The organism is Aeromonas sp. 130281, assembly GCF_056642115.1.
Window position 1 is genome coordinate 1 of sequence record NZ_JBWVQS010000007.1, and the last position, 56,555, is coordinate 56,555.

Below are 56,555 nucleotides of genomic sequence, written 5' to 3' on the forward strand. Positions count from 1 at the left end.
ATTCAAATTGTTAAAGAGCGACGCAACAGTGTGTTGCTGCGGGAGTGGAATTCTACTCAACCGCCTTCTCGAGTCAAGCCTTATTTTCAAAGGCTTTTCGAGGTTATCGACTCAGGCTTTCTGCGTTGCCGCTTGCCCTGTCGATGGAGGCGCATTATAGGGAGCTGAAACTTTCTGGCAAGCAGATAATTGCAAAAAGATGGCTTTCATCAACCGTTCGCTCACAAAGCCACCAATGCGCATATTAAGCGAACAAAATCAGCCCGCAACGGGCACTGAAACGGCAAAATCGTGCAGATTGTCATAGACGACATCAGCCAGCGCAGTGCCCTCGTCGGTCACAGCCTTGCCGGTGCGCACCATCACCTTGTGTCCGACTCCGGCATTGATGGCCGCTTTCAGGTCGGAAGGCTTGTCACCCACCATATAAGAGCGCGCCATGTCGATGCCCAGCTCCTGCTGCGCCAACAGCAGCATGCCGGGTGCAGGTTTGCGGCAATCACAGGGAGCGCCGTGATCCGGATGATGAGGACAGAAATAGATACCATCGAGGTCAACGTCCCGGTCGGCCAGTGACCAGTCCATCCACTCGGTCAGGTTCATGAAGTCGTCTTCACTGAAGTAGCCGCGGGCGATGCCGGACTGATTGGTGACGACAATCAGCAGATAGCCCTTCTTCTTCAGCAGCTGCAGGGCTTCGATCACCCCGGGCAGGAAATGGAAGTCATCGACCTGGCTGACATAACCTGTGTCTTCGTTGATGACACCATCACGATCCAGAAAAATGGCGGGTTTACTCACGGGCACTACCTCGGTAATAGATGTTTGAAATGTGTCTCACGGGACAATAACGCCCCAAAAAATAAAAGGGGCAGCCGAAGCCACCCCTTTCATGTGTGCATTTAAAGTATCGATTAAGCGATAACTTTAGCTACAACACCAGCACCTACGGTACGGCCACCTTCACGGATAGCGAAACGCAGGCCGTCATCCATCGCGATCGGGGCGATCAGGGTAACAACCATTTTGATGTTGTCGCCTGGCATTACCATTTCTACGCCTTCCGGCAGTTCGATGGTACCGGTCACGTCGGTAGTACGGAAGTAGAACTGCGGACGGTAGCCCTTGAAGAACGGGGTATGACGACCACCTTCTTCCTTGGACAGCACGTACACTTCAGATTCGAACTTGGTGTGCGGCTTGATGGAACCCGGCTTGGCCAGTACCTGACCACGCTCAACTTCTTCACGCTTCACGCCACGCAGCAGGGCGCCAACGTTCTCACCGGCACGGCCTTCGTCCAGCAGTTTGCGGAACATTTCAACACCGGTACAGGTGGTAGAAACGGTGTCTTTGATACCGACGATTTCTACAGTCTCACCTACCTTGACGATACCGCGCTCTACACGACCGGTAACTACGGTACCACGGCCAGCGATGGAGAAGACGTCTTCGATAGGCATCAGGAACGGCTGGTCAATGGCGCGCTCCGGCTCCGGGATGTAGGTATCCAGGTGGTGAGCCAGCTCGATGATCTTCTCTTCCCATGCAGCGTCGCCTTCCAGCGCTTTCAGCGCGGAACCACGTACTACCGGCAGGTCATCACCCGGGAAGTCGTACTCGGTCAGCAGTTCACGAACTTCCATCTCGACCAGTTCGAGCAGCTCTTCGTCGTCTACCATGTCGCACTTGTTCATGAACACGATCATGTACGGGATACCAACCTGGCGACCCAGCAGGATGTGCTCACGAGTTTGCGGCATCGGGCCGTCAGTCGCGGCTACTACCAGGATCGCGCCGTCCATCTGGGCAGCACCGGTGATCATGTTCTTAACGTAGTCGGCGTGACCCGGGCAATCTACGTGGGCGTAGTGACGGATCGCGGTGTCGTATTCTACGTGGGAGGTGTTGATGGTGATACCACGCTCACGCTCTTCCGGTGCCTTGTCGATTTGATCGAAGGCGAAAGCTTTACCACCGAAGTGCTTGGCCAGCACGTTGGTGATGGCGGCGGTCAGGGTGGTTTTACCGTGGTCAACGTGGCCGATGGTGCCGACGTTTACGTGCGGTTTATTACGCTCAAATTTTTCTTTAGACACGACGTAGTCCTTCTAGGTTAAACCCGCCTACCGTCGTAGGCGGGGAATCATAAATTACTTGGATTTGCGCTCTTCGATCACGGCCTGGGCGACGTTAGTCGGGGCATCGTGATACTTGGCGAATTCCATGGCGTAGGAAGCGCGACCCTGGGTAGCGGAACGCAGGGCAGTCGCATAACCGAACATCTCGGCCAGCGGCACGAGAGCACGAACGATCTTGCCGGACGGGCCGTCTTCCATACCTTCGATCAGGCCACGACGACGGTTCAGGTCACCGATCACGTCGCCCATGTAGTCTTCCGGAGTCTCAACTTCTACTTTCATGATCGGTTCGAGCAGAACCGGGTTGGCCTTCATGAAGCCAGCCTTAAAGGCCATGGAAGCAGCGATTTTGAACGCCAGTTCGGAGGAGTCGACATCGTGGTAGGAACCGAAGTGCAGACGCACGCCCAGATCCATAACCGGATAGCCTGCCAGCGGGCCGGACTTCAGCTGCTCACGGATACCCTTGTCAACACCCGGGATGAACTCACCAGGAATGACGCCGCCCTTGATGTCGTTAACGAACTCGTAGGCTTTGCCTTCTTCCAGCGGGTACATGTCGATCACAACGTGACCGTACTGACCACGACCACCGGACTGCTTGGCATGCTTGCCTTCGATGTCCTTGACGGTAGTGCGGATGGTTTCACGGTAGGCAACCTGCGGCTTACCTACGTTCGCTTCTACCTTGAACTCGCGACGCATACGGTCAACGATGATGTCCAGGTGCAGCTCACCCATACCGGCGATGATGGTTTGGCCAGATTCTTCGTCAGTCCATACGCGGAAAGAGGGATCTTCCTGCGCCAGACGGCCGAGTGCCAGACCCATCTTCTCTTGGTCAGCCTTGGTTTTCGGCTCAACCGCGATGGAGATTACCGGCTCCGGGAATTCCATACGCTCGAGGATGATCGGCGCTTTTTCGTCACACAGGGTGTCACCAGTGGTCACGTCTTTCAGACCGATGGCAGCGGCGATGTCGCCTGCGCGAACTTCTTTGATCTCTTCACGCTTGTTGGCATGCATCTGAACGATACGGCCAAAACGCTCGCGCTTCTCTTTGACGGAGTTCAGCACGGAGTCACCGGAGTTAACCACACCGGAGTAAACGCGGAAGAAGGTCAGGTTGCCTACGAACGGGTCGGTAGCAATCTTGAATGCCAGAGCAGAGAACGGCTCGTCATCGGAAGCGTGACGCTCGTCTTTGGTCTCGCCATCCAGCTTCAGACCGTCGATGGCTGCTACGTCGGTCGGAGCCGGCAGATAGTCAACCACGGCATCCAGCATGGCCTGTACGCCCTTGTTCTTGAACGCGGAGCCACAGGTAACCAGGATAATTTCGTTGTTCAGAACACGCTGACGAAGAGCTTTCTTGATCTCTTCCTCGGTCAGTTCTTCACCACCCAGGTATTTTTCCATCAGGTCTTCAGACGCTTCAGCAGCGGCTTCAACCAGGTTCATGCGCATTTCTTGCGCTTGTTCCAGCAGCTCGGCCGGGACGTCTTCGTAATCGAAAGACACGCCCTGGTCAGCTTCGCTCCAGTTGATGGCTTTCATCTTGACCAGGTCGATAACGCCCTTGAAGTTCTCTTCTGCACCGATGTTCAGTTGCAGGGGAACTGGCACGCCTTTCAGACGGGTCTTGATGTGCTCAACGCAGCGCAGATAGTTGGCGCCGGTACGGTCCATCTTATTGACGAACGCGATACGGGGAACCTTGTACTTGTTAGCCTGACGCCATACGGTCTCAGACTGTGGCTGTACGCCACCTACGGCACAGTACACCATCACGGCGCCGTCCAGAACACGCATTGAACGCTCTACTTCGATAGTAAAGTCAACGTGGCCCGGGGTATCGATGATGTTGATACGGTGCGGTTGGAACTGTTTGCCCATACCGGACCAGAAAGCGGTGGTCGCGGCGGAGGTGATGGTGATACCACGCTCTTGTTCCTGTTCCATCCAGTCCATGGTGGCGGCGCCATCGTGAACTTCACCGATCTTGTGACTTACACCGGTGTAAAACAGAACGCGCTCGGTAGTAGTAGTCTTACCGGCGTCGATGTGAGCAGAGATACCGATGTTACGATAACGCTCAATGGGGGTTGTACGAGCCATTGTCATCCTCTTACTAGGGCACTTGTCCCCAGATAATTAAAGGTGCGCAGAGCCAGAAGACCCTGCGCAAGCGGATTACCAGCGGAAGTGAGCGAAGGCCTTGTTCGCTTCAGCCATACGGTGAACGTCTTCACGTTTCTTGACAGACGAACCCTTATTGTCAGCGGCATCCAGCAGCTCGCCAGCCAAACGCTGAGCCATTGATTTTTCACCACGTTTACGAGCGGCATCAACCAACCAGCGCATTGCCAGGGCATTGCGACGAACCGGACGAACTTCTACCGGTACCTGATAGGTTGCACCACCGACGCGACGAGATTTAACCTCGACCGCCGGACGAATGTTGTCCAGAGCGACTTCGAACAGGGCCAGGTGCTCTTTGCCAGATTTGGTGGCAATGATGTCCAGGGCGCCATAAACGATGGCTTCTGCAACAGATTTCTTACCGTCAACCATTACTACGTTGACAAATTTAGCCAGCAGCTCTGATCCGAACTTGGGATCCGGCAGGATTTTACGCTGACCAACAACACGACGTCTTGGCATTTCAAATTCTCCGTAACTTCAGGGGTTACCCAAAACTAGAAAGTTATCTAACTAGAAACGAATTAACGTTTGGCCTTACTTAACGGAGAACCATTAAGCTTTCGGACGCTTCACGCCATACTTGGAGCGAGCCTGCTTACGGTCTTTAACACCGGCACAGTCCAACGCACCACGAACGGTGTGATAACGAACACCTGGCAAATCCTTGACACGACCGCCACGGATCAGAACAACGGAGTGCTCCTGCAGGTTGTGACCTTCACCGCCGATGTAGGAGGTGACTTCGAAGCCGTTGGTCAGACGTACACGGCACACTTTACGCAGTGCAGAGTTAGGCTTCTTCGGGGTGGTGGTGTATACACGGGTGCATACGCCACGCTTCTGAGGGCACGCTTCCAGCGCCGGCACGTTGCTTTTCACAACGAGCTTGATGCGTGGCTTGCGAACCAACTGGTTAATAGTTGCCATCAAAAGGCTCCTGATAATGACTTCATAAACGTGTGAAAAATCCTCCCCGCAGATACGGGGACGCGAAATTTTATGCCCTGTTGTCTGGGGAGTCAAGATTTATACAATTCGTGCGCCAAAAGGGCAAATGACATCCCGCCATTATTGTGATAACCACCTGAGCTGACAGGCAAAAATGAAAACTAGCCGGCCCAGGTCTGCGGTGATCCCTGTTCGGCGATCAGCTTGATCAGGCCGGCCATGTCGAGTTCCATCCCGATCCTGGGGGACAGACCCCTCGCCTTCAGGTCTTCCCCCATCACATAAAGCGGGATCCCGCTCAATCGTTCGCACCACTGCGGAGCCGTCGTCGCCACCACGGCGTCCTGCATCAGCACCAGCAGATCCGCTTCCTGACGATAACGCAGCACCTGCTCGAGGTCCTGGCTGAGGAAGGGCGAGCTCAATACCAGTTGTATCATGGGCACCTCAAAAGCTGATGTGGGTGGTGAAGTTGTCCCACTGGTGGCGGATCTCGGCCGGGCTCAGCACCGTCACGGGGATCAGCAGATCCGCGGCGGTCAGACCACGCTCGGCCAGCGATGCCGCACAGACATAGACCTCCTCGACATCGTACAGTTCCAGCATCTTGAAGGTCGGGGCATAGTGACGCTGCAATATCCCCTGTGGCGACTGCTCCCTGACCAGTTGCAGCACGCCATCGCCGATGAGGAACAGCGCCAGGGATTCCGTCAACGCAGAGGTGGCCAGCAAGGCATCCAGGCCCTCTCGTCCACTCGCCGTACCGTGGGGACCACGCCGGCAGATAAAGGCTATCTTGGTCATTCCATCCCCCTAGAACTGGACGAAGCGGTCGGCGGTCAGACTGGCCTCCGCCAGCTGACCCAGCCCGCTTAAACGAAACGGGGCCTGCAGATTGAACTGGGTCTTGCCGACCCCCTTGGCCTCGGCCTCGTCGAGCACCCCGCGGCGCATGGCGGCGGCGACACACACATCGATGGCAATGCCCTGCGCCAGGGCCAGCTCGCGCCACAGCGCCACCAGGTCGGTCTCATCGCTGGCCGGTGCATGCAGGCCATTACCGTTATGGACTCCATCCTGATAGAAGAACAGGTGGGACAGCTGATGCCCCTGCTCGATGAGGCTCAGGGCGAAGCGATAGGCGGTGCTGGCCGTCTGGGTGCCATAGGCGGGCCCGGTGACCAGCAGGGCAAAATTCAGACTCATGTCCGGACTCCTGCACAGATGTGCATCCATTCTACCTCAAAGACGAAAAAGCCCCTCCTGGGAGGGGCTCTTCCGATGACTCAGACTCAGACGTAAGCAATGGCTTCGACTTCGACCAGTACATCCTTCGGCAGGCGAGCCACTTCCACGCAGGAGCGCGCCGGCGCAGCGTCACCGAAGTAGCGGGCATAGACCTGGTTGAAGGCCACGAAGTTGTTCATGTCGCTCAGGAAGCAGGTGGTCTTCAGCACCTTGCTGGTATCGGCACCCGCCGCCTTCAATACTGCAACCAGGTTCTTCATCACCTGCTCGGCCTGCGCCTCGATGCCACCGGCAACTATGTCCATGGTGGCCGGATCGAGCGGGATCTGCCCGGAGGTGAACACCAGGTCGCCCAGCTTGGTAGCCTGAACATAAGGACCAATTGCGGCAGGCGCCTTGTCGGTTGCAATCACTTCTTTAGCCATTGTTATCTATCCCCTATCTATGGCGCTTACTCGCTCTCTTCTTCACCCTGCTTGCGCTGTCGGATGTAGAGATACACGGTATGTTTGGAAATATTCAGCTTGTCGGCGACCAGGTTGATCGAGTCCTTGATATCAAATATGCCCTTCTCGAACAACTGGGTCACGATAAAACGATTCTTGGCGTTGTTGGCCACGGAGGGATCGCGGTTGATCTCGTCGATGGTGTTGTCCACCGTCTGGGCAACCAGCTCCTCCACGCTGTTGGCGAAGGTCTCCGGCGATTGACGCTCCACTTGCTGGGGCGTCGGGAAGAATTCGGCCACGAACTCGTGGAAAGGCGCATTGATGTGCAGGTTGATGCAGATAAGCCCTATCACCTGCTTGTCGCGGTTGCGGATGGCGATGGTGCTCGACTTCATCAGCGCACCGGTCCGGCTGCGGGCAAAGTAGCTCTGGGTGTGATCCTGACCCGTGCTCTCGATGTCCTTGAGCATGCGCAGGGCCAGATCGGTGATCGGTGCCCCCAGGGTTCGCCCCGTGTTGAATCCGTTCGCTATCTTGATCACTGACTCATGCAGATTTTCCAGGGAATGCAGCACCACTTCGCAGTGCTTGCCGAACAGATCGGCCAGGCCCTCGATGAGGCCCTCATATGAACGCAACAATTCCCTGTCTTCGTCTGTAAAAGCGCGACCGCTCAGTTGCTCTTCGGGAAGCAGTACTTCCTCGATACCGACAGCCATGTTCTACCCCTGTAATAACCATTCAACTTTCCCGAGTTTTCAATTGCGGGGGATCAATGTCAACTTTTTTTGATTTTTTGCTCTATAACCTTGCACTGGATCATCCCCTGCCCCAGCCCGGTGCAAGGTTCTGCTGGCGGGCAGGCAACAAAAAGGGCCCCTTGAAGGAGCCCTTTTTAATCACTGCAGCTGAAGATTACTCTTCGTCAAAACTGCCGGCTGCGTTGAGCAGATCCGCCAGATTTTGCTGAGCCTCATCGGCGGTCACCTGCGGTACACCGACAGCACGGGCTGCGGCGGCACGCTGGTTGATCCGGCTATGGTGGTAGGCAAAGCCGGTACCAGCCGGGATCAGACGACCCACGATCACGTTCTCTTTCAGGCCACGCAGTTCATCACGCTTGCCGCCAACGGCCGCTTCGGTCAGAACACGAGTGGTTTCCTGGAAGGAAGCCGCGGAGATGAAGGACTCGGTGCTCAGGGATGCCTTGGTAATACCCATCAGGATATGACGGTAGGTGGCCGGGGTCTTGCCTTCGGCAACCAGTTTACGGTTGGCAATCTTCACACGAGCCACTTCAACCTGCTCGCCTTCGATCAGGTCAGTGTCACCAGCGCTCAGGATCTCGCACTTGCGCAGCATCTGACGAACGATGACTTCGATGTGCTTGTCGTTGATCTTAACGCCTTGCAGACGGTAAACGTCCTGCACTTCGTTGGCGATGTAGTTGGCGACCGGGCTGATACCGCGCAGACGCAGGATGTCGTGAGCAGACTCAGGACCGTCCGCCAGCACTTCACCCTTCTCAACTTTTTCACCTTCGAACACGTTGAGGTGACGCCACTTCGGAATCATCTCTTCGTAGATGTCGCCACCGTCGGTCGGGGTGATGACCAGACGGCGTTTGCCCTTGGTCTCTTTCCCGAAGGAGATGGTACCGGAGATCTCGGCCAGGATAGCCGGTTCCTTCGGTTGACGTGCTTCGAACAGATCCGCAACGCGCGGCAGACCACCGGTGATGTCCTTGGTACCACTGGACTCTTGCGGGATACGCGCTACCGCGTCACCCACGCCCACGTTGGCACCATCCTCCAGGTTCACGATCGCCTTGCCCGGCAGGAAGTACTGGGCTGCAACGTCGGTACCCGGGATCATCACGTCTTTGCCGTTCAGGTCGACCAGTTTCACGGTCGGACGCATCTCTTTACCGGCGCTCGGACGTTCGTTGACATCCAGCACGACGATGGAGGAGAGACCAGTCAGCTCGTCGGTCTGACGAGTGATGGTCACACCGTCGATCATGTGTTCGAAGTCCAGGCGACCTGCCACTTCGGTGATGATCGGGTGGGTGTGCGGATCCCAGTTGGCGACGGTATCACCGGCACTCACGGCCTGGCCATCTTTCACTTCCAGCACGGAACCGTAAGGCAGCTTGTGGCTTTCCTTGGTACGGCCCATCTCGTCCATGATGGTCAGTTCGGTAGAACGGGAGGTGATAACCAGCTTGTCGGCGCTGTTGGTAACGAACTTGGCGTTCTGCAGCTTGATGCTACCGGTGTTCTTGACCTGGATGCTGCTCTCGGCAGCAGCTCGGGATGCGGCACCACCGATGTGGAAGGTACGCATCGTCAGCTGGGTACCCGGCTCACCGATGGACTGGGCGGCGATAACACCGACAGCCTCACCCTTGTTCACCAGGTGACCACGGGCCAGATCACGGCCGTAGCAGTGAGCACAGTTACCGAAGTCGGTCTCACAGGTGATGGCAGAACGTACCTTCACGCGGTCGACGGAGTTACGCTCCAGCAGGTCACACAGATACTCGTCGAGCAGAGTATTGCGCGCGACCAGGATCTCGCTTTCAGTACCCGGCTTGATCACGTCTTCGGCGACCACACGACCCAGCACGCGCTCACGCAGCGGCTCGACCACGTCACCACCCTCGATCAGCGGAGTCATCCACAGACCTTCGGTCGTACCGCAATCATCCTCGGTGATCACCATGTCCTGAGCCACGTCAACCAGACGACGAGTCAGGTAACCGGAGTTCGCCGTCTTCAGTGCGGTATCCGCCAGACCCTTACGAGCACCGTGAGTGGAGATGAAGTACTGCAGTACGTTCAGACCTTCACGGAAGTTCGCCACGATCGGCGTTTCGATGATGGAACCATCCGGCTTCGCCATCAGGCCACGCATACCGGCCAGCTGACGGATCTGGGCGGCGGAGCCCCGCGCACCAGAGTCGGCCATCATGAAGATGCTGTTGAAGGAGGCCTGCTCTTCTTCTTCACCCAGGGAGTTGACGTTCCGCTCCTTGGAGAGGTTATCCATCATGGCCTTGGAGACGCGATCGTTCGCGCTGGCCCAGATATCGATAACCTTGTTGTAGCGTTCGCCCGCGGTCACCAGACCGGACAGGAACTGGTCCTGGATCTCGGCGACTTCGGCTTCGGCTGCCGCAATGATGTCTTTCTTGGCATCCGGGATGACCATGTCATCGATACCAACGGAAGCACCGGACAGGGCCGCATAATGGAAACCGGTATACATCAGCTGGTCAGCGAAGATGACGGTGTCCTTCAGGCCCTGCTTGCGATAGCAGGTGTTCAGCAGACGGGAGATGAGCTTTTTGCCCAGCGCCTTGTTGGATACGGATTTGATCCAGTTCTGCGGATTGGCATCCAGATCGGCCTGCTCGGCGGCAGTCAGCACCTTCGGCTCGTCGATCAGCGCGTATTCCATGCCTTTCGGCAGGATCAGGCTCAGGATCGCACGACCAACGGTGGTGTTCTTCATCTCGGTGTGTTCACGCAGGGAACCGTCTTCCTGACGCAGGTATTCGGTAATGCGCACTTTCACACGAGCATGGAGATCGGCCAGACCGGCACGATAGACCTTCTCGGCTTCTTTCGGGCCGGCCAGCACCATACCTTCGCCCTTGGCGTTGATACGGGCACGGGTCATGTAGTACAGACCCAAGACCACGTCCTGGGAAGGAACGATGATCGGCTCACCGGAGGCAGGCGACAGGATGTTGTTGGTGGACATCATCAGGGCGCGCGCTTCCAGCTGGGCTTCCAGGGTCAGCGGTACGTGGACCGCCATCTGGTCACCATCGAAGTCCGCGTTATAGGCGGCACAGACGAGCGGGTGCAGCTGGATGGCCTTGCCTTCGATCAGGGTCGGTTCAAACGCCTGGATACCCAGACGGTGCAGGGTCGGTGCACGGTTCAGCAGGACCGGGTGTTCGCGGATCACTTCGTCCAGGATGTCCCAGACGACGGCTTCTTCGCGCTCCACCATCTTCTTGGCGGCCTTGATGGTGGTCGCCAGACCACGGGATTCCAGCTTGCCATAGATGAAGGGCTTGAACAGCTCGAGCGCCATCTTCTTCGGCAGACCGCACTGATGCAGACGCAGCGTCGGACCTACGGTGATAACGGAACGACCGGAGTAGTCGACACGTTTACCCAGCAAGTTCTGACGGAAACGACCTTGCTTACCCTTGATCATGTCGGCCAGGGATTTCAGCGGGCGCTTGTTGGAACCAGTGATGGCACGACCACGACGGCCGTTGTCCAGCAGGGCATCCACGGACTCTTGCAGCATGCGCTTTTCGTTGCGCACTATGATGTCCGGAGCTGCCAGATCCAGCAGACGCTTCAGGCGGTTGTTACGGTTGATCACGCGACGGTACAGATCGTTCAGATCGGAAGTCGCGAAACGGCCGCCGTCCAGCGGTACCAGCGGACGCAGGTCCGGCGGCAGCACAGGCAGCACTGTCATGATCATCCACTCCGGCTTGTTGCCGGACTGCAGGAAGGCTTCCATCAGCTTCAGACGCTTGGTGGTCTTCTTGCGCTTGGTCTCGGAGTTGGTCTGATCCAGCTCCTCGCGCATGGTCTTGACTTCACCTTCCAGATCGATGGCACGCAGCAATGCAAGGATTGCTTCGGCACCCATCTTGGCGTCGAATTCGTCGCCCCACTCTTCCAGTGCGTCCAGATAGTTCTCTTCGGACAGCATCTGGCTGCGCTCGAGGTTGGTCATGCCGGGTTCGATAACCACATAGGATTCGAAATACAGCACGCGCTCGATGTCACGCAGGGTCATGTCCAGCAGCAGACCGATACGGGACGGCAGGGACTTCAGGAACCAGATGTGGGCAGTCGGGCTGGCCAGCTCGATGTGGCCCATGCGCTCGCGACGGACCTTGGTCTGGGTCACTTCTACGCCGCACTTCTCGCAGATCACACCACGGTGTTTCAGGCGCTTGTACTTGCCGCACAGACACTCGTAGTCCTTCACCGGTCCGAAGATACGGGCGCAGAACAGACCATCACGTTCCGGCTTGAAAGTCCGGTAGTTGATGGTCTCAGGCTTTTTGACCTCACCGAATGACCAGGAGCGGATCATGTCAGGAGAGGCCAGACCGATCTTGATACTGTCAAACTCTTCGGTCTTGGTCTGAGCCTTCAAAAACTTGAGTAAGTCTTTCACGTGTTTCCCCTGTCAGGAGTCTAACCTCGGCGCCCTGCTGCCAAAGCAGCAGGGCGCCCACGTCAATTCTCGAACAATAAGAGCGAGCTCTTACTCTTCGTCCAGCTCGATGTTGATACCCAGAGAGCGGATTTCCTTCAACAGTACGTTGAAGGATTCGGGCATGCCCGGCTCCATACGGTGGTCGCCATCCACGATGTTCTTGTACATCTTGGTACGGCCATTCACATCGTCAGACTTGACGGTCAGCATTTCCTGCAGGGTATATGCCGCACCGTAAGCCTCCAGGGCCCACACTTCCATCTCACCGAACCGCTGACCACCGAACTGTGCCTTACCACCCAGCGGTTGCTGGGTAACCAGGCTGTAGGAGCCGGTAGAACGCGCGTGCATCTTGTCGTCTACCAGGTGGTTCAGCTTCAGCATGTACATGTAACCCACGGTGACCTTGCGCTCGAAGGCGTTGCCGGTACGACCGTCGAACAGGGAGATCTGACCGGATTCCGGCAGATCGGCCAGCTTCAGCAAGGCCTTGATTTCGCGCTCTTTGGCACCATCAAAGACAGGTGTAGCAACCGGCAGACCCTTACGCAGGTTACCCGCAAGGGTACGTACGTCGTCATCAGACAGCTCGGCGATGTTCACTTGCTGGGTGTCCTTCTCGCCCAGGTCATAGACCTGCTGCAGGAAGCCACGCATCTCGTGCAGCTCGCGCTGATCCTTGATCATGCGGTCGATCTTCTCGCCGATGCCCTTGGCCGCGAGGCCCAGATGCACTTCGAGGATCTGACCGATGTTCATACGGGACGGTACGCCCAGCGGGTTCAGTACGATGTCGACCGGACGGCCGAACTCGTCATGAGGCATGTCCTCGACCGGGCAGATCTTGGAGATAACACCCTTGTTACCGTGACGGCCCGCCATCTTGTCACCCGGTTGGATGCGACGCTTGACTGCCAGGTAAACCTTGACGATTTTCAGTACGCCCGGCGCCAGATCATCACCCTGGATAATCTTGCGACGCTTGTTCTCGAACTTCTTGTCGAAGTCGGCTTTCAGCTCGATGTGCTGTTCGGCGATCTGCTCCAGTTCGATCTGCTTGGCTTCATCTTCGATGGCCAATTCAAACCACTTGGAACGATCCAGCTTGTTCAGACGATCTTCGCTGTAACCGGCGGCCAGCAGCAGGTTGCGGGAACGGCCGAAGATGCCGTCTTCCAGGATCTTGAACTCTTCGGTCAAGTCCTTCTTCGCTTCCTTCAGCTGCATCTCTTCGATTTCTTTGGCGCGCTTGTCTTTTTCCACGCCATCGCGGGTAAAGACTTGCACGTCAACCACGGTACCGTACACACCGTTCGGCACACGCAGGGAGGAGTCCTTCACATCGGAGGCCTTCTCACCGAAGATGGCGCGCAGCAGCTTCTCTTCCGGGGTCAGCTGGGTTTCACCCTTGGGTGTTACCTTGCCGACCAGGATGTCGCCGCCCTTCACTTCGGCACCCACGTAGACGATACCGGACTCGTCCAGCTTGGACAGAGCGGCTTCACCCACGTTCGGGATGTCGGCAGTGATCTCTTCCGGACCCAGCTTGGTGTCACGGGAGATACAGGCCAGTTCCTGGATGTGGATGGTGGTCAGGCGATCTTCCTGTACCACGCGCTCATTCACCAGGATCGAGTCTTCGAAGTTGTAACCGTTCCACGGCATGAAGGCGACGCGCAGGTTTTGGCCCAGCGCCAGTTCGCCCAGGTCGGTAGACGGGCCGTCAGCCAGCACGTCGCCCGCCATCACCGGCTCACCCAACATCACGCAAGGACGCTGGTTGATACAGGTGTTCTGGTTGGAACGGGTGTACTTGGTCAGGCTGTAGATGTCGATGCCGGCTTCGCCAGGCAGCAGCTCATCTTCATTGACCTTGATCACGATACGGGAGGCGTCGACGTAGTCGATCATGCCGCCACGCTTGGCCACCACGGTCACACCGGAGTCAACGGCCACGGCGCGTTCCATACCGGTACCTACCAGCGGCTTGTCGGCACGCAGAGTCGGTACTGCCTGACGTTGCATGTTCGAACCCATCAGGGCTCGGTTAGCATCATCGTGCTCCAGGAATGGGATCAGGGCCGCTGCCACAGATACGATCTGTTGCGGGCTCACGTCCATGTACTGGATCTGGTCGGCGTTCATAAAGGTGGATTCACCCTTGTGACGGCACGGGATCAACTCGTCTTTCAGACGGCCATCTTCGGTGGTCGCGGCGTTGGCCTGGGCGATCACGTACTTGCCTTCTTCAATGGCTGACAGGTAGTCCACTTCGTCGGTGATCACACCGTCGATGACCTTGCGGTACGGGGTCTCGAGGAAACCGTACTCGTTGGTGCGGGAATACACGGACAGCGAGTTGATCAGACCGATGTTCGGACCTTCCGGAGTCTCGATGGGGCACAGACGACCGTAGTGAGTCGGGTGTACATCTCGAACTTCGAAGCCGGCACGCTCACGGGTCAGACCGCCCGGGCCCAGCGCGGAAATACGACGCTTGTGGGTCACTTCGGACAGCGGGTTGTTCTGGTCCATGAACTGGGACAGCTGGCTGGAACCGAAGAACTCTTTGACCGCGGCGGAGATCGGCTTGGCGTTGATCAGATCCTGCGGCATCAGGGTGTCCAGGTCGCCCAGGGAGAGACGCTCCTTGACCGCACGCTCGACACGCACCAGACCGACGCGGAACTGGTTTTCTGCCATTTCACCGACAGAACGGATACGACGGTTACCCAGGTGGTCGATATCGTCCACCTCGTCATTGCCGTTACGGATGTCGATCAGACGCTTCATGACTTCGACGATGTCGTCTTTGGTCAGCACGCCAACGCCGGTCTCGTCTTCACGACCCAGACGGCGGTTGAACTTCATCCGACCCACGGTAGACAGGTCGTAACGCTCGGAAGAGAAGAACAGGTTCTCGAACAGCTGCTCTGCCGCTTCGCGGGTGGGCGGCTCGCCCGGACGCATCATGCGGTAGATCTCGACCAGAGCTTCCAGGCGGCTGGAGCTGGAGTCGATGCGCAGGGTCTCGGACATGTAGGCACCGTGATCCAGTTCGTTGGTGAACAGAACCTCGAAGTGCTTGAAGCCGGCTTGGGACAGATTGGCTACCGCTTCCAGGCTCAGAGCCTGGTTGGCAGTCACGACCATTTCGCCAGTTTGCGGGTGCGCGTAGTTCTTGGCTGCAACTTTGCCAACAACGTACTCTACCGGCACCTCGATCTGGGTGATGGCGTCTTTTTCCAACTGACGGATATGACGGGCAGTGACACGACGACCGGTCTCAACCACCACGGCGCCATTGGCAATGATGTCGAAGGTCGCAGTCTCACCACGCAGGCGCTCGGGCACCAGATCCATCATCAACTTGCCATCTTTGACCTCGAAACCAATGGTCTCGAAGAAGGTGGCCAGGATTTCTTCGGAACTGAAGTCCAGGGCGCGCAGAATAATGGAGGCCGGCAGTTTACGACGACGGTCGATACGGACAAACAGGTTGTCTTTCGCATCGAACTCGAAGTCCAGCCAGGAGCCACGGTAGGGGATAACGCGGGCGTTATACAGTACCTTACCGGATGAATGTGTTTTGCCTTTATCGTGGTCGAAGAAGACGCCCGGGCTGCGGTGCAGCTGGGAGACGATAACCCGTTCGGTACCATTGATGACAAAGGTGCCGTTCTCGGTCATGAGCGGAATTTCGCCCATGTATACTTCTTGTTCCTTGATATCTTTGACGGTGCCGGCAGCTGCTTCACGGTCGTACAGAACCATACGAAGCTTGACACGCAGCGGCGCGGAGTAGGTCACTCCACGGATCTGGCATTCTTTTACGTCAAATACCGGCTCACCCAGGCGATAGCTGACATACTGAAGCTCAGCACTACCGGAGTAACTGGTGATCGGGAAAACGCTACGGAAAGCGGCCTCTAGGCCATATTCACCTTCCGGGTCAGCCTCGATGAACTGCTTGAAGGAGTCCAGCTGAATGGACAACAGATAAGGCGTGTCCAGTACCTGGTCTCGCTTACCGAAGTCCTTACGAATGCGTTTTTTTTCGGTATAAGAGTAAACCATAGGGTTCCTCAGCTCGCTGATAAGTGACCCACTCTGTCCCGCGGGACAGCTCTGTCTCAACACCGTTTTGTGTTGGCCCGGACGATGAGGCGGTCCGGATTGCTGGTGCACCGAGAGTCGTAAACGGTGTGAAATGCTCTCAGTCTACAGCGCAAAAAGGCTGGTGAACAAACATTCACCAGCCCTAGCCTGTTTTATCAGGCTAATCTACATAAATGCAGATTATTTGATCTCAACAGAAGCACCGGCAGCTTCCAGCTCTTTCTTCAGAGCTTCAGCTTCGTCTTTGGAGACGGCTTCTTTCAGGTTGGTCGGAGCGGCTTCTACCAGGTCCTTGGCTTCTTTCAGGCCCAGGCCGGTGGCAGCACGAACGGCCTTGATGACGGCAACTTTGTTGGCGCCAGCAGCAGTCAGAACTACGTCGAACTCGGTCTTCTCTTCTACTGCTTCAGCGGCCGGACCGGCAGCTACAGCAACAGCGGCAGAAACACCGAACTTCTCTTCCATTGCTTCGATCAGCTCAACAACTTCCATTACGGACATGGAAGCAACGGCTTCGATGATTTGGTCTTTAGTGATAGACATGACAAAAATTCCTGATGTTGAATAAACTCAAACAGCCTAAATAGGCGAGAATCAAGCAGCAGCTTGTTTCTGGTCGCGAACAGCAGCGATAGTACGAACCAGCTTGCCAGCAGAGGCTTCCTTCATGGTAGCCATCAACTTCGCAATTGCTTCGTCGTAGGTCGGCAGCGTGGCCAGACGATCAATTTGTGCTGCGGCGATAAACTCACCGTTAAAAGCGCCAGCCTTGATTTCGAACTTTTGGTTCGCTTTGGCAAACTCTTTGAACAGACGAGCGGCAGCGCCCGGGTGTTCGTTAGAGAAAGCAATCAAGGTAGGACCAGTCAATACGTCGTTCAGGCAACCGAATTCGGTGCCCTCTACCGCGCGACGCAGCAGGGTGTTACGCACAACGCGCATGTACACACCGGCTTCACGAGCGGATTTACGCAGGACGGTCATCTTGTCAACAGTCACACCGCGAGAATCGGCTACAACTGCAGACAGAGCGCCTTTGGCAGCTTCGTTGACTTCAGCAACAATTGCCTTTTTGTCTTCGAGTCCCAATGCCATTGGCTTAACTCCTGGATTGAATCTGAGTCTCATGACTCAGTACTGACACATCCCCCCTACCTTCACAACAGAGGGGAACGATGCGGTAGCAGGATTCCAGAAGAGAAAGAAAACTTTCTCGCTGGGTTTCCGGCACCGTCTACGCAGGAAGGATTAAGGCCTTGCAGCCACCTGCGGTCTTGGACGGAGGTCGAAACCCCCAACCAATCAAGGCGCAAAATTATAGATTAAATTTTGCGCCTTGTAAAATCCATCAATTAGCCCTGAGCTTCCAGAGAAGCTTGGTCTACGGCAACACCGGCACCCATGGTGGTGGAGATGCTGACTTTCTTGATGAAGACGCCTTTGGCGGAAGAGGGCTTGCCCTTTTTCAGAGCAACCAGCAGAGCTTCCAAGTTTTCTTTCAGCTGAACTTCGTTGAAAGAAACCTTACCCAGAGTGGTATGGATGATACCATTCTTGTCATTGCGGTAACGAACCTGACCGGCTTTAGCATTCTTCACAGCTTCAGCAACGTTCGGGGTTACGGTACCCACTTTCGGGTTAGGCATCAGGCCGCGCGGGCCCAGGATTTGGCCCAGTTGACCAACAACGCGCATGGCATCCGGGGATGCGATAACTACGTCGAAGTTCATCTCGCCTTTCTTGACCAGCTCGGCCAGGTCATCCATACCAACCAGTTCAGCACCGGCAGCCTTGGCGGCTTCGGCGTTGGCACCCTGGGTGAATACGGCGACACGGATGTCACGACCGGTACCGTGCGGCAGTACGGTAGCACCGCGTACGTTCTGGTCGGATTTACGAGCATCGATACCCAGGTTAACGGCAACGTCAACGCTTTCAACGAACTTGGCGGTAGCCAGTTCTTTCAGCAGGGCAATGGCTTCGTTGATGGAGTACTCTTTGGTACCGTCAACTTTTTCGCGAATAACGCGCATACGCTTGGAAAGTTTTGCCATTGTCTTAATCCTCCACTACCAGGCCCATGGAACGAGCGGAGCCTGCGATGCAACGTACTTTTGCATCCAGATCGGCACCAGTCATGTCCGGCTCTTTGGTCTTGGCGATTTCTTGCAGCTGAGCAACAGTCACCTTACCAACCTTGTCTTTGTTCGGCTTGGCGGAACCAGACTGGATACCAGCGGCTTTCTTCAGCAGGAAGGAAGCAGGCGGAGTCTTGGTTTCGAAGGTGAAGGAACGGTCGCTGTAAACGGTGATCACGACCGGAGTCGGTGAGCCTTTTTCCAGCTTTTCTGTACGAGCGTTGAACGCTTTACAGAATTCCATGATGTTCACACCGTGCTGACCCAGAGCAGGACCAACGGGAGGGCTGGGGTTAGCACTGCCAGCCTTAACTTGCAGCTTGATATAAGCTGTGACTTTCTTAGCCATTACGAAAATACCTCAAAAATGGGTTCTAGCGCCTCGGAGACATGCTCCTGCAAACGGCTCCCCAACAAATAAAGGGGCAGCGAATTATAGAGATAATCGCTGCCCCTGACAACCGTTAAACGTACAGAGTTTAATCAGCCCTTTTCGACCTGACCAAAATCCAGTTCTACCGGCGTTGAGCGACCGAAGATCAATACAGAGACCTTCACGCGGCTCTTCTCGTAGTCCACCTCTTCAACGGTACCGTTGAAGTCGGCGAATGGACCATCGGCAACCCGCACCATTTCACCCGGTTCAAACAGGGTTTTCGGACGCGGCTTGTCGTGGGCATCTTGCAGACGATTGAGGATGGCATCCGCTTCCTTATCGGAGATAGGAGCAGGACGATCGGAGGTGCCACCGATGAAGCCCATGACCCGTGGCACATTGCGTACCAGGTGCCATGTGGTCTCGTCCATCATCATCTGGACCAGGACATAACCCGGGAAAAATTTGCGCTCACTCTTGCGCTTCTGGCCGGCACGCATCTCGACCACTTCTTCGGTCGGGACCAGCACTTCGCCAAACAGCTCTTCCATGCCATGCATCTTGATATGTTCACGCAGGGATTTGGCAACACGGCCTTCATAGCCGGAAAATGCCTGCACGACATACCATCTCATACGTTGTTCACGTTGTTCAGTCATGGCTTTTCCTTACACACCGGTAATCAGGTTGACCAACCAGACCAAGGCACCGTCCAGAACGAACAGCAACAGCCCCATCACGGCGGTCACCGCCAGCACAATCAGGGTTGTCTGAATGGCTTCCTGACGGGTTGGCCAAACGACCTTGCGGACTTCCAGGCGCGACTCACGAGCAAAAGCCAGTGTTGCCTTGCCCTTGGTGGTTTGCAGGGCTACTGCACCTGCAGCAGCGATGACAACGACCACACCCAAGGCGCGGACGGCTGCGACAACATCGGTGAGCAGGTAATTACCCACTACAGCGGCCGCCAGGATGATGAAAACCAGGCCCCAAAGAAGGGTATCCTTGCTTCCGCCCTGTCCCTCAGAACTAACACTCATACAACCCACCTGTATCTGACGTAACCAAAGACACAAAAGCCCCGTACGAGACGAGGTATATGGCAGGGGCGGCAGGACTCGAACCCGCAACCATCGGTTTTGGAGACCGCTGTTCTACCAATTCGAACTACGCCCCTGCATAAGAAAGCCCCTATTATAGGGGCTTTGCTTTATTTATGTAAGCCAAGATTAAGCGATAACTTTAGCTACAACACCAGCACCTACGGTACGGCCACCTTCACGGATAGCGAAACGCAGGCCGTCATCCATCGCGATCGGGGCGATCAGGGTAACAACCATTTTGATGTTGTCGCCTGGCATTACCATTTCTACGCCTTCCGGCAGTTCGATGGTACCGGTCACGTCGGTAGTACGGAAGTAGAACTGCGGACGGTAGCCCTTGAAGAACGGGGTATGACGACCACCTTCTTCCTTGGACAGCACGTACACTTCAGATTCGAACTTGGTGTGCGGCTTGATGGAACCCGGCTTGGCCAGTACCTGACCACGCTCAACTTCTTCACGCTTCACGCCACGCAGCAGGGCGCCAACGTTCTCACCGGCACGGCCTTCGTCCAGCAGTTTGCGGAACATTTCAACACCGGTACAGGTGGTAGAAACGGTGTCTTTGATACCGACGATTTCTACAGTCTCACCTACCTTGACGATACCGCGCTCTACACGACCGGTAACTACGGTACCACGGCCAGCGATGGAGAAGACGTCTTCGATAGGCATCAGGAACGGCTGGTCAATGGCGCGCTCCGGCTCCGGGATGTAGGTATCCAGGTGGTGAGCCAGCTCGATGATCTTCTCTTCCCATGCAGCGTCGCCTTCCAGCGCTTTCAGCGCGGAACCACGTACTACCGGCAGGTCATCACCCGGGAAGTCGTACTCGGTCAGCAGTTCACGAACTTCCATCTCGACCAGTTCGAGCAGCTCTTCGTCGTCTACCATGTCGCACTTGTTCATGAACACGATCATGTACGGGATACCAACCTGGCGACCCAGCAGGATGTGCTCACGAGTTTGCGGCATCGGGCCGTCAGTCGCGGCTACTACCAGGATCGCGCCGTCCATCTGGGCAGCACCGGTGATCATGTTCTTAACGTAGTCGGCGTGACCCGGGCAATCTACGTGGGCGTAGTGACGGATCGCGGTGTCGTATTCTACGTGGGAGGTGTTGATGGTGATACCACGCTCACGCTCTTCCGGTGCCTTGTCGATCTGGTCGAAGGCGAAAGCTTTACCACCGAAGTGCTTGGCCAGCACGTTGGTGATGGCGGCGGTCAGGGTGGTTTTACCGTGGTCAACGTGGCCGATGGTACCCACGTTAACGTGCGGTTTATTACGCTCAAATTTTTCTTTAGACATGATCGTCCCTCTAAACTAACGCTGAGTACGCGGTGGCAAGCTAACCACAGAACAGTTTATATGATGGATTTGAATCAGGGGGGCAGAGAGGATGGTGCTGGCAGGCAGGTTCGATTGCCGAACTCACCCTAGGGTGTGGCTTTCAGAATTACCTGAGCCATATCAGCATCTTGGAGCGGGCAGCGGGAATCGAACCCGCATCATCAGCTTGGAAGGCTGAGGTAATAGCCATTATACGATGCCCGCATTTCTCTAACCCAAAGAACTCAAACCGCAGAGAAATATGGTGGAGGGAGAAGGATTCGAACCTTCGAAGGCAGAGCCGTCAGATTTACAGTCTGATCCCTTTGGCCGCTCGGGAACCCCTCCGATTGCACGAATGCCACAACGGTAATTCTGCTTGCACCCGTTGTGTTTGTCGCTTTTGCTGGGCAAATAGACGACAGACATCCAAGCGTCGCGCATTTTATGGTAAGGATTTTGGGGATGCAACCATTGCGCCCTGCAAAATGTGCATTATTGCCGGGATCCAGGCAAAAAAACGCTCCTCCTCCGTCCCAACTGGACACGTCCCTTGTCGCTCCCGATCCCTTGGTGTATGGTCGCCCTGCCCAAGAAACAGTGATGACACCATGACGACAGAGCATAACCCCTATTTGCAATTCACCCGCGAACAATGGGCGTTATTGCGCGATGCGGTCCCCCTGACCCTGACCGAACACGATCTGCAAACCCTGCGCGGGATCAACGAGAAGGTGTCATTGCGCGAGGTGGAAGAGATCTATCTACCCCTCTCCCGCCTGCTCAATCTCTACGTCAAGGCCAAGCAGCGCCGCAGTCGGGTGCTGGAGCAGTTTCTCGGCCAGTCCCGCGGCAAGGGTACCTACATCATCAGCATCGCCGGCAGCGTGGCGGGGGGAAAGAGCACCACGGCCCGTATCCTGCAGGCATTGCTGGAACGCTGGCCCGAGCATCCGCGGGTGGAACTGGTCACCACGGATGGCTTCCTCTATCCCAACAAGGAGCTGGAAGCCCGTGGGCTGATGCGCCGCAAGGGGTTTCCGGAATCCTACGACATCCGCCATCTGGTGGAGTTTGTCGCCAACATACGTGCGGGCCACGAGAAGGTCGAGGCCCCCGTCTACTCCCACCTCATCTACGACATCCTGCCCGATGAGAAGAAGGTGGTGGAACAGCCGGATATCCTGATCCTGGAGGGACTCAACGTGCTGCAGAGCGGCATGGATTACCCCCAGGAGCCCCACAGGGTCTTCGTGTCAGACTTTGTCGACTTCTCCATCTATGTGGACGCCGATGCCGAACTGCTGCGCGCCTGGTACATAGATCGCTTCCTCAAGTTCCGCAGCGGTGCCTTCTCGGATCCCGACTCCTACTTCCACCACTATGCCAAGCTGGCGGAAAGCGAGGCGACCGAGATTGCCAGCAACATATGGCAAGACATCAACTATCTGAATCTGCAAGAGAACATCTTGCCGACCCGGGAGCGGGCCAACCTGATCCTGACCAAGGGACAAGAGCACGCCATCGAGCAGATCAAGCTGCGCAAGTGATCGCAGCGGATCGCAGCGGATCGCAGGATAACGAAGAGGGGGCCCGCAGGCCCCCTCTTCTATTGGATTCTCATGAGCCGCTCTCGCTCAATCCCCCCGGCGCAGGGAGATCTCCCCCCCCAGATAGAGCCTGATCCCCTCGTCCGTCTCCAGCCGCAGGGCACCGCGATCGTCGATACCCCGGGCTATGCCGCGGATCACCTGCTCCCCCATCAGCAACTTCACCGGTTGGCCGGCAAAGTAGTCGAGCCGGTTCCAGCTCTCGACGAAGCTCGCCAGACCGCTCTGTTCGAAGGTCTGCATGGCCTCTTGCAGGTGCAGGAGTACGCAGGCCGCCAGCTGGTTGCGATCCACCAGTTCGGGCTGAACGTGGCGCAGCTCTGACCAGGCCTGATCGATCTTCTCCCCCTGCTGGCTCGGCATCGCCAGATTGAGGCCGACCCCGATCACCAGGTGGCAGCTGGCGCCGGCACTGCCGCTCATCTCCACCAGGATGCCCGCCAGCTTGCGGCCCTGGTAATAGAGGTCGTTCGGCCACTTGAGCTCCACCCCGGGGTAGCCGAGGGATTCCAGCGCCTCCACCACGGCAACCCCCACCGCCAGACTCAGCCCCATGGCGGCCGCCATGCCCTGCTCGAGCCGCCAGTACATGCTGAGGATCAGCTGGCAACCGAACGGCGAGACCCAGGGCTTGCCACGGCGCCCCCGACCGGCGGTCTGGCACTCCGCCAGACAACTCTCGCCGGAGCTCAGCTGGTTGACCCGCTCAAACAGATACTGGTTGGTGGAGTCGATCACCGAGAAGCAGTGCACCGGCGCCATGGGGGCCAGGGCCTGCAGCTGCGCCTCGTCATAGAGTGCCATGGGGACGGCCAGGCGGTACCCCTTGCCGGTCAGGCTGAACAGATCCAGCCCCAGCTCCTTGAGGGCGGCCATGTGCTTGCTCACCGCCGCCCGACTGATGCCGAGCTGCTCCCCCAGCTGTTCGCCGGAGTGAAACTGGCCATCGCTGAGCAGGGTGATCAGGGTCTGCCTGACGGGGGTGAGGGTCATGCCAGCACCTCGTCGAGCCAGGTCTCGCCGGTGAGCCCCATGAAGCGCACCTCGTGCTCCAGCACCACGCCGAACTTGTGCTCAACGCTGTCACGCACATGGGCCGCCAGGGCAATGAGCTCCATGGCACTGGCGCCCCCGAGGTTGACCAGCACCAGTGCCTGCTCCTGGTGGACGGCGGCTCGGCCGATGGCAAAGCCCTTGAGCCCGCACTGATCGATGAGCCAGCCCGCCGCCAGCTTGGCCTGCCCTTCCCCGGCCGGATAGCAGGGCATCTGCGGGTATTGCCCCTTGAGTGCATCCGCCACCGAGGCCGGCACCACGGGATTCTTGAAGAAGCTGCCCGCGTTGCCGAGCACCGCGGGATCCGGCAACTTGGCCATGCGGGTGGCGCAGACGGTGTCGAAGATGGCCTGCGCACCAGGGTGCTCGCCGAGGGCCGCCAGGGGGCCATAACCGATCACGGGCTGCCAGGCCTTGGGCAGGCGCAAGCCGACGGCGGTGATGAAGTGGGTGTCCTGATAATCGTGCTTGAAGATGCTGTCGCGATAGCCGAACCGGCAGTCGGCCGCCGCTATGCGCTCCACCTCACCGCTCTGCCAGTTGAATGCCTCCACATAGGCACAGAACCGGGCCAGCTCGACCCCGTAGGCGCCTATGTTCTGCACCGGGGCCGCACCGACGGTGCCCGGGATCAGCGCCAGGTTCTCCAGCCCGTGCCAGCCCTGTTGCAGGGCATGGCACACCAGCTGGTGCCACTCCTCCCCCGCCGCCACGTGCAGCAACCAGTGGCTGCCGTCCTCCTGCAGCTCGATGCCTTTCATTCGGTTGAGCACGACCAGACCGGCAAAATCATTGCAGAACAAGATGTTGCTCCCACCACCCAGCACCAGGCGCGGCAAGACGCTCAGCTCCGGATCGGCCCGCAACTGGCAAAGATCATCCAGCTCGGCCACTTCGGCCAGCCAGAGGCAGTGTGCGTCCAGGCCCAGGGTATTGAGGGCCGACAGGGGGGCATGGGGAGTGAGTTTCATCTGCGTGTTCCGACAAGGACAAGGGCGCAGTTTACCCCAGATCCCCCGGGACGAAAAACCCGGGTACTGTTCGGACTCAAACCGCTGGAGTAAAGTAAGCCCTTCAGCCCGTTGAGGAAGCATGAATGAACAATCAATTCGCCGTCATCGGCCTCGGCCTGTTCGGCAGCGCACTGTGTGAAGAGCTGCAGTTGCAGAATGCCGAGGTGCTGGCCATCGATATCGACGAGAGCAAGACCCGCCAGATCGCGACCCTGTGCAATCACGTCATCGTCGCCGATGCCACCGATGAGGCCACGGTCGCCGAGCTGGGACTGGCCAATTTCGACATCGTCTTCGTGGCCATCGGCGACAACCTCGAAACCAGCATTCTCACCACGCTGGTGCTGAAGGAGGCGGGGGTGAAGAAGGTGTGGGTCAAGGCGCGCGACAAGTTCCACGCCAAGATCCTGCAGAAGGTGGGCGCCGACAAGGTGATCAACCCGGAGTGGGACATGGGCCGCCGGGTCGCCCAGAGCATGCTGGACAACCGCCTGTTCGACTACCTGGAGCTGGGGCACGAGATGGTGCTGACCGAGTTCGTGATCGGTCTGCAACAGAACGGTCGTACCCTGGCCGACCTCAATCTGCTGCAACAGAACGACTTCCAGTTACTGGCCATCAAGCGCGGCGAGGTGCTGCACAACGTGCTGACCGGCAAGATGGAGCTGCAACTCGGTGACATCCTGATCCTGGCCGGCAACAAGCACGCCATCGATCACTGGCTCGACACCCTATGATCAACTGGCGCAGCAACTACGCCTTCGCCCTGCATCGGGATACCGAATCCCGCTGGAGTGAAGCCAGGCTGATCCTGGGCAGCTTTCTCATCATCCTGCTGGTCGGTACCCTGTTTCTGGTGCAGCCCTCGAGCCACAAGGGCGAGGTCACCTTCATCAATGCCCTGTTCACCGCGACCTCGGCCATCAGTGTGACCGGTCTCGGGGTGGTGGATACCGGCACCGCCTTTACCCTGCAAGGGCAGATCATACTGCTGATGCTGATGGAGATAGGGGGCCTGGGGCAGATGACCATGACCCTGCTGCTCATCGCCATGTTCAGCAAGCGGGTCGGTCTGCGCCAGCAGATACTGGCGAAGGAGGCGCTTGGCCAGGAGGGTTCGGTCAACATCATCCAGCTGGTGAAGCGCATAGTGCTGTTCGCCCTGATAGCCCAGTTGATCGGCACCGCCATCATGGCCATTCGCTGGGTACCGGAGATGGGGTGGAGCCATGGCCTCTACGTCAGCTTTTTCCACGCGGTATCTGCCTTCAACAACGCCGGTTTCTCGCTGTTTGCCAACAACCTCATCGACTACAGAGACGACCCCATCATCAGCCTGACCATACCGGCCCTGCTCATCCTCGGCGGGATAGGTTTTACCGTCATCGTCGACCTGGCGCGCAACCATCGCTGGCGCAAGCTGAAGCTGCACAGCAAGCTGATGCTGCTGATGACCCCCGCCCTGCTGCTGCTTGGCACCCTGATGTTCTGGCTGCTGGAGCACAACAATCCCGCCACCCTCGGCAACGCCGGGCCAGGCGGCCAGCTGCTGGCGGCCTTCTTCCAGTCCGCCACGGCGCGCACCGCCGGCTTCAACACGGTGGACATAGGCCAGATGGTGCCCGCCTCCCTGCTGTTCATGATGATGCTGATGTTCATCGGCGCCGGTACCACCTCGACCGGTGGCGGCATCAAGGTCACTACCTTCGCCGTGGTGTTGCTGGCCACCAGGGCCTTTCTGACCAAGCGACCCCATGTCACCGCCTTCGGCCGTACCCTGTCACCCCAGATAGTGACCCGCTCCCTGGCCATCATCATCGTCAGTACCATGGTGCTGATGCTGGCCATGTTCCTGTTGATGCTCACCGAGTCGCAGCCCTTCGACAAGATCATGTTCGAGACGGTCTCGGCCTTTGCCACCGTCGGCCTCTCGACCGGCATCACCGCCTCCCTGAGCGAACCGGGCAAGCTCATCCTGGTGCTGGTGATGATCTGCGGCCGTCTCGGCCCGCTGACCCTGGCCATCATGCTCTCCAGACCGAGCGAGACCCGGATCCGCTACCCGGAAGAGAACGTCTACACCGGCTGATCGAATGCCAGATAAAGCGAGAGGGGCCCTGGGCCCCTCTCGCTTTTGCGCCTCCAGTCGCCGCCATGATCCCGGGTCACTCAGGCCGCCTTGCTTCTGGCCGGGCGCTTGCCCGCCCCCTTGCGGGGCGCCGCACCTGTGCCACTGGCCGCCGAGCGCTTGCGGCTGAAGCGCCGCTTGCTGGCCCCCGGCGCCTCCCTGGGCAGGGCACTGAAACTTGCCCCCGAATCCTGCCTGGCCCCCTCGATCAAGGCATGCAACTGATCCGTCAGCGGCCCCATAAATTGCTGGTAACTCGCGTGACGCTCGGCGATCCGGCCCAGGTGTTGCTCCCACAGCGCCGTCATGTCCGGCGTGGTGGCGGTGGCAGGCAAGGCCTGGATCAGGGCCCGTCCGGTCGGGGTCGCCTTGATGCTCTTGCCCTGCCGCACCAGGAAGCGCCGCTTGAACAGCAGGTCTATGATGCCGGCCCGGGTTGCCTCGGTGCCCAGGCCATCGGTCTCCCGCAGGATCTTGCGGATCTCGGGATCCTGCACATGGCGGGCTATGCCCGTCATGGCGGCCAGCAGGGTAGCGTCGGTGAATGCCTTGGGCGCCTGGGTCATCTTCTCCAGCAGCTCGCCCCGCTCGCACGACAGTTGCTCCCCTTCTCGCAGCGCAGGCAGGGTGCCGGCCTCCTCCTCATCGTCCTCCTCGACCCCGAGCAACGCCTTCCAGCCCGCCTTGAGGATGCGCCGCGCCTTGGCCTGGAACAGGCCGCCCGCGATACGCAGCAACACCCGGCTGTCGTTGTACTCGAACGGGGGATAGAACTGCAGCAGGTACTGGCGGGCGACCAGGCCATAGAGCTTGCCCTCGTCGGCGGAGAGGCTGGCCAGGTTGCCATGCTTCTCGGTGGGGATGATGGCGTGATGGGCATCCACCTTGCCGTCATTCCACGCCTTGCTGCGGATCTTGCCGTCCGCCTCAGCCACGGCGCTGGCCAGCGTCGGGGCCGTGGCGGCGATGGCATCCCGCACCTGGGGCGCCCGGTTGAAGTGATCGCTTGGCAGATAACGGCTGTCGGATCTGGGGTAGGTGATGAGCTTGTGGCGCTCGTAGAGGCTCTGGCAGACATCCAGCACCCGCTTGGCGTCCATGCCGAACCGCTTGGCGGCATCGATCTGCAGGCTGGAGAGGTTGTAAGGCAGTGGCGCCGCCTGTTTCCGGGCTTGCTCCTCCACCTCCTCCACCCGGGCTGGCTGGCCCTGGATCCGCTCCACCACCTTGGCAGCCAGCGCCCGGTTGAGCACCCGCCCCTCCTCGTCCTGCCAGGGCGCACAGGCCTCGGAGGGCAGCCACTTGGCGCCGAACCTTTCGTTGCGCTCCGTCACCACATGGGCCAGCACCTCGTAGAAGGGTTTGGGGACGAAGGCGTCTATCTCGAGATCCCGCCGCACCACCAGCCCCAGCAACGGCGTCTGCACCCGACCGACCGAGAGCAGCTCGCTGCAACCGGCCTTGCGCCCGAGCAGGGTATAGGCGCGGGTCATGTTGATGCCGTAGAGCCAGTCGGCCCGGCTGCGGGCCAGCGCCGAGACCGCCAGCGGCACGAACTCCTTGTTGTCCCGCAGCTTGTCGAGGGCCCGGCGCACCGCGGGGGGATTGAGATCGCTGATGAGGCAGCGCTGCACCGGCTTGAGTTTGGGGTAGCCGAGGAAGTCGATCACCTCGTCCACCAGCAGCTGCCCTTCCCTGTCCGGGTCACCGGCATTGACCACGCAGTCGGCCTGCTTGATGAGCCGCTTGATCACGGCAAGCTGGCTCCTGGTCTTGGGCTTGGCCACCAGCTGCCACTGGCTCGGCACTATGGGGAGCTGCTCCATGCGCCACTGCTTGTAGGCGGCATCATAGGCATCGGGCTCCGCCTGCTCCAGCAGGTGGCCGATACACCAGGTCACCACGTCTCCCTGCGCCGTCTCGATGAAGCCCTCCCCCTTCTTGTGGGGCTTGGGCAGAACATCGGCGATGGCGCGGCCAAGGCTGGGCTTTTCGGCAATAAAGAGTCGCATGACTGACAAACCTGATCACTGTATATGCAAACAGTATATATCGAGCCTTTCATAAAGCCCAACACAGGCCCATTCAGGACCAGAGCGTCGCACTGGAGCGCAAAACGTCGCGACAGCGCCGTTTCCAGCATGATTAGTGCGGATATGATGACCAAAAGAGAGCCAAATAAGGCTAAACTGACAAAATTAACCCTCTGGATTTGATTTAAATTCAAACAAAGGTGTTTTGGTGAAACTTAAAACCGAAAAAAACCAATTTAAAGAATAAAAATCATAACCGAGGTCAACCCCTCACCCACCAAGACTACTACTATATTGGTAATACCCGATTCGAAGGACACTGCGCCATGCTTGGAAAAATGTTGAGAAAGACCTGGTTCTGGCTCCTGCTGCTCGGAGCCCTGCTGGGCGTCGCGGCACTGGGAGTGACAGTCACAGTGCTGCACAAGACCAGCTCCACCGAATTCTGCGTCTCCTGCCACTCCATGCAGACACCGCTCGCCGAATATCAGGGCAGCGTCCACTTCCAGAACGTGAAGGGGATCCGCGCAGAGTGCGCCGACTGCCACATTCCCAATGAGCCCGCCTCCTACCTCTGGACCAAGATCCGCGCCGTGAAGGACATCTATCACGAGGCGATCGGCACGCTCGACACTCCCGAAAAATACGAAGACCACAAGCTGCGCATGGCCCAGACGGTCTGGGATCAGCTCAAGGCCAACGACTCCGCCACCTGCCGCAGCTGCCACAGCTACGCCGCCATGGACATCCTGGCCCAGCGCCCCAACGCCCGCGCCGAGCACCCGGTCGCCATCAAGGAGGGCCAGACCTGCATCGACTGCCACCGCGGCGTCGCCCACATCATGCCTGACATGAGCGGTCTGGCTGCCGCCGGTGCCAGTGAACTGGCTGCCGCCGCAGCCCAGACCCCGGCCAGCGTCACCACCCGTTACGCCATCGCCACCACGCCCCTGTTCCTCGATGCCAAGGCCACCACGGACGAGGGCACCCTGATGCCGTCGACCCAGGTCGAGATCCTGGCCAACGACAACGGTCGCGCCCAGGTGCAGATCGAGGGCTGGCAGCAGGACGGGGTGAGCGAGGTGTTCTACGCAGCCCCCGGCAAGCGCATCCTGAGCGTGCTGGTCGGCGATGCCGCCAAGCAGGCGCTGGTCACCGGCAAGAGCGAGACCGACACCGCCACCAACCTCACCTGGCATCAGGTCAAGCTGACCGCCTGGGTGGATCAGAACCAGCTCATCGGCGATCAGGGCAAGCTGTGGCAATACGCCTCCACCCTGATGTCCAACAACTGTACCGGCTGCCACGGTCTGACCGCGCTGGATCACTTCAATGCCAACCAGTGGATAGGCGTCATCAAGGGCATGGAGTCCCGCACCTCCCTCACCCCGGAGCAGGCTCGCATGCTGACCCAATACGTGCAGAAACACGCCAGTGACATGAGCGCGGCACACTAAGGCTGGAACAGAGGAATTCGATATGACTTTTTTCAATGATCAACAGACCAATCTGTCCCGCCGCAGCCTGCTCAAGGGCATGGGGGCCTGTGCCGCCCTGCCCCTGCTCGGTGCCCTGTTCCCGAAGCATGCCCTGGCCCAGGCCATCAGCACCGCGCTTGAGCAGTTCCCCACTCTGGTCCCCGCCCAGAAGGGCATACTGACCGGCGCCCACTGGGGAGCCTTCGAGGCCATAGTCGCCGATGGCCGCATGGTGCGGGTCCAGCCGGTGGCCGACGATCCGGCGCCGAACGACCTCATCGACATGGCGCCGTTCCAGGTCCATGCCAAGAACCGCATCAAGTACCCCATGGTACGCAAGAGCTGGCTGGAGCACGGCCCGGGCGCCAAACCCGAGCTGCGCGGCGCCGACGAGTGGGTGCGCGTGAGCTGGGAGCAGGCCATCGAACTGGTGGCCGGCGAGATCCAGCGGGTCCAGCGCGACGCCGGCCCCCAGGCGATCCACGCCGGCTCCTACGGCTGGAAGAGTGTGGGCATGTTCCACAACAGCCGCACCCTGCTGCACCGCCTGATGAACCTCGCCGGGGGCTTCACCGGCTATGCCGGGGACTACTCCACCGGTGCGGCCCAGGTGATCATGTCCCACGTGATGGGCTCCATCGAAGTGTACGAGCAGCAGACCGCCTGGCCGAACGTGGTGGAACACGCCGAACTGGTGGTGCTCTGGGGGGTCAACGCCCAGGTCACCCTGAAGAACAGCTGGAACATGCCGGATCACGAGGGTCAGGCAGGCTTCAAGGCGCTGAAAGAGAAAGGCACCCGGGTCATCAGCATCGACCCCGTCTACAACGAGACCGCCAAGCTGGCCAACGCCGAGTGGATAGCCCCCAACGCCTACACAGACGTGGCCATGATGCTGGGGGTGGCCCACACCCTCTATAGCGAGAAGAAGCACGATCAGGCCTTCCTCGATCGCTACGCCGTCGGCTTCGACAAGTTCCTCGCCTACCTGCTCGGCCAGGACGACGGTCAGCCCAAGAGCGCCGAGTGGGCGAGCACCGTCTGCGGCGTCGAGGCCAAGGTGATTCGCCAGCTGGCCCTCGACATGGCGGCCAAGCGCACCATGATCATGGCCGGCTGGGGCATGCAGCGGCAACACCACGGGGAGCAGCCCAACTGGATGCTGGTCACCCTGGCGGCCATGCTGGGCCAGATCGGCCTGCCGGGGGGCGGCTACGGCTTCAGCTATCACTACTCCTCCGGTGGCAGCCCCACCGCCAAGGGCGGGATCCTGGCGGGGATCTCCGCCGGCAACGCCCCCAAGAACAGCCCGGCCCCCATTCCGGTGGCGCGCATCGCCGACTGTCTCGCCAATCCGGGCAAGACCATCGACTTCAACGGCCGCAAGGTGACCTATCCGGACATCAAGCTGGTCTACGTGGCGGGGGGCAACCCCTTCCACCATCACCAGGACACCAACAACCTGCTCCAGGCCTGGCGCAAGCCGCAGACCGTGATCGTCCACGAACCCTACTGGACCGCCACCGCCAAGCACGCCGATATAGTGCTGCCGGTCACCACCAGCTACGAGCGCAACGATCTGGAGATGGGGGGCGACTACTCCCAGCGCTATGTGTTCCCCATGCACCAGTGCGTGCCGCCCCAGCATGAGGCCCGCAACGACTTCGACATCTTCAGCGCCATCGCCGCCAAGCTGGGCCTGCAGGAGGCCTATACCGAGGGCAAGGACGAGATGCTGTGGCTCAAGCAGATGTACGACGGCATGGCCGCCCAGGCCCGGGGTGCCCGGGTCGCGCTGCCGCCGTTCAGCATGTTCTGGGAGTCCAACAACTACATCCGTTTCCCGATCCCGGAGGCGAACCGCCAGTGGATCCGTCACGCCGATTTTCGCGAGAACCCGCTGCTCAACCCGCTCGGCACCCCGTCCGGCAAGATAGAGATCTTCTCCAACACGGTAGCCGGCATGGGCTATGCCGACTGCGCCGGTCACCCCAAGTGGTATGAGCCCAAGGAGTGGGTCAAGAGCGAGGTGGCCGCGCGCTATCCACTGTCCCTCAACACTTCGCACCCGACCCAGCGGCTGCACTCCCAGCTCGACAATACCCCCCTGCGGGACAAGTTCGCCATCGCCGATCGGGAGGCCATACTGATCCACCCGGACGACGCCAAGACGCGCGGCATCCAGGACGGGGACCTGGTGCGCGCCTTCAACGAGCGCGGCCAGATCCTGGTGGGGGCGCTGCTCTCGAAAGACATTCGCCCCGGCGTGGTGCGGATCTGCGAAGGAGCCTGGTTCGATCCGGCCAAACCGGGCGAGGTGGGCGCCATCTGCAAGAACGGCAACGTCAACTGCCTCACCTTCGACGAGGGCTCTTCCAGCCTGGCGCAAGGTAACTGCGGTCACATGGCCCAGTTGCAGATCGAGAAATACAGCGGGCCAGAACTCGTCAACACAGCCCATGAGGTACCGGCCAACGCCTGATCCCGGGTGAAAACAAAAACGGCGCCATAAGGCGCCGTTTTTTATCGTGGTTTCCGATGTGACTCAGAAGTCTCCTTCAACCATGTACTCTTGTGCACACTCCACACGCCTTGCAGCCAGAGTACAGACAAGGTGGATCAGAAATCTCCCTCAACCATGTACTCTTCCGCACACTCGACGAGCTGGGGCCAGAGCTCTTCCGGCACCCAGGCTTCGGGGTCATCCTCGTCCCCATCATACTGGGTCCAGAAGAAGGCGCGCAGGCCGCTCGCGAAGTCGTCGCTGATCTCGGCAAGCTCCGAGAGCGGCCCCAGCCAGGCGATGCGGCGCAGGCCGGAGGCGAGATCGTTGATGGCATCCATCAGGGTGCGATCGTCCTGACTCTGCTCCACCAGCAGGGTGAAGCGCTCGCGGGCGCTCTCGGTCTGATCCTCATCCAGCTCGCCCACATCGGCCAGCAGATCGACAAAGTCCTCCAGCAGGAACTGGATCAGGGACTCCCTGTCCTCAAACCACTGGATCTGGGCCCCCTTGGTACCCAGCACGGAGGCATCGAACGAATCATCGAGATGGCATAGCGCCCATGGATCGTCAGTCATTGCTACCCTTCCTACCACTTGAATTAAGGACTCTATCTTATGCCTGGTGCGCCCCCCATGCTACCTCGGAGGACGACCCGGGCCCGAGCGGCCCATGCCAGGCCGCCTCGCTCATACTTGTGCTAACCGTCTACCCTGGCCACCTTGGGCAGGGAGAGGGAGGCGGCAAGCCCTCCCAGCTCGGCGCGCCCCATGATGAGGTTGCCACGATAGGCTTCGGCCAGGTCTGACACTATGTTGAGGCCGAGCCCGGATCCCGGCACCTTCTCGTCGAGGCGCACCCCGCGCAGCACCGCCTTGGCTATCTGATCCTCGCTCATGCCGGGGCCGTCGTCCTCGATACGCAGGGTGATCCAGCCCCCAAGCTCGGCGCTGGAGATGCGCAGCTCGCTGGCGGACCACTTGAAGGCATTCTCCAGCAGGTTGCCCACCATCTCGTCAAAGTCCTGCTCCTCCACCCCGACCGCCAGGTTGGCCGGCACCTGCAGGTCCACCGTCTTGCCCGGGTAGAGCCGGGAGAAGGCGCGACAGATGTACTCCACCCGCGCCCGCACCGGGGTCGAGACCCCGAGGATCTTGGCGGCCCCGGTGACCCGCGCCTTGCCGAGGTGATAGTCGATATGGCGCTGGATCTGGTCGAGCTGCTCGCCGATGGCGGCCTGATCCTCGGGGGGCAGCTGGGCCACCTGATTGCGCATGATGCTGAGCGGCGTCTTGAGGGCGTGAGCCAGGTTGCCGGTGTGGGAACGGGCTCGCTGCAGCAGCTCGCCGTAGTGGTGCAGCAGGCGGTTGATGTCTTCCACCAGCGGCTGGATCTCCAGCGGATAGCGCAGCCTGAACCCCTCCTGATGGCCCTGATGGACCCGGCCCAGCTCGCGGCGCAGCAGGTGGAGCGGCCGCAGGCCGTAGACGATCTGGAACATGAAGCCCAACACCAGGCCGGCGGCCGCAAAGCCGAGACCGAGGAAGAGGCTGATCCGGGTCTTCTTCAGGGTCTGGGTCAGGGCGCTACTGTCCTTGGCCATCACCAGGGTAAACACCTTGTCAGAGCCCGGCAGCAGCACGGTGCGGGTCATGATCAGCAAGGGCTCCTTGTTGGGCCCCTTGCCGACGAAGAGATCCGGATCCCCGAAGGCCGACTTCAGGCCGTGGGCGCTCAGGTGCACATCCCACAGGGAGCGGGAGCGGCTGACCACGGCATCCCCCAGCTCAAGCTGCCAGTAATAGCCGGAATAGGGCTGGCGGAAACGGGGATCCGCCATGGGCTCGGTGACCACGGGCAGGCCGTCGGGCTGGATCTCGAGGCGGGAGAGCAGATCGTAGAGCTGCAACCGCAGACCGTCGGCTTCCGCCTCCTGCCAGTAGTTGCGCATCATGGTCTGCAGGCTGAAACCGGTGGCAAACAGGAAGAGCCCGCACCAGACCAGGGCTATGGCCACCAACCGTCCCCGCAGGGTACGCACCAGCCTCATTCACCGCCCCCCAGCCGTGCTGGCATCAACGCCCGTCTCACTCGTTGATCCGGTAGCCGAGACCGCGCACCGTCTCGATCAGATCGGCGTGGGTCTTCTTGCGGATCCGGCCGATGAACACTTCGACCGTGTTGGAGTCGCGATCGAAATCCTGGGCATAGATGTGGTCGATCAGCTCGCTGCGGGACACCACCTTGCCCCTGTGCTGCATCAGGTAACCCAGCACCCGGAACTCGTGGGCGGTGAGCTTGATGGGAGTCCCTTCGTACCATACCTGAGACGCCGCCATGTCGAGCCGCACCCCGCCAATCTCCAGGATGGAGCTGGCGTTGCCCGCCGCCCGCCGCACCAGCGCCTGCACCCTGGCCACCAGCTCGGCGACCTGGAACGGCTTGGTGAGGTAGTCATCGGCCCCGGCGTTGAGCCCTTCTATCTTCTCGTGCAGCTGGCCACGGGCAGTCAGCACCAGCACAGGAGTGTCTATCCCCTTGCTGCGCCACTCCTTGAGCACGCTCAGGCCATCGCGACCCGGCAGGCCGAGATCCAGGATGATGGCGTCGTAGGGTTCGGTCTCGCCGAGAAAACCCGCCTCGTTGCCATCGTGGCAGAGATCGGTCACAAACCCGGACAGGCGCAGCTGTTCCGCCAGCTGGCCCGCCAGGATCTTTTCATCTTCAACTATCAGAATTCGCATAAATGGGTATCCAAAGCAGAGTTGCGCCTGTCGCGGCGGCGATTGGGGGACGAGTCATCAGGGCGGGGAGCATGCGGCGGATCACTCCTCTTCCGGGGGCGGGCGAGGCTCGAACAGGCGCTCCAGATGATGACCCTTGAGCCACACCATCTCCAGGTTGTCGGCGCGATAGCCCACCTTGATGACGCTGTTCTCGTCGTCGATGAGCCGAAGCTCGTAGAGCCAGACCCCGTCCTCCTCCCCCAGATCGACGCGCAGTACGCGCACCGGCAGGCGGGAAGCCACCTCCATCAACTCATGAAAAGGCCGGATCCGCCCCTCGCTGACCGCCTGTTGCAGCAAGGCCTCGTTCGGCTGGGCCGCCTGGGCCAGCATCGGCAGCAGCAATCCAAGCAGGGGCAGCGCGCTATTCATGGGTGATTCATCTCTCAAAACCTAACATAATGCCGTTTATAGTGTGCCAGCCATGAATCCGGAATGAATATGATCCCACGCAGTATCCTGCTGATCCTCTGCCTTTTTTCCACCCTTGGCTGGGCGGCTCAGGCGCGTCTCGACATGCCGGCCCTGGTCAAGCTGTTGCTGGCACAAGGGTACCACGACATTCGGGAAGTCGAGCTGGAAGGGGACAAATTCGAGGTGGAAACCCTGGACGCCGAGGATAGGCGAGTGCAGCTGCAGGTCGATGCCTACAGCGGAGAGATCACCAAAAAAGAGGCCGATTAGGCCTCTTTTGCCAGGTGCGCTGCGCGGGGATGAGGGCGTGACCAGTCACGCCTCTTTCAGTTTCTGGCGTTGCTGCCGGCGCTGGCGCCAGGGACGCAGCAGTTTCTCTCGCCGCGGCCACAACAGCCCCCCCGCCAGCAACAGGTAGATGAGGGGCTCCTGCCAGCCACTCTTGACCGACCACCAGTAGTGCACCGGCACCAGCAGGGCCACCGCATAGATCCAGTTGTGCAGCTTCTGCCAGCTTGGCCCCATGACCCGCAGCAGGGCCGGGATCGAGGTGATGCTGAGCGCCAGCAGCAACAACAGCGCCACCATGCCCACCACTATGTAGCTGCGCTTCACCAGCTCGCCGCCGATCAGTCCCCAGTCGAACTGCAGATCCAGCCCCAGCCACACCATGAAATGCAAGCCGGCCCAGGTCGCGCACCAGAGCCCGAGGGGGCGGCGCAGCTTGATGAGCTGCCCCTGGCGCCAGCGTTTGGCCAGCGGCGACACCAGCAGGGTGAGCAGCAGCAGGTGCAGGGCTCCCTTGCCGAGGTAGTGGGTCAACCCCTGTACCGGATCCCCCCCCAGCAACCCGGCCGGCACCGCATAGCCCAGCCAGAGCAGAAAGCCGAGCGAGGCCAGGTGTACCAGCAGGCGCAAGCCGTTGATATGGGCTGTTTTCAGTCTCGGCATCATATCGCAGTTCCCGTTATGTTTTTCCCACCCCTCATCCCCAACCCTTCTCCCGCCAGGGGAGAAGGGGGCACAAGACCATGCGGGCAGAGCGTCAGTCTCAATACCATTTGCGCAGATCCATCCCCTGATAGAGGGAGGCCACCTCGTCGCCATAGCCGTTGAACATCAGGGTCGGCTGGCGCTTGGCGCCGAAGATGCCCCCCTCGCCGATGAAGCGCTCGCTCGCCTGGCTCCAGCGCGGATGATCCACTTCGGGATTGACGTTGGCATAGAAACCATATTCGTTCGGTGCCAGCAGGTTCCAGGTGGTGGGAGGCATCTCCTCCACCAGACGGATGGAAACTATGCTCTTGATGCTCTTGAAGCCGTACTTCCAGGGCACCACAAGCCGGATGGGCGCCCCGTTCTGGGCGGGCAGCGTCTTGCCGTAGAGCCCCATCGCCAGGAAGGCGAGCGGGTGCATCGCCTCGTCGAGACGCAAGCCCTCCACATAAGGGTAATCGATGCCGCCGCCGAGGGAGCGGGAGGCCTGTCCCGGCAGTTGCTCGGGATCATAGAGGGTCTCGAACGCCACGAACTTGGCACGACTGTTGGGCTCGGCACGGCGGATCAGATCCGCCAGCGGGATACCGCTCCAGGGCAGCACCATGGACCAGGCCTCCACGCAGCGCAGCCGGTAGATCCGCTCCTCCAGGGTGCTCTTGTTGATGAGGTCCCACACATCCAGGGTAAAGGGGTTGGCCACCTCCCCCTCCACCTTGAGCGTCCAGGGCTCGGGCTTGAGGTAGTGGGCGTTGCGGGCCGGATCCCCCTTGTCGGTGCCGAGCTCATAGAAGTTGTTGTGGCTGGTCGCCTTCTCCAGCGGCGTCAGGGTCAATCCGTCCTGCCGGGTCGCAGCCTTGTAATTGAGTGGTTTGGTGGCAGGTGCCGGGGTCGACTCCTCGGTGGAGAAGAGATCCAGCAGGCTGGCCTGGGTGGGAAACGCCAGGGTGGCGGCACTCAGTCCCAGCCCTTTCAGAATGAGTCTGCGATCCTGATAGACGGCTTCCGGCGTGACATCCTGTTCGGTGAGGTGATGAGAGGAACGGCGCTTGATCAACATGGAAAACTCCCGGGGCAATGAGGCTGACAACCATAAGACCCGCCCCGGCCGAGTTTTATTTCACACAAATTTACATGGGCTGGTAAAGAGGCAGTGCCTTGGCCATGGTGCCGACCAGGAACAGCAGAATGAATACCAGCAGGGGGACTATCACGTTTGGCGCCATCAGACTCACTCCATGAGCAGGACAGGGCCTCTAACTATGGTCGAAGGCCAAGGACGCCTCCAATGAATTTTTTTCGCGAGCGCAAGCGTATTCCCGAGTTGAAAAGAGTGACGGAGATCACACACAATCCGGCCCCTGCTTGCCGCCCCCTTGCCGAAGGGTAGGCTGCCTCCTTTTCCGAATTCAACCACTGAGAGTCATGCCATGAGCCCATTGATCGCCATCGCCATCACGACCGGGATCCTCTCCGCCGTCTGGGGCGGACTGGCCGCTGCCCTCGGCCTCATCTCCTGGGTCGGCTTCCTCGGTTGTACCAGCTATTTCGCCTCGAGCGGCGGTTACAAGGCGCTGCTGCAGACCCTGCTGTGCAATGCCAGCGGCATGCTGTGGGCACTGCTGCTGATCCACGGCGAAGGTTGGTGGGGGGCCGGCATGGCGGGCTATCTGATGACGGGTGTGGTGGCAACCCTGATGTGCGTGCAGGCCAGGCAGCAGTGGCTGGGCTACATTCCCGGCACCTTCGCCGGTTGCTGCGCCACCTTCGGGGCGGCGGGGGAGTGGCGGCTCATCCTGCCCTCCCTGGTGATAGGCGCGCTCTTTGGCTACCTGATGAAGGCGAGCGGTCTCTGGCTCTCCCGCAAAACCCAGGCAAGAACCGGCGTGACCGACCCGGCCTGAACAAGGGTAGCGGCAAGTCGCCGACTAGCCGCTCCCGCCTCGCTCATCCCTTCGATTTGAAGTTTGCCGCCTCGATACCGTGCCGATTCAATAACTTGTAGAAATCGGTGCGGTTTCTTCCCGCCATGTTGGCCGCCAGGGTCACATTCCCCTCCGTGGTGCGCAGCAGGCGGATCAGATACTCCTTCTCGAACTCGGCGCGGGCCTCGTTGAACGAGGGAATGCCGCCGACGCCACCACTCAGGGCCGATTCCACCATGGCGGCGCCGATCACCGGGCTGCAGCAGAGGCTGGCGAGCTGCTCCACCACCCCATAGAGCTGACGGACGTTGCCGGGCCAGGCCGCCGCCGCCAGCAGGGCCAGCGCCTCCGGCGAAAAGCCGAGGGCGGCGCAGTTGTCGTGGCGACTGCGATAGTCGTCCAGCGCCTGGCGCGCCAGCAGGGGGATATCCTCGCTGCGGGCGCTGAGGGGCGGCAAGGTGATGTTGGCCACGTTGAGACGGTAGAAGAGATCCTCCCGAAAACGCCCCTCCTCCATGGCGGTGACCAGATCCTGATGGCTGGAGCTGATGACCCGCACCTCGGGGGTGCCCTGACCATATTCCGCCAGCACCTGCAGCAACTTGGCCTGCAACGACTCCGACAGATTCCCTATCTCGTCGAGGAAGAGGGTCGCCCCCTTGGCCTGCTCGAACAGGCCGGACTGTCCATCCTCGCCAAACAGCTGCAAGTCCAGCACAGGCCAGGGCAGCGCGGCACAATTGATGGTGTGCAGCGGCTGGTCACGGCGACGACTTGCCTGATGCAGCGCCTGGGTCATCACCCCCTTGCCGGAGCCCGAAGGGCCCAGGATCAGCACGGGCACCTCCATGGCGGCGATGCTGCTCGCCTGGATCAGCAACTGCTCCATCTGGGGGTTGCGGGTCTGGATGAGGGATTGCCACTCGTGCTGCTGTTTCGGACGGGTCAGACTCAGGGCGTGCTCTATGGTGACCAGCAGCTCGTCCTTGTCGATGGGCTTGGTGAGAAAGCTGAACACCCCGGAACGGGTCGCCTGGATGGCGTCGGGGATGGTGCCATGGGCGGTCATGATGATGACCGGCATGCCGAGCCACTGGGACTGGATCCGCTCGAACAGCGCCAGTCCGTCCATGCCACCCATCCGCAGGTCGCTCAGCACCAGATCGGCACGCTGCTGACGCAACCTGTCCAGCGCCCCCTCGGCGCTGTCGGCGGTATCCACCTCGTAACCCTGACTGCGCAGGCGCATGCTCATCAGCTTGAGCAGGCTGGCATCGTCGTCCACCAGCAGAATGCGACTCATGCTCTCACCCCTTTACCCTGAAGACCTGTTGTTGTTCCCTGCCTTGCACGCCCTCGGCACGTCATGGCTGGGCGCCCCCATTGAGCTTGCGCTGGTTGAGCTGTTCGTCGATGGCGGAGAGCTGCTCTATCTGGCGGCGCAGACGCTGCACCTCCTGGCTCTGATCGTCGCGGCGACTGTCACGGGCCAGCAGCTCCTCGCCGAGGGCTATCCAGCTGCGCAGGAAGGCCTGGGCATCCAGGCCGAGCTCGGGCAGCAGGGCCTTGAGCTTGTCCAGCCCGGCCCGGCGGCTCGCCACCGACTCGGACGGATGGGTGTTGACCATGGCCAGGCTGACCCGGCTCTCGAGATCGGTGGCACCGGCCAGCCGCTCGCGCTCCTGCGCCCGCTGTTGGGCATGACTGGCCAGCAGCCAGTCGGAGTATTGCAGGCGTACCTGCATCTCTTTGTTGGCGAACTCCATCCGCTTGGCGAGGACCTGCTCGGAGGGCTCTGTCAGGCTGCGCGATGGCAGCAGGGAGCAGCCTGCGAGCAGGCTCATCATCAATACGGGTACAACGAATCGTTTCATCTTGAATGTCACTTCAGATCCTGGTGGAGAACAGACACCTGCCCGTTCCTCTCATATTCTGTGTCAAGGCGCCGCCCGCACCTGCGGGGTAGCCACCGAGCCCGTCAGCTTGGGCGCACGTTCAAATCCAGCCGGAAACAGACATCGGCCTGTTTATCCTCAATTAATTTAAGCTCGCCCCCCAGACTCATCGCCGACTCGCGGGCAATGGAGAGGCCCATCCCGGATCCTTTCAACAACCCCTGGCGCACTATGCTGCCCTGCTCGAAGGGCTCGAAGATCCGCTCCCGCTCGTCTGGCGGGATGACGGGCCCTTCGTTGGCCACCTCCAGCCAGCTGCCGTTGGCATCCTGGCCGGCACGGATCCAGATCTGGCCACCCTTGGCGCCATAACTGACCGCGTTGGAAAACAGGTTGTCGAGGATGAGTCGCAGACGATAGGGCTCGGCCTGCAGGCTGATGGGCTCGGGCGGCAAGTGTACACTGATTTGTTTGGATTCCAGCGCCAGCCGGTATTCTGCAGACAATTCTGACAACAGGGGGGCCAGCGGCACCGCCGTCAGGCTGAACACCTCCTGCTGGCTGAGGCGATTGAAATCGAGCAGGCGCTCGATCAGAGTCTGCAGCCGGCGGCTGTTCTCCTCCAGCATCTGGCAGATCTCCTGCTGATCCCCGTTGAGCGGCCCCACCAGCTGTTCGGAGAGCAGATCCGCCCCCTCCCGCAGCACGGCGAGGGGGGTCTTCAGCTCATGGGAGACGTGGCGCAGGAACTGGTACTTCTGCTGTTCCAGCTCCTTGAGCCTGTCGTGCAGCCAGCCGATCCGCTCTCCCAGCAGCACCAGTTCGGCGGGGCCATCCACCGGGCGCTTGTCCGGCTCGACACCGGCTCCCAGGCTCAGGATCCGCGACTCAATCTGACGCACGGGGTGGATGATGAGGTAGGTAAACAGCAGCACCAGCAACAGGCTGAGCCCCGCCACGAAGCCGCTCACCCACCAGATCTCCTTCCTCAGCTCGGCGATGGCCGCCCGCATGCCCGCCACATGCTCATCGACCTGGCTGCGGGTGACCACTTCCAGTTGCTGGTTGAGCTCATTGAACCGGGTGAATTTGGGGCTGGTCGCCTCCTGTCTGGCCTTGCGCAGATCCTGCAAGCCATCCAGCCAGGCCAGGGTGGCCTCGAGATCCGTGTAGGCGGCGGCGTCCGGGATGGACTGCCGATGGGTGGCGAGCAGCTCGCGATAGCGGGCCAGCTGCTGCTGATAGCTGCCGAGGATGCGTTCGTCCCCCAGCACCGCATAGCGGCGCAGGGTGCGCTCCAGATCGATGGCCTGGGTGGTGAGCAGGGTTGCCCGGCGGGTATCCCGTACCGCCCGCTCCATCTCGTCGCTGGTCAGCTGACCCAGATGGGAGAGCGCCTGGCTGTCGTGCCAGATCATGCCCCCCAGGGGCATCAGCACCAGCACGAAGCCCATCAATACCACCTGGAGCAGGGAACGGGGCCGAACCTTGGTCATCTTCTGCTGTCTCGATTCGTCATGGGTGGGCCAGCATATCCGCACTCCATGAAAAAGCAAAACCGGCCAGGGGGCCGGTTTGATTGCACTCGGGGTCCGGGTTCACGCCAGACCGACGGACGCCAGGCAGATTATCAGGATCACTGCCAGGGCACCTGAGGCGGTCAACAGCGCCCACTTCATTTCCACACTCATATGAACCTCCTTTCTGCCAATCAGAGTTGGATCACAACAGATAACGGCATGTTAATTCATAGTAAATCCGATAACCGTGAGCTGCGTATATATTTCAGACGAGCCCAACCCAAGGAATGGCAACCATGTTTTACCTCTGCAGCATTGGATCCAACCTAGACCCCACCCAGCACGTCAGCCAGGCCGTGGAAGAGCTGCTGGCCCGCTTCGGCCAGCTGCGTCTGAGCTCGGTGATCCAGACCGAACCGGTGGGGATGCAGTCGCGCCATGACTTTCTCAACTGCCTGTTCGTCGTCCAGAGCGAGCTCTCCGCCGCCCAGCTGAAAGCCGAATTCGTCACCATGGAGCTGGCCCATGGGCGGGATCGCGGCAATCCCCTGTGCAAGGTGACAGACAGGCCCCTCGACATCGACATCCTGGCCAGCCACGAGAGGGATGCCTTCGCCGGGGCCGGGGTGGATGCCTATCTCGGGGATCTGCTGGCCGAGATGTATGAGGGGGGGCGGGTCGGCGCCCACAAGGTGACGCTGCGCCTGCAGACCAGCAAGGTGTTTGCGCAGCAGAGCTTCGGCCAGCAGCCCGTGGCCCTGCGCCAACCCGCCGAGCAGCGTCAGGAGCTGCCCGCCGTGCACCCGGACCTGCCTGCCCATCAGGCGACCATCCGGCCCCACTAGGCGCCCGGCACAGGGCGGCGAGCGCCCGGACAGGCCACCGCCGCCCCGCACCATCGCCCTCCCATGACAGCTAGATGACGGCGAGGGCCCGGCCACCGTCCACCCGGATGCTGGCCCCCGTCATATAGTCGTTTGCCATCAAGAGCCTGACGGCCTGCCAGATGGGCTCCAGTCCCCCCTCCCTCGCCAGTGGCGTCCGGGCCAGCACCTGCTGGCGCCAGGCGTCCCCATGTTCATCGAGGAACAGTATGGGGCCGGGCTCTATGGTGTTGACCCGCACCTCGGGTGCCAGCTCCCGGGCAAAGCTCATGGCCAGCGAATGGGCCCCCGCCTTGGTGGCCACATAGGCGGCGAACTGGGGCGCCGGTGCGTGAATGTAGATGTCGGTGATGTGGATGATGCTGGCGTTGGGATTGCTTGCCAGCTTGGGGGCCAGGGCCCGGTTCAGCTGGAAAGGGGCCGCCATATGCACCCGATAAAACTGCTCGAACTGCGCCAGCTGCGCCGCCGGCTCACCGGCCTGCGGCTCAAAGGCCGAGGCGTTGTGGATGATCAATGCCAGATCGTCATGGGCACCCAGCGCCGTGACAAGGCGGGCCACATCCCCTTCCAGGGCGAAATCCGCCTGCACCAGCTCCACCCCCAGGGCCCGCAAGCGGGCCAGCTCGGGCCGCTCGCTGCGATAGCTGCCCGTCACCTGCCAGCCTGCGGCCACCAGCTGTTCGCACAGGTAGAATCCCAGCCGACGGCCACAGCCCGTTACCAATGCACGCATAACCTCTCCTTTTGTCAGTGCTTGCCGACCCGGGGCCCTGCCTATCAATCTCCACGGCACAAGCCATTGGCCCCGTCCGCCGTCCAGCGGACATAGTGACACCACTTTAACTCTTTTGGAGCCACCCAGATGCTGCAGATCCGCAATCACATGAGCCGCCCGACCCACTTCCTCAGCCCGCAACTCGGCCTGGCCGAGGCCCTCGACAGACTCCATCAGGCTGACGCCAGCGGCCTGCCGGTGCTGGATGATCAGAAACGGCTGATCGGATTCCTCTCCGAGCAGGACTGCATCCCCAGCCTGCTCACCGGCAGCTATCACTGCGACAGCCGCACCCGGGTGGAGGATCTGATGAGCCGCACCCCGCTGTTCGTCAGCCCGGACGACAGCATCCTGGATCTCGCCCGCCAGATGACGGGGGCCAGGCCCAAGGTCTATCCGGTACTGGAAGGGGGCAAGGTGATCGGCATCATCAACCGCCGACAGGTGATGCAGGCCCTCAACGCGCAGATGAAGCAGTGCCAGGCCACCTAGAGCTGATAGCGTCCCCGATCGCCGATATCGAAATGCAGGGGCATGCGCCACTTGGCCAGACTGAGCAGGCCAAGCAGCAGGCCGCTCGCCAGGGCAACCAGGGCCGTGGCCCAGGCGAAGCGGGTCCACTCCAGCAACCACAGCAGGGGTAACAGCAGAGGCAAGAGCCTGATGCCCGGGATGGCGAAGCAGAACTGCTCCTTGAACGCCAGGCCACTGAGGGTGGCCAGGGCAGCCCCCAGCACCAGGATGGCGGGGGCGCCGCAGGCGGCCAGCATCACGCCGCCCCAGGCCAGCCCCTGCAGGAGAAACCGGACCCGCTTGTCATAAATGTGCAGGCAGAATCCACACAGGCCGCTGGCCACCACCAGCATGGTCAGCCAGACGGAGGGAGACAGGGGCACAGGTCCCCCCAGCAAGCCAACCCCTCGACACAACAGCAGCAAAGCTGTCAGACTCAGACCGAGACGGTAGAGACGGACAGAGAGCCTGTCGATGCCATCCAGTTCGCTTTCTACTTCAGGGTTTGCCATCCGGGGTCGTCTCTTGTCAGGTATCTGCTGGTCACTATACCCCGTTGCGCATAAACCAGTCCCGAGTGTTCAGGAGATGTGATTTGCGAATCTTGCTCGTGCTCTGCTTGCTGCTGCCCTGCTGGCTGTCGGCCAGGGAGCTGGTCATTGGCGGCCTTCTTGAGCCCCCCCTGAAGTGGCTGGATGAGAAAGGGCAGCCACGAGGGCTGGATGTGGATCTGGTCACCACCATCTTTGGCGTCCTCCGGGTCCCCATCAGGATAGAGCTGCTCGATTCCGGTGCCAGACTCACCCGCAACGCCGAGGGCGGCGTCTATGACCTGCTGCTGAGCCACTCCTACAAGCCGGAGCGGGAGGCCTATCTGCTCTATCCCAAGCAGGCCCATATGCTCCATAGCTGGCACTTCTTCGTGCGCAAGGCCGACATGGACAAGATCCACTACGATAGCCTGGTCGATCTCAAGCCCTGGCGCATCGGTGTCACCAAGGACTTCTCCTACACCCCAGAGCTCACGGCGGCCATGGCCGACCCGGCCTATCGCTTCCAGGAGATCCCCATCAACCAGTTGCAGCTGCGCAAGCTGATCGCCGGGCGCATCGATCTGGTTCCCATGTCCCTGGTCACCGCCTTCACCCAGATAAGAGAAGAGGGGCTGGAGGGCAGGCTCGGCTACCTTCCAAAACCCCTCAAGACCAGCCCCTACTTCAATGTCTGGACCCGCTCCCGGGCCGATGCCGACACCCCGGCCCTGATGGTGGCCTATGACGCCGAACTGCTGCACATGAAACAGGATGGCCGGCTCAAGGCCCTCTACCACAAGTACGGCATCCCCTATATCGCACCCTGATCAGTCGGTCAGGGCTTCACGTCTCTCAGAATGGGATTTTGCAGGGAAATCAGGGTTTCGGTGGACTGGATCTCGTCTATGGTCTGGATCTTGTGGATCAGCACGGTCTGCAACTCGTCGATGGAGCGGGTCATCACCTTCATGAAGATGCTGTAGTGGCCCGTGGTGTAGTAGGCCTCCACCACCTCGTCCAGCGCCTGCAACTTGGCCAGGGCCGAGGGGTAATCCTTGGCACTCTTCAGATTGATGCCGATAAAGCAGCAGACGTCGTAACCCAGCTTCTTGGGGTTCACCTGTACCCGGGTCCCCTCGATGATCCCCGCCTGCTTCATCTTCTCCACCCGCACATGGATGGTGCCCGGGCTGACCAGCAATTGTTTTGCAAGCTCGGCGTAAGGGATACGCGCATTCTCCATCAGGGCGGTGAGGATGGCCTGATCGAGATTATCGATCCGATAATTTTCCGACACTTTTTTGCACTCCCGTTGACGATATATCAGTAAAAGCCCGGGTATTTTGAACAAAAAAATACGTAAAGCCTATTTCTATTATCGAATATTGAATTTAGTGCGCAATCTGTTGAAGAATCGCCACATCCAACGGGTTTGAAACAGGTATTTCCCATGAAACAGCACTACATTCGCAGCCAACAACAGATCAGCTTCGTCAAAGAGATGTTCTCCCGCCAGCTCGCCCAGCAACTGGGCCTGATGGAGGTGCAAGCCCCCATCCTGAGCCGGGTCGGTGATGGCACTCAGGACAACCTCTCCGGCCACGAGAATGCGGTGCAAGTGAAGGTGAAGACCCTGCCGCAGCACAGCTACGAAGTGGTGCACTCCCTGGCCAAGTGGAAGCGCCAGACCCTGGGCCGCTTCGGTTTCGGCCCGGGTGAGGGCATCTACACCCACATGAAGGCTCTGCGTCCGGACGAGGACAGGCTGACCCCCATCCACTCCGTCTACGTCGATCAGTGGGACTGGGAGAAGGTGATGCCGGGCGAGCGCCGGGATCTGGCCTACCTGCAGGAGACGGTGCGCGGCATCTGGGCCGCCATCAAGGCCACAGAGCGCGCGGTCTGCGCCGAGCACGAGCTGACCCCCTTCCTGCCGGCGGAGATCCAGTTCCTGCACAGCGAAGAGCTGCTGACCCGTTACCCGGATCTCGACGCCAAGGGGCGCGAGCGCGCCATCGCCAAGGAGCTGGGGGCCGTGTTCCTGATCGGCATCGGCGGCGCCCTCTCCCACGGCGAGCGCCACGACGTGCGCGCCCCGGACTATGACGACTGGAGCAGCGAGAGCGAACTGGGTCTGGCCGGCCTGAACGGCGACATCCTGGTGTGGAACCCTGTGCTGGAAGACAGCTTCGAGATCTCCTCCATGGGGATCCGGGTGGACGCCGAGGCCCTGCGCCGCCAGCTCGCCATCACCGGCGACGAGGATCGCCTGCAGTACGACTGGCACCAGGACCTGCTGGCCGCACGGATGCCGCAGACCATAGGCGGCGGCATAGGCCAATCCCGTCTGGCCATGCTGTTGCTGCAAAAAGAGCACATAGGTCAGGTGCAAGTCGGTGTCTGGCCATCCGAGATGAAGGCCGCCATCCCGGGCATGCTGTAAGCAGGTCATGGGCATAGGGTTATCTCGGGTCGGCACAGAGGAGCACATAGACCAGCAGATACAGGTCGGCGTCTGGCCATCCGAGATGAAGGCAGCTATCCCGGGCATGCTGTAAGCAGGTCATGGGCATAGGGTCATCTCGGGTCGGCACAGAGGAGCACATAGACCAGCAGATACAGGTCGGCGTCTGGCCATCCGGGATGAAGGCAGCTATCCCAGGCATGCTGTAAGCAGATTGATGGTATCCGGCAACCCATGCCGGATGCTGAAGGTGTGTGGCGGTGCGGACTGAAAGAGCGCAGTCCGGACAGGCTGTAAGGAGAGGGGCATCCTGGATGCCCCTCTGCGAAACCGGGGCTTGCCCCTGCGACCCGCTCAACCCACGCAAGGTCGCATCGAATACATTCCTCCCGGCAATCCTCGGATTGCCGTTTTTTTTGCCTGCAGCCGGGCGGCCCATGAAAAAAGGGGCCTGAGCCCCTCTGTAGTCCTGCCTCAGCCCTCAATACGCCTTGCTGCCCAGCAGGTGACCATCCACCGGGGAAGGCAAGCCGTACTGGGAGTAGGTGCCATGGAACGCCTTGGTGGTCTGGCCGAGATCCCCCTTGAACCTGGGATCCTGAGGGCGCTCGTGGCTGTTGATGTAAAGGGAGACATCCCAGGCCTGCTGATCGCTCAGGCTCCCTCCCTGGGAGAGCGGCATGTTGCTCTTGATGAAGGCCGCCGCCTTGTCGATGCCGTGCATGCCCGCGCCCCAGTTGTAGCTCTCCTTGCCCCACAGGGGTGGGAAAACGTAGCGATCCGCCACCTTCTTGCCCTCCCCCTCGCCGCCGTGGCAATCGGCACACCGCTCGGCATAGACACTCTGGCCCCGCTTGAAGTCAGGGGCCTGAGGAGGTGTGGCAATGGCGAAGAAGTTGCGCCCTGGCAGTTTGTCACTGATGGGGGCACCGCTCGCCAGCCAGTAGGAGTAGGCCACCAGATCCCGGATCGCCTGGCTGTCATAGGCGGGGGGCTGGCCCTCTCTGGCATTCATCGAATAGAGGAAGCAGCCTTGCAGCCGATCCTCATAGGTGTTCACCTTGTTGTTCTTCTTGCGATAGGCGGGGTAGGCCGGATAAGCCCCCCACATGGGACTGGCACCGGCAATGATGCCGGCGCCCAGGTGACAGTTGCTGCATTGCAAGCCGTTCCCCGGCTGGCCCTGCCCCTTGAGCTGCTGGGTGTTGACGAACAGGCTGTAGCCACGCTTGATGGCCGCTCCCATCTCCCCCTCCGGCACGGCAGACCAGTCGGGCACCTTGTGGTAGTTGCCATCGGGCGCCTTCTCCCCGAGCGGGACGCTGAACTGATCCTCGAACGCTGCGCCATGAGCCAGACCGGCCAGCAGGCAGGCCATCAGATATGCATGCTTCATTTCGCCACCCCCTGCGCCGCGAAGTAGTTGGCCACCGCGTCCATTTCCGCCTCGCTGAGGGACTTGGCGATGGCAGGCATGGAGCCCATGGCGCCAAGCGGGCGCTTGTCGGCCTTCCAGTAGATCAACTGGCGCTTGAGGTAGGCGGGATCCTGACCGGCGAGACGGGGAAACAGGGGCATGACGCCGACGCCACTCGGGCCGTGGCAAGCCACGCAGGCCGGCAGATTTCGCTCGGGTTTGCCGGCCAGGGCCAGCCGCTCCCCCGTCTCCATGTCCCCGGGCCACTTGTCGCCGCTCCAGTGCAGACTCACCTCCTTGGCGGCGGACTGGCTGGCAAAATGGCTGGCCGCCCGGGCTATCTGCTCGTCGCTCAACTGGTAGATGATGGGATTCATGAAGTCGCTAACCCGTTTGCCGCTGCGAAAGGCCCGCAGCTGCTCGCTCAGGTAGGCCTCCGACTGCCCCCAGAGATTGGGGATGTTCGACTCCTTGGGCACGCCGTTCATCCCGTGGCAGGTGGCGCAGATCTGGGGCACATCCTCGATCGCTTGCGCCCCCTGTGCCGCCAGGGGCACCAGGCTGCTGCACAGCAGCATGAGCGAAAATCGTGTTCTCATTGGCAAAGGCTCCCTCTCCTGACAATGACAATAGCGTCATTAATGGTATGAAGCCTATCACTACAATTCGATGACCAATAGTTATCGCCATGTTAACGCCAACATGCTGCGACAATAAAAAAAACGCCAGCCCGAGGGCTGGCGTGGTGCTGGCCGATGGCCTCATCGCCGCCGCGCTGGCTGGGCTCGCTTCCCGCCAGGCTCAGGCTCACGGTTTCTGGGACGGGAACACATGCTCAAAACCCGCCCCTATCTGGGTTTGCCTTGGCAGCCCCACCTTCCGCTTGCCGGTACAGTGGCAGGCAAAGAGGCTGCCGACCCCTTCCCGTTGCAGATAGGACCCCAGCGCCGCCGCCCGCCGCGGGCCGGAAAATTTCAGGTGCAGGCCGCCGATGACGGCGTGCACCCGATCGTCGGTACACACCTCCCTGGCCCGCTGCACTATGTTCTCGACCCCGGCATGGCCGCAGCCGATGAAGACGATGAGCCCCTGCTCGCTCTTGTAGACCAGCGCCGAGTCGTCGCTGATGAGATCCTTCTCCACTCGCCCGCCTCGCACCATGTAACCCAGCAAGGAGGGTCTGGCCTGATCCCGTCGCAGTATGGATCCCAGGAACACCAGCCGCTCGGACAGCCAGACCGGCTCGGCCGAACAGTGAGGGAGCAGCCCTCTCGCCGCCAGTTGTTGCGGATCCAGCTCGCCCGAGAGGCGGTAGAGGTTGTAGCGCCGGGGCAGCAACGGCAGGAAGTAGCCCCGCTCATTGAACACATCCGGACAGGCGATCAACGGGATGGGCTCGGGGTAGACGGGCAGGGAGCCGATGCCACCCACATGGTCGTAATGACCGTGGGACAGCACGACGTGGGTGAGGGAACCGAGATCGACCCCCATCACGGCGGCGTTATGGCGCAGCGCCCGGCCCCGACCACTGTCGAACAGCACCCTGAGGCCGTCACACTCCAGCAGCAGCGCCAACCCTCGCTCGGGCAGACAACCAGGCAGATGAACCTCATCATCCACCAAGACGGAAAACGTCAGCATCTCAATCCCCCTGAAAACAAAACGCAGGCACAAGGCCTGCGTTTTGAGTAGACAACCCATCACTGGGTCATGGTGAGCCCGTTGCTGTCGGCACCCAGCAGCAGCCGCTTGCCGGGGATGACCCGACCGCTGAGCAGGGCCTGGGCCAGCGGGTTTTCCACCTTCTGCTGAATGGCCCGCTTGAGGGGACGCGCCCCGTAGACGGGATCGAAGCCGGCGTGGACCAGCTTGGTCAGCAGCTCCTCGCTCACCTCCACCTCGAAGCCCTGGGACTCCAGACGACCCATCAGGCTCTTGAGCTGGATCCGGGCGATGGACTTGATGTGATCCTCGCCCAGCGGGTGGAACACCACGGTCTCGTCGATCCGGTTGATGAACTCCGGGCGGAAGCTGCGGGTCAACAGCTCCATCAGCAGGGACTTCATCTCCTCGTAGTCCTTCTCGGCGTAGTGCTCCTGGATGAGATCCGAGCCGAGGTTGGAGGTCATGATCACCACGGTGTTGCGGAAGTCGACGGTGCGGCCCTGACCATCGGTCAGGCGGCCATCGTCCAGCACCTGCAGCAGTATGTTGAACACGTCCGGGTGCGCCTTCTCCACCTCGTCCAGCAGGATCACCGAGTAGGGACGGCGGCGTACCGCCTCGGTCAGATAACCGCCCTCTTCATAACCCACGTATCCGGGAGGCGCCCCCACCAGACGGGCCACGCTGTGTTTCTCCATGAACTCGGACATGTCGATGCGCACCATGGCGTCCTGGGTATCGAACAGGAACTCCGCCAGCGCCTTGCACAGCTCTGTCTTGCCCACCCCGGTGGGCCCCAGGAACAGGAAGGAGCCGATGGGGCGATTCGGGTCGGAGAGCCCGGCCCGGGAGCGGCGGATGGCGTTGGAGACGGCGTCCACCGCCTCTTCCTGGCCGATCACCCGGCTGTGCAGCTGATCTTCCATCCGCAGCAGCTTGTCACGCTCCCCTTCCAGCATCCGCGCCACCGGAATACCGGTCCAGCGCGCCAGCACGTCTGCGATCTCCACATCGGTGACCCGGTTGCGCAGCAGGCTGGTCTCCTGCATCTCCGCCTGGGTGGCGAGATCCAGCTGTTTCTCCAGCTCGGGGATACGGCCATATTGCAGCTCGGACATGCGGCCGAGATCCCCGGCCCGGCGGGCCACCTCGAGATCCTGACGGGCCTGCTCCAGCGCCGCCTTGATGTGCTGGGTACCGGCGAGGGCGGCCTTCTCGGCCTTCCACACCTCTTCCAGCTCGTTATATTCCCGCTCCTTCTCGGTCAGCTCATGGTTGAGCAGATCGAGCCGCTTGCGACTGGCGTCGTCGTCCTCCTTCATCAGCGCCTGCTGCTCCAGCTTGAGCTGGATGATGCGCCGCTCGAGGCGGTCCAGGGACTCCGGCTTGGAGTCGATCTGCAGCCGTATGCTGGCCGCCGCCTCATCGATGAGGTCGATGGCCTTGTCAGGCAGCTGGCGATCCGCGATGTAGCGGTGGGATAGCTGGGCCGCCGCGACTATGGCCGGGTCGGTGATCTGCACATGGTGGTGCAGCTCATAGCGCTCCTTCAGGCCACGCAGGATGGCGATGGTGTCCTCCACCGAGGGCTCCTCCACCAGCACCTTCTGGAAACGGCGCTCCAGGGCGGCATCCTTCTCCACATACTGGCGATATTCATCGAGCGTCGTGGCACCGACGCAGTGCAGTTCACCGCGCGCCAGGGCGGGTTTGAGCATGTTGCCAGCGTCCATGGCCCCCTCGCCCTTGCCGGCGCCGACCATGGTGTGCAGCTCGTCCACGAAGAGGATGACGCTGCCCTCCTCCTTGGCGAGATCGCTGAGCACGGCTTTCAGCCGTTCCTCGAATTCGCCGCGATACTTGGCACCGGCCACCAGGGCCCCCATGTCCAGCGACAGCACCCGCTTGTTCTTGAGCCCTTCCGGCACCTCGCCGTTGATGATGCGCTGGGCCAGCCCCTCGACGATGGCGGTCTTGCCGACGCCGGGGGCACCGATCAGCACGGGGTTGTTCTTGGTGCGGCGCTGCAGCACCTGGATGGTGCGGCGGATCTCTTCATCCCGCCCGATGACGGGGTCGAGCTTGCCGAGTTCGGCCCGCTCGGTGAGGTCTATGGTGTACTTCTCCAGCGCCTGGCGGTTCTCCTCGGCGTTGGCATCATCCACCTTCTTGCCGCCACGGACCTTGTCGATGGCCTGCTCGAGTTTTTCCTTGGTCAGCCCCTGGGCGCGCAGCAGCTCCCCCAGGTTGCCCTTCTCGTCGAGCGCCGCCAGCACGAACAGCTCGGACGAGATGAACTGATCCTTGCGCTGCTGGGCCAGCTTGTCACAGACATTGAGCAGACGGCCGAGGCCGTTGGAAAGCTGCACGTCCCCTTCGACGCCGCTCACCTTGGGCAGGCGGTCGAGCTCCTCGCCGAGACGGGAGCGCAGGGCATTGATGTCCATCCCGGTCAGGGTCAGCAGCGGGCGGATGGAGCCGCCATCCTGATTGAGCAGGGCTGTCATCAGGTGGACGGGTTCGATGAATTGGTGGTCACGACCCAGTGCGAGAGACTGGGCATCGGAAATAGCGACTTGGAATTTGCTGGTCAGGCGATCGAGGCGCATTGCACTCCCCCTTTGAAACAGACACGCCGCTTGCGCGGCAAACAACATAACTTTCTGAGATGAAAGATGAGGCCCGTACGGGCTATTTCAAGGGGCGGGTCTGGTTATTTTTTCTGCAACGAGGGGCGCTGGCAGGATCCCCGCCCTTGCAAGATGCAGGGCGGGAGATTCGTCAAGGCGTCAGCCAGACAAGGGAGGCCATGCGGCCGGTCTGGCCATCGCGGCGATAAGAGTAGAACTGCTCGCTGTCGCTGAAGGTGCAGTATTCGCCGCCATAGACAGCATTCACACCGGCGCAGGCCAGGCGCAATCGGGCCAGCTGGTAGATATCCGCCAGCCACTTGCCCTCATGGCTGGAAGGCACGAAGGCGGCGGCCGCCTCGGCCTGCTCCGCCATAAAGACCTCGCGCACCTCGCCCCCCACTTCAAAGGCCGCGGGGCCGATGGCAGGGCCGAGCCAGGCCAGGATCTCCTCCGGTTCGCAGCCCATGGCGGCGATACTGGCTTCCAGTACCCCCTCCTTCAGCCCACGCCAGCCGGCATGAGCGGCAGCCACCACAGTGCCGGCCCGATCGCAGAACAGCACCGGCAGGCAGTCGGCCGTCATCACTATGCAGGCCTGCCCGGCCTCGTGGGCGCAGGCTGCATCGGCATCCGGCGCCTTTTCATAGTCGCTGCCGACCCTATGGACTGCGATGCCGTGCACCTGGTTGAGCCAGTTGAGGGGCCCGGGGATCTGCGCCGCCTGCTGCAGGCGGGCACGGTTCGCCTCGACCCGTGCCGGCTCGTCCCCCACATGGGCACCCAGGTTGAGACCGGCGAAGACCCCTTCGCTCAGGCCACCATCCCGGGTGGTCGACAGGGCCCTGACATTGCCAGGAGCGGGCCAGTCGGGTTCAATCCAGTTCATCTGTGACTCCTTCCATTCACGGATATAGAAACGGGGCTCCTGAAAGGGAACCCCGTTTGTCATCTCTTCGGGCCGGACGGCGGCAGAAACCGACGCAGGCCCTATCGCATCAGCTCCAGACTAAATCATCCGGATTGGCGAGCGTATCAGCACGCAGCACTTCCATCAGATCCAGCATGTCTTGCGGCGTGGCAGAGTGCCACTCCATGACTTCGCCGGTGATGGGGTGAGCCAGCTTCAGCATGGTGGCATGCAGCGCCTGGCGGTTGAAGTTGCGCAGGGCCAGGGTCAGCTCAGGGGTCGCATTGCGCAGCAGGCGCAGACGGCCACCGTAAGCGGGATCCCCCACCAGCGGATGCTTGATGTGCGCCATGTGGACACGGATCTGGTGGGTACGACCTGTTTCCAGACGCAGACGCAGACGGGTGTGGCCACGGAACTTCTCGTGCACCCGGTAGTGGGTCACGGAAGGACGGCCATTGGGCACCACGGCCATGTGGGTACGCTGGGTCGGGTGACGACCGATGGGGGCATCCACAGTGCCGCCTGCGGTCATGTGACCTATGGCGACAGCCTCGTATTCACGGGTGATCTGACGCGCCTGCAGCGCCTCCACCAGATGGGTCTGGGCCGGGATCGTCTTGGCAACCACCATCAGGCCGGTAGTGTCTTTATCCAGACGGTGCACTATGCCGGCACGGGGCACCTCGGCGATGCCGGGGTAGCGGTGCAACAGGGCGTTCAGTATGGTGCCGTCCGGCGTGCCGGCGCCCGGGTGGACCACCAGACCGGCGGGCTTGTCGATCACCAGAATGTGTTCATCTTCATAGACGATGTTGAGGTCGATGTTCTGGGCATCCCAGCGGGTGTCATCTTCCAACTCGACATCTACATGTACCTGCTGCCCGGCCACCACTTTCTCGCGCGGGGTATTGGCAACCTGACCGTCCAGGGTCACTCTGTCCTGTAAAATCCACTCCTTGATGCGGGTTCTGGAGTAGTCTGGAAACAATTCGGCCAGGGCCTGGTCGAGTCGCTGCCCGAATTGGTGATCCTGAAATTCGCCTGTCAGTTCAATATGCTGGCTCATGTATGGTCTCTTGAGCGGGGGTATCAATTCGAAATAATCCGGGTATTCTAGCTTTTCTTTTAGCCAAGCATAACGGATACTTTGCCAATTTCGTGGAAATGGACCGGATGTTGTTGATGGGAAAGAAGTCTCGCCTGCTGATGTCGCTCGCCTTGGTCGCTACGCTGATCACTGGCTGTTCCAGCACCAAACCCAAGGTTCCCGACGAACCGCCGGAAGTTCTGTACCAGAAAGCCCGTCTCAAACTGGACACAGGCAACTACCTGAATGCCATCGAATTGCTGGAAGCGCTGGACTCTCGTTATCCGTTCGGCGCCTACTCCAACCAGGTGCAGCTCGATCTCATCTACGCCTACTACAAGCAGGATGATACCGCCCAGGCGATCGCCAATATCGACCGCTTCATCCGCCTCAACCCGGCGCACAAGAACATCGATTACGTGTTCTACATGCGCGGTCTGACCAACATGGCGGCGGATTACAACTTCTTCCAGGACTTCCTGGGCATCGATCGGGACGACAAGGACCCCTCCTACGCCCGTCAGGCCTTCCAGGATTTCAAGACCCTGTTGCAGAACTACCCGAACAGCCAGTATGCGGCCGATGCTCGTGCCCGCATGGTCGGTCTGAAGACCCGCCTCGCCCGCTACGATCTGGGGGTGGCCGAGTATTACGTGAAGCGTGATGCCCTGATCGCCGCCGCCAACCGCGCCAAGCTGGTGGTCGAGACCTATCCCGACACCGTGGAGACAGAGAAGGCACTGGAGATCATGGTCAACGCCTACGATACCCTGAAGATGCCGACCCTGGCCCGCCACGCCCGCGAAGTGCTGGCCAAGAACTACCCGGACAATCGCCTCGGCCGCGGCTGAGCATGACGGGGACAAAAAACCGATGCCTTGGCATCGGTTTTTTTATGGCTGCAATCTGCCCGCAGAGTGCACCCTCCATGACGGCGCCCTGCATGCGCCGTCATCTTCATTCAGCTACTTGGCGACGTTGCCCGCCACGTTG

The 56,555-nt window shown here is 60.5% G+C and carries 53 protein-coding genes and 3 tRNA genes; 12 read left to right on the plus strand and 44 right to left on the minus strand.

The annotated features are described in order from the left end of the window. Window positions 1-258: 258 nt before the first annotated feature. The 22 genes from gmhB to AC1IN8_RS16850 form a co-directional block, all read right to left on the minus strand. Window positions 259-801 carry a D-glycero-beta-D-manno-heptose 1,7-bisphosphate 7-phosphatase gene (gene gmhB / locus AC1IN8_RS16745; RefSeq protein WP_139439404.1) on the minus strand — a complete coding sequence of 181 codons (543 nt, stop codon included), beginning with the start codon at window positions 799-801 and terminating at the stop codon, window positions 259-261. 113 nt (window positions 802-914) lie between these two features. Further along, a complete protein-coding gene (gene tuf / locus AC1IN8_RS16750) occupies window positions 915-2,099 on the minus strand; it encodes an elongation factor Tu (protein ID WP_025328607.1) in 1,185 nt (394 codons plus the stop codon). Between the two features lie 54 nt (window positions 2,100-2,153). Next, on the minus strand, window positions 2,154-4,259 hold the full coding sequence (gene fusA / locus AC1IN8_RS16755) for an elongation factor G (protein WP_139439119.1): 2,106 nt from the start codon (window positions 4,257-4,259) through the stop codon (window positions 2,154-2,156). A gap of 75 nt (window positions 4,260-4,334) precedes the next feature. Further along, window positions 4,335-4,805, minus strand: a complete 471-nt coding sequence (rpsG, locus tag AC1IN8_RS16760) for a 30S ribosomal protein S7 (protein WP_010675949.1) — start codon at window positions 4,803-4,805, stop codon at window positions 4,335-4,337. A gap of 93 nt (window positions 4,806-4,898) precedes the next feature. Then, window positions 4,899-5,273 carry a 30S ribosomal protein S12 gene (rpsL, locus tag AC1IN8_RS16765; RefSeq protein WP_005306278.1) on the minus strand — a complete coding sequence of 125 codons (375 nt, stop codon included), beginning with the start codon at window positions 5,271-5,273 and terminating at the stop codon, window positions 4,899-4,901. Between the two features lie 182 nt (window positions 5,274-5,455). After that, on the minus strand, window positions 5,456-5,734 hold the full coding sequence (tusB, locus tag AC1IN8_RS16770) for a sulfurtransferase complex subunit TusB (RefSeq protein ID WP_025328609.1): 279 nt from the start codon (window positions 5,732-5,734) through the stop codon (window positions 5,456-5,458). Between the two features lie 7 nt (window positions 5,735-5,741). After that, window positions 5,742-6,098 carry a sulfurtransferase complex subunit TusC gene (gene tusC, locus AC1IN8_RS16775; RefSeq protein WP_454010636.1) on the minus strand — a complete coding sequence of 119 codons (357 nt, stop codon included), beginning with the start codon at window positions 6,096-6,098 and terminating at the stop codon, window positions 5,742-5,744. Window positions 6,099-6,107: 9 nt separating this feature from the next. Beyond that, window positions 6,108-6,500 (minus strand): sulfurtransferase complex subunit TusD, encoded by a 393-nt coding sequence (gene tusD / locus AC1IN8_RS16780; RefSeq protein WP_043133753.1) that lies wholly within the window; start codon window positions 6,498-6,500, stop codon window positions 6,108-6,110. 86 nt (window positions 6,501-6,586) lie between these two features. After that, window positions 6,587-6,967, minus strand: coding sequence for a RidA family protein (locus AC1IN8_RS16785; RefSeq protein WP_041206542.1), 381 nt, complete (start codon window positions 6,965-6,967; stop codon window positions 6,587-6,589). Window positions 6,968-6,993: 26 nt separating this feature from the next. Then, window positions 6,994-7,710, minus strand: coding sequence for a helix-turn-helix transcriptional regulator (locus AC1IN8_RS16790; protein WP_025328613.1), 717 nt, complete (start codon window positions 7,708-7,710; stop codon window positions 6,994-6,996). Between the two features lie 196 nt (window positions 7,711-7,906). Beyond that, on the minus strand, window positions 7,907-12,211 hold the full coding sequence (gene rpoC, locus AC1IN8_RS16795; protein WP_139439129.1) for a DNA-directed RNA polymerase subunit beta': 4,305 nt from the start codon (window positions 12,209-12,211) through the stop codon (window positions 7,907-7,909). A 90-nt stretch (window positions 12,212-12,301) separates the two neighbouring features. Then, a complete protein-coding gene (gene rpoB / locus AC1IN8_RS16800) occupies window positions 12,302-16,330 on the minus strand; it encodes a DNA-directed RNA polymerase subunit beta (protein WP_139439131.1) in 4,029 nt (1,342 codons plus the stop codon). Window positions 16,331-16,552: 222 nt separating this feature from the next. Then, window positions 16,553-16,915 carry a 50S ribosomal protein L7/L12 gene (gene rplL / locus AC1IN8_RS16805; RefSeq protein WP_025328616.1) on the minus strand — a complete coding sequence of 121 codons (363 nt, stop codon included), beginning with the start codon at window positions 16,913-16,915 and terminating at the stop codon, window positions 16,553-16,555. Between the two features lie 51 nt (window positions 16,916-16,966). Then, window positions 16,967-17,467, minus strand: coding sequence for a 50S ribosomal protein L10 (rplJ, locus tag AC1IN8_RS16810; protein WP_025328617.1), 501 nt, complete (start codon window positions 17,465-17,467; stop codon window positions 16,967-16,969). A 257-nt stretch (window positions 17,468-17,724) separates the two neighbouring features. Continuing rightward, on the minus strand, window positions 17,725-18,426 hold the full coding sequence (gene rplA, locus AC1IN8_RS16815) for a 50S ribosomal protein L1 (protein ID WP_025328618.1): 702 nt from the start codon (window positions 18,424-18,426) through the stop codon (window positions 17,725-17,727). Window positions 18,427-18,430: 4 nt separating this feature from the next. Beyond that, a complete protein-coding gene (gene rplK / locus AC1IN8_RS16820) occupies window positions 18,431-18,859 on the minus strand; it encodes a 50S ribosomal protein L11 (RefSeq protein ID WP_016352267.1) in 429 nt (142 codons plus the stop codon). Between the two features lie 134 nt (window positions 18,860-18,993). Next, the gene (nusG, locus tag AC1IN8_RS16825; RefSeq protein WP_005323644.1) at window positions 18,994-19,545 is read right to left on the minus strand and encodes a transcription termination/antitermination protein NusG; all 552 of its coding nucleotides are present in this window, start codon (window positions 19,543-19,545) and stop codon (window positions 18,994-18,996) included. 9 nt (window positions 19,546-19,554) lie between these two features. Then, a complete protein-coding gene (gene secE / locus AC1IN8_RS16830; protein ID WP_025328619.1) occupies window positions 19,555-19,926 on the minus strand; it encodes a preprotein translocase subunit SecE in 372 nt (123 codons plus the stop codon). A gap of 60 nt (window positions 19,927-19,986) precedes the next feature. Then, window positions 19,987-20,063, minus strand: a tRNA-Trp gene (locus AC1IN8_RS16835). Between the two features lie 52 nt (window positions 20,064-20,115). Then, window positions 20,116-21,300, minus strand: coding sequence for an elongation factor Tu (gene tuf / locus AC1IN8_RS16840; RefSeq protein ID WP_025328607.1), 1,185 nt, complete (start codon window positions 21,298-21,300; stop codon window positions 20,116-20,118). A 171-nt stretch (window positions 21,301-21,471) separates the two neighbouring features. Then, window positions 21,472-21,546: transfer RNA gene (locus AC1IN8_RS16845), tRNA-Gly, on the minus strand. A 38-nt stretch (window positions 21,547-21,584) separates the two neighbouring features. After that, window positions 21,585-21,669: transfer RNA gene (locus tag AC1IN8_RS16850), tRNA-Tyr, on the minus strand. 263 nt (window positions 21,670-21,932) lie between these two features. On the opposite strand from AC1IN8_RS16850, the gene coaA reads away from it, so the two are divergent. After that, window positions 21,933-22,871 carry a type I pantothenate kinase gene (gene coaA / locus AC1IN8_RS16855; protein ID WP_139437877.1) on the plus strand — a complete coding sequence of 313 codons (939 nt, stop codon included), beginning with the start codon at window positions 21,933-21,935 and terminating at the stop codon, window positions 22,869-22,871. A gap of 87 nt (window positions 22,872-22,958) precedes the next feature. On the opposite strand, the gene birA is transcribed toward coaA, so the two are convergent. Next, window positions 22,959-23,924: a bifunctional biotin--[acetyl-CoA-carboxylase] ligase/biotin operon repressor BirA gene (gene birA / locus AC1IN8_RS16860; RefSeq protein ID WP_265435005.1), complete on the minus strand. Its 966-nt coding sequence runs from the start codon at window positions 23,922-23,924 to the stop codon at window positions 22,959-22,961. Continuing rightward, entirely contained in the window at window positions 23,921-24,958 is a 1,038-nt protein-coding gene (gene murB, locus AC1IN8_RS16865) for a UDP-N-acetylmuramate dehydrogenase (protein ID WP_479759767.1), read from the minus strand. The genes birA and murB overlap by 4 nt, the downstream gene beginning before the upstream one ends. 125 nt (window positions 24,959-25,083) lie before the next feature. Here murB and AC1IN8_RS16870 point away from each other — a divergent pair, with 125 nt between their 5' ends. Further along, entirely contained in the window at window positions 25,084-25,737 is a 654-nt protein-coding gene (locus tag AC1IN8_RS16870; protein ID WP_042650608.1) for a potassium channel family protein, read from the plus strand. Then, the gene (locus AC1IN8_RS16875) at window positions 25,734-27,089 is read left to right on the plus strand and encodes a TrkH family potassium uptake protein (protein ID WP_265435007.1); all 1,356 of its coding nucleotides are present in this window, start codon (window positions 25,734-25,736) and stop codon (window positions 27,087-27,089) included. Before AC1IN8_RS16870 ends, AC1IN8_RS16875 begins: the two co-directional genes overlap by 4 nt. A gap of 80 nt (window positions 27,090-27,169) precedes the next feature. On the opposite strand, the gene AC1IN8_RS16880 is transcribed toward AC1IN8_RS16875, so the two are convergent. Beyond that, entirely contained in the window at window positions 27,170-29,140 is a 1,971-nt protein-coding gene (locus AC1IN8_RS16880) for a DNA topoisomerase III (protein ID WP_479759769.1), read from the minus strand. 347 nt (window positions 29,141-29,487) lie between these two features. Between AC1IN8_RS16880 and AC1IN8_RS16885 the strand changes: the two genes are divergently transcribed. Next, window positions 29,488-30,618 carry a NapC/NirT family cytochrome c gene (locus AC1IN8_RS16885; protein ID WP_479759771.1) on the plus strand — a complete coding sequence of 377 codons (1,131 nt, stop codon included), beginning with the start codon at window positions 29,488-29,490 and terminating at the stop codon, window positions 30,616-30,618. A 22-nt stretch (window positions 30,619-30,640) separates the two neighbouring features. Next, a complete protein-coding gene (gene torA, locus AC1IN8_RS16890; RefSeq protein WP_479759773.1) occupies window positions 30,641-33,121 on the plus strand; it encodes a trimethylamine-N-oxide reductase TorA in 2,481 nt (826 codons plus the stop codon). Between the two features lie 137 nt (window positions 33,122-33,258). Here torA and AC1IN8_RS16895 read toward each other — a convergent pair whose 3' ends face one another. From AC1IN8_RS16895 to AC1IN8_RS16910, 4 genes are all read right to left on the minus strand, one after another. Continuing rightward, entirely contained in the window at window positions 33,259-33,720 is a 462-nt protein-coding gene (locus tag AC1IN8_RS16895; protein WP_139437891.1) for a hypothetical protein, read from the minus strand. Between the two features lie 122 nt (window positions 33,721-33,842). Continuing rightward, the gene (locus tag AC1IN8_RS16900; protein ID WP_479759775.1) at window positions 33,843-35,192 is read right to left on the minus strand and encodes a sensor histidine kinase; all 1,350 of its coding nucleotides are present in this window, start codon (window positions 35,190-35,192) and stop codon (window positions 33,843-33,845) included. 37 nt (window positions 35,193-35,229) lie between these two features. After that, on the minus strand, window positions 35,230-35,886 hold the full coding sequence (locus tag AC1IN8_RS16905; protein ID WP_025328630.1) for an AHA_4052 family stress response regulator transcription factor: 657 nt from the start codon (window positions 35,884-35,886) through the stop codon (window positions 35,230-35,232). 81 nt (window positions 35,887-35,967) lie between these two features. Continuing rightward, complete coding sequence (locus AC1IN8_RS16910) at window positions 35,968-36,300, minus strand: PepSY domain-containing protein (RefSeq protein WP_139437895.1); 333 nt, start codon at window positions 36,298-36,300, stop codon at window positions 35,968-35,970. 63 nt (window positions 36,301-36,363) lie between these two features. On the opposite strand from AC1IN8_RS16910, the gene AC1IN8_RS16915 reads away from it, so the two are divergent. Beyond that, on the plus strand, window positions 36,364-36,612 hold the full coding sequence (locus tag AC1IN8_RS16915; RefSeq protein WP_479759777.1) for a PepSY domain-containing protein: 249 nt from the start codon (window positions 36,364-36,366) through the stop codon (window positions 36,610-36,612). 45 nt (window positions 36,613-36,657) lie between these two features. On the opposite strand, the gene AC1IN8_RS16920 is transcribed toward AC1IN8_RS16915, so the two are convergent. Both AC1IN8_RS16920 and msrP read right to left on the minus strand, forming a co-directional pair. Then, window positions 36,658-37,296 (minus strand): protein-methionine-sulfoxide reductase heme-binding subunit MsrQ, encoded by a 639-nt coding sequence (locus AC1IN8_RS16920; protein WP_479759778.1) that lies wholly within the window; start codon window positions 37,294-37,296, stop codon window positions 36,658-36,660. Window positions 37,297-37,393: 97 nt separating this feature from the next. Next, window positions 37,394-38,398, minus strand: a complete 1,005-nt coding sequence (gene msrP, locus AC1IN8_RS16925) for a protein-methionine-sulfoxide reductase catalytic subunit MsrP (RefSeq protein WP_342059880.1) — start codon at window positions 38,396-38,398, stop codon at window positions 37,394-37,396. A 370-nt stretch (window positions 38,399-38,768) separates the two neighbouring features. Here msrP and AC1IN8_RS16930 point away from each other — a divergent pair, with 370 nt between their 5' ends. After that, a complete protein-coding gene (locus AC1IN8_RS16930) occupies window positions 38,769-39,242 on the plus strand; it encodes a DUF1097 domain-containing protein (RefSeq protein ID WP_479759780.1) in 474 nt (157 codons plus the stop codon). Between the two features lie 43 nt (window positions 39,243-39,285). On the opposite strand, the gene AC1IN8_RS16935 is transcribed toward AC1IN8_RS16930, so the two are convergent. The 4 genes from AC1IN8_RS16935 to cydH form a co-directional block, all read right to left on the minus strand. Continuing rightward, window positions 39,286-40,566, minus strand: coding sequence for a sigma 54-interacting transcriptional regulator (locus tag AC1IN8_RS16935; RefSeq protein WP_139437902.1), 1,281 nt, complete (start codon window positions 40,564-40,566; stop codon window positions 39,286-39,288). A 61-nt stretch (window positions 40,567-40,627) separates the two neighbouring features. Beyond that, complete coding sequence (locus AC1IN8_RS16940; RefSeq protein ID WP_265435018.1) at window positions 40,628-41,137, minus strand: hypothetical protein; 510 nt, start codon at window positions 41,135-41,137, stop codon at window positions 40,628-40,630. A gap of 104 nt (window positions 41,138-41,241) precedes the next feature. Beyond that, on the minus strand, window positions 41,242-42,654 hold the full coding sequence (locus tag AC1IN8_RS16945; RefSeq protein WP_479759783.1) for a sensor histidine kinase: 1,413 nt from the start codon (window positions 42,652-42,654) through the stop codon (window positions 41,242-41,244). A 102-nt stretch (window positions 42,655-42,756) separates the two neighbouring features. Further along, the gene (cydH, locus tag AC1IN8_RS16950) at window positions 42,757-42,849 is read right to left on the minus strand and encodes a cytochrome bd-I oxidase subunit CydH (protein WP_106885551.1); all 93 of its coding nucleotides are present in this window, start codon (window positions 42,847-42,849) and stop codon (window positions 42,757-42,759) included. Window positions 42,850-42,974: 125 nt separating this feature from the next. On the opposite strand from cydH, the gene AC1IN8_RS16955 reads away from it, so the two are divergent. Continuing rightward, window positions 42,975-43,523, plus strand: a complete 549-nt coding sequence (locus tag AC1IN8_RS16955) for a 2-amino-4-hydroxy-6-hydroxymethyldihydropteridine diphosphokinase (protein ID WP_479759785.1) — start codon at window positions 42,975-42,977, stop codon at window positions 43,521-43,523. Window positions 43,524-43,593: 70 nt separating this feature from the next. On the opposite strand, the gene AC1IN8_RS16960 is transcribed toward AC1IN8_RS16955, so the two are convergent. Beyond that, window positions 43,594-44,298: an SDR family oxidoreductase gene (locus AC1IN8_RS16960; RefSeq protein ID WP_479759787.1), complete on the minus strand. Its 705-nt coding sequence runs from the start codon at window positions 44,296-44,298 to the stop codon at window positions 43,594-43,596. A 129-nt stretch (window positions 44,299-44,427) separates the two neighbouring features. Between AC1IN8_RS16960 and AC1IN8_RS16965 the strand changes: the two genes are divergently transcribed. Then, window positions 44,428-44,832, plus strand: coding sequence for a CBS domain-containing protein (locus tag AC1IN8_RS16965; RefSeq protein WP_265435022.1), 405 nt, complete (start codon window positions 44,428-44,430; stop codon window positions 44,830-44,832). Here AC1IN8_RS16965 and AC1IN8_RS16970 read toward each other — a convergent pair. Next, complete coding sequence (locus tag AC1IN8_RS16970; protein WP_139437912.1) at window positions 44,829-45,365, minus strand: DUF2301 domain-containing membrane protein; 537 nt, start codon at window positions 45,363-45,365, stop codon at window positions 44,829-44,831. The two genes, AC1IN8_RS16965 and AC1IN8_RS16970, sit on opposite strands and share 4 nt — an antisense overlap. 83 nt (window positions 45,366-45,448) lie before the next feature. Here AC1IN8_RS16970 and AC1IN8_RS16975 point away from each other — a divergent pair, with 83 nt between their 5' ends. Further along, the gene (locus AC1IN8_RS16975; RefSeq protein WP_479759789.1) at window positions 45,449-46,213 is read left to right on the plus strand and encodes a substrate-binding periplasmic protein; all 765 of its coding nucleotides are present in this window, start codon (window positions 45,449-45,451) and stop codon (window positions 46,211-46,213) included. Window positions 46,214-46,221: 8 nt separating this feature from the next. Here AC1IN8_RS16975 and asnC read toward each other — a convergent pair whose 3' ends face one another. After that, on the minus strand, window positions 46,222-46,683 hold the full coding sequence (gene asnC / locus AC1IN8_RS16980; RefSeq protein ID WP_139437917.1) for a transcriptional regulator AsnC: 462 nt from the start codon (window positions 46,681-46,683) through the stop codon (window positions 46,222-46,224). A 153-nt stretch (window positions 46,684-46,836) separates the two neighbouring features. Between asnC and asnA the strand changes: the two genes are divergently transcribed. Beyond that, entirely contained in the window at window positions 46,837-47,829 is a 993-nt protein-coding gene (gene asnA, locus AC1IN8_RS16985; RefSeq protein WP_139437918.1) for an aspartate--ammonia ligase, read from the plus strand. 502 nt (window positions 47,830-48,331) lie between these two features. Here asnA and AC1IN8_RS16990 read toward each other — a convergent pair. The 6 genes from AC1IN8_RS16990 to rluD form a co-directional block, all read right to left on the minus strand. Next, window positions 48,332-49,246, minus strand: coding sequence for a c-type cytochrome (locus AC1IN8_RS16990; RefSeq protein ID WP_139437920.1), 915 nt, complete (start codon window positions 49,244-49,246; stop codon window positions 48,332-48,334). After that, a complete protein-coding gene (locus AC1IN8_RS16995; RefSeq protein ID WP_479759791.1) occupies window positions 49,243-49,866 on the minus strand; it encodes a c-type cytochrome in 624 nt (207 codons plus the stop codon). The genes AC1IN8_RS16990 and AC1IN8_RS16995 overlap by 4 nt, the downstream gene beginning before the upstream one ends. A 208-nt stretch (window positions 49,867-50,074) precedes the next feature. Next, on the minus strand, window positions 50,075-50,908 hold the full coding sequence (locus AC1IN8_RS17000; protein ID WP_479759792.1) for an MBL fold metallo-hydrolase: 834 nt from the start codon (window positions 50,906-50,908) through the stop codon (window positions 50,075-50,077). A gap of 59 nt (window positions 50,909-50,967) precedes the next feature. After that, the gene (gene clpB, locus AC1IN8_RS17005; protein WP_202047611.1) at window positions 50,968-53,541 is read right to left on the minus strand and encodes an ATP-dependent chaperone ClpB; all 2,574 of its coding nucleotides are present in this window, start codon (window positions 53,539-53,541) and stop codon (window positions 50,968-50,970) included. Between the two features lie 172 nt (window positions 53,542-53,713). Then, window positions 53,714-54,451 carry a peptidoglycan editing factor PgeF gene (gene pgeF / locus AC1IN8_RS17010; protein ID WP_479759795.1) on the minus strand — a complete coding sequence of 246 codons (738 nt, stop codon included), beginning with the start codon at window positions 54,449-54,451 and terminating at the stop codon, window positions 53,714-53,716. Between the two features lie 109 nt (window positions 54,452-54,560). After that, window positions 54,561-55,541 carry a 23S rRNA pseudouridine(1911/1915/1917) synthase RluD gene (gene rluD / locus AC1IN8_RS17015; RefSeq protein ID WP_005324417.1) on the minus strand — a complete coding sequence of 327 codons (981 nt, stop codon included), beginning with the start codon at window positions 55,539-55,541 and terminating at the stop codon, window positions 54,561-54,563. Window positions 55,542-55,657: 116 nt separating this feature from the next. On the opposite strand from rluD, the gene AC1IN8_RS17020 reads away from it, so the two are divergent. Continuing rightward, a complete protein-coding gene (locus tag AC1IN8_RS17020; protein WP_162852238.1) occupies window positions 55,658-56,413 on the plus strand; it encodes an outer membrane protein assembly factor BamD in 756 nt (251 codons plus the stop codon). Window positions 56,414-56,555 lie beyond the last annotated feature (142 nt).

What these genes read in the sequence shown, in the direction of transcription:
- tuf (WP_025328607.1), bottom strand. Translation starts at nt 21,300, where the DNA reads ATGTCTAAAGAAAAATTTGAGCGTAATAAACCGCACGTTAACGTGGGT.
- AC1IN8_RS16945 (WP_479759783.1), bottom strand. Translation starts at nt 42,654, where the DNA reads ATGACCAAGGTTCGGCCCCGTTCCCTGCTCCAGGTGGTATTGATGGGC.
- pgeF (WP_479759795.1), bottom strand. Translation starts at nt 54,451, where the DNA reads ATGAACTGGATTGAACCCGACTGGCCCGCTCCTGGCAATGTCAGGGCC.
- msrP (WP_342059880.1), bottom strand. Translation starts at nt 38,398, where the DNA reads ATGTTGATCAAGCGCCGTTCCTCTCATCACCTCACCGAACAGGATGTC.
- torA (WP_479759773.1), top strand. Translation starts at nt 30,641, where the DNA reads ATGACTTTTTTCAATGATCAACAGACCAATCTGTCCCGCCGCAGCCTG.
- nusG (WP_005323644.1), bottom strand. Translation starts at nt 19,545, where the DNA reads ATGACTGAACAACGTGAACAACGTATGAGATGGTATGTCGTGCAGGCA.
- secE (WP_025328619.1), bottom strand. Translation starts at nt 19,926, where the DNA reads ATGAGTGTTAGTTCTGAGGGACAGGGCGGAAGCAAGGATACCCTTCTT.
- rpoB (WP_139439131.1), bottom strand. Translation starts at nt 16,330, where the DNA reads ATGGTTTACTCTTATACCGAAAAAAAACGCATTCGTAAGGACTTCGGT.
- AC1IN8_RS16885 (WP_479759771.1), top strand. Translation starts at nt 29,488, where the DNA reads ATGCTTGGAAAAATGTTGAGAAAGACCTGGTTCTGGCTCCTGCTGCTC.
- birA (WP_265435005.1), bottom strand. Translation starts at nt 23,924, where the DNA reads ATGACCCTCACCCCCGTCAGGCAGACCCTGATCACCCTGCTCAGCGAT.
- AC1IN8_RS16790 (WP_025328613.1), bottom strand. Translation starts at nt 7,710, where the DNA reads ATGGCTGTCGGTATCGAGGAAGTACTGCTTCCCGAAGAGCAACTGAGC.
- AC1IN8_RS16930 (WP_479759780.1), top strand. Translation starts at nt 38,769, where the DNA reads ATGAGCCCATTGATCGCCATCGCCATCACGACCGGGATCCTCTCCGCC.
- AC1IN8_RS16990 (WP_139437920.1), bottom strand. Translation starts at nt 49,246, where the DNA reads ATGAAGCATGCATATCTGATGGCCTGCCTGCTGGCCGGTCTGGCTCAT.
- asnA (WP_139437918.1), top strand. Translation starts at nt 46,837, where the DNA reads ATGAAACAGCACTACATTCGCAGCCAACAACAGATCAGCTTCGTCAAA.
- rplL (WP_025328616.1), bottom strand. Translation starts at nt 16,915, where the DNA reads ATGTCTATCACTAAAGACCAAATCATCGAAGCCGTTGCTTCCATGTCC.
- AC1IN8_RS16870 (WP_042650608.1), top strand. Translation starts at nt 25,084, where the DNA reads ATGAACAATCAATTCGCCGTCATCGGCCTCGGCCTGTTCGGCAGCGCA.
- AC1IN8_RS16965 (WP_265435022.1), top strand. Translation starts at nt 44,428, where the DNA reads ATGCTGCAGATCCGCAATCACATGAGCCGCCCGACCCACTTCCTCAGC.
- AC1IN8_RS16910 (WP_139437895.1), bottom strand. Translation starts at nt 36,300, where the DNA reads ATGAATAGCGCGCTGCCCCTGCTTGGATTGCTGCTGCCGATGCTGGCC.
- AC1IN8_RS16875 (WP_265435007.1), top strand. Translation starts at nt 25,734, where the DNA reads ATGATCAACTGGCGCAGCAACTACGCCTTCGCCCTGCATCGGGATACC.
- murB (WP_479759767.1), bottom strand. Translation starts at nt 24,958, where the DNA reads ATGAAACTCACTCCCCATGCCCCCCTGTCGGCCCTCAATACCCTGGGC.
- AC1IN8_RS16995 (WP_479759791.1), bottom strand. Translation starts at nt 49,866, where the DNA reads ATGAGAACACGATTTTCGCTCATGCTGCTGTGCAGCAGCCTGGTGCCC.
- coaA (WP_139437877.1), top strand. Translation starts at nt 21,933, where the DNA reads ATGACGACAGAGCATAACCCCTATTTGCAATTCACCCGCGAACAATGG.
- fusA (WP_139439119.1), bottom strand. Translation starts at nt 4,259, where the DNA reads ATGGCTCGTACAACCCCCATTGAGCGTTATCGTAACATCGGTATCTCT.
- AC1IN8_RS16915 (WP_479759777.1), top strand. Translation starts at nt 36,364, where the DNA reads ATGAATATGATCCCACGCAGTATCCTGCTGATCCTCTGCCTTTTTTCC.
- rpsG (WP_010675949.1), bottom strand. Translation starts at nt 4,805, where the DNA reads ATGCCAAGACGTCGTGTTGTTGGTCAGCGTAAAATCCTGCCGGATCCC.
- AC1IN8_RS16960 (WP_479759787.1), bottom strand. Translation starts at nt 44,298, where the DNA reads ATGCGTGCATTGGTAACGGGCTGTGGCCGTCGGCTGGGATTCTACCTG.
- tusD (WP_043133753.1), bottom strand. Translation starts at nt 6,500, where the DNA reads ATGAGTCTGAATTTTGCCCTGCTGGTCACCGGGCCCGCCTATGGCACC.
- cydH (WP_106885551.1), bottom strand. Translation starts at nt 42,849, where the DNA reads ATGAGTGTGGAAATGAAGTGGGCGCTGTTGACCGCCTCAGGTGCCCTG.
- AC1IN8_RS16940 (WP_265435018.1), bottom strand. Translation starts at nt 41,137, where the DNA reads ATGAAACGATTCGTTGTACCCGTATTGATGATGAGCCTGCTCGCAGGC.
- AC1IN8_RS16785 (WP_041206542.1), bottom strand. Translation starts at nt 6,967, where the DNA reads ATGGCTAAAGAAGTGATTGCAACCGACAAGGCGCCTGCCGCAATTGGT.
- tusB (WP_025328609.1), bottom strand. Translation starts at nt 5,734, where the DNA reads ATGATACAACTGGTATTGAGCTCGCCCTTCCTCAGCCAGGACCTCGAG.
- clpB (WP_202047611.1), bottom strand. Translation starts at nt 53,541, where the DNA reads ATGCGCCTCGATCGCCTGACCAGCAAATTCCAAGTCGCTATTTCCGAT.
- tusC (WP_454010636.1), bottom strand. Translation starts at nt 6,098, where the DNA reads ATGACCAAGATAGCCTTTATCTGCCGGCGTGGTCCCCACGGTACGGCG.
- AC1IN8_RS17000 (WP_479759792.1), bottom strand. Translation starts at nt 50,908, where the DNA reads ATGCTGACGTTTTCCGTCTTGGTGGATGATGAGGTTCATCTGCCTGGT.
- rplA (WP_025328618.1), bottom strand. Translation starts at nt 18,426, where the DNA reads ATGGCAAAACTTTCCAAGCGTATGCGCGTTATTCGCGAAAAAGTTGAC.
- AC1IN8_RS16900 (WP_479759775.1), bottom strand. Translation starts at nt 35,192, where the DNA reads ATGAGGCTGGTGCGTACCCTGCGGGGACGGTTGGTGGCCATAGCCCTG.
- rluD (WP_005324417.1), bottom strand. Translation starts at nt 55,541, where the DNA reads ATGAGCCAGCATATTGAACTGACAGGCGAATTTCAGGATCACCAATTC.
- AC1IN8_RS16895 (WP_139437891.1), bottom strand. Translation starts at nt 33,720, where the DNA reads ATGACTGACGATCCATGGGCGCTATGCCATCTCGATGATTCGTTCGAT.
- AC1IN8_RS17020 (WP_162852238.1), top strand. Translation starts at nt 55,658, where the DNA reads ATGGGAAAGAAGTCTCGCCTGCTGATGTCGCTCGCCTTGGTCGCTACG.
- rplJ (WP_025328617.1), bottom strand. Translation starts at nt 17,467, where the DNA reads ATGGCATTGGGACTCGAAGACAAAAAGGCAATTGTTGCTGAAGTCAAC.
- AC1IN8_RS16935 (WP_139437902.1), bottom strand. Translation starts at nt 40,566, where the DNA reads ATGAGTCGCATTCTGCTGGTGGACGACGATGCCAGCCTGCTCAAGCTG.
- AC1IN8_RS16970 (WP_139437912.1), bottom strand. Translation starts at nt 45,365, where the DNA reads ATGGCAAACCCTGAAGTAGAAAGCGAACTGGATGGCATCGACAGGCTC.
- AC1IN8_RS16905 (WP_025328630.1), bottom strand. Translation starts at nt 35,886, where the DNA reads ATGCGAATTCTGATAGTTGAAGATGAAAAGATCCTGGCGGGCCAGCTG.
- rpsL (WP_005306278.1), bottom strand. Translation starts at nt 5,273, where the DNA reads ATGGCAACTATTAACCAGTTGGTTCGCAAGCCACGCATCAAGCTCGTT.
- AC1IN8_RS16880 (WP_479759769.1), bottom strand. Translation starts at nt 29,140, where the DNA reads ATGCGACTCTTTATTGCCGAAAAGCCCAGCCTTGGCCGCGCCATCGCC.
- AC1IN8_RS16920 (WP_479759778.1), bottom strand. Translation starts at nt 37,296, where the DNA reads ATGATGCCGAGACTGAAAACAGCCCATATCAACGGCTTGCGCCTGCTG.
- AC1IN8_RS16955 (WP_479759785.1), top strand. Translation starts at nt 42,975, where the DNA reads ATGTTTTACCTCTGCAGCATTGGATCCAACCTAGACCCCACCCAGCAC.
- rplK (WP_016352267.1), bottom strand. Translation starts at nt 18,859, where the DNA reads ATGGCTAAGAAAGTCACAGCTTATATCAAGCTGCAAGTTAAGGCTGGC.